The sequence below is a fragment of the Aureimonas endophytica genome, from assembly GCF_014642635.1.
In the GTDB taxonomy this organism is placed as follows: Bacteria; Pseudomonadota; Alphaproteobacteria; order Rhizobiales; family Rhizobiaceae; genus Plantimonas; species Plantimonas endophytica.
In genome coordinates, this window is sequence record NZ_BMIQ01000001.1 from 1,166,454 (window position 1) to 1,223,497 (window position 57,044).

Below are 57,044 nucleotides of genomic sequence, written 5' to 3' on the forward strand. Positions count from 1 at the left end.
ACAGGCTGGAATTTCGGTCTCGTCTTCTTCGTCCTCAACCTGCCCTTCTACGCGCTCGCCATCGGCCGCATGGGCCGCGCCTTCACGCTGAAGACGGCGCTCGCCGTGACGCTCCTGTCGCTGATGACCGCCTTCAGCCCCGCCGTCATCCGCTTCGCGGCGATCGAGCCCGTCACGGGCGCCTGTCTCGGCGGCCTCCTCGTCGGCTTCGGCCTTCTGGCCCTGTTCCGCCACCGCGCCTCGGCCGGCGGCGTCGGCGTCCTGGCGATCTTCCTGCAGGACCGTTTCGGCTGGCGGGCCGGCCTCACCCAGCTCGCCGTCGATCTCCTGGTGCTCGTCACCGCCATTCTCGCCGTGCCGCCCCGCGCCGTCCTTCTCTCGGTGCTCGGCGCCCTCGTGCTGAACCTCTTCCTCGCGATCAACCATCGCACCGATCGCTATCTGGCGCGCTAGAGGCGCCCTTTTCGCGGGGCCCGGCGAGCCTTACCTCTAGCGCGTGATCCCCGCGCCCGTTCTCGACCTCGCCCCCGCCCTTCTTCCGCCGCGCTTCGCCGAATGGTTCGCGGCGAAGGGCTGGGCGCCGAGGCCGCATCAGCTCGACCTGCTGGAGCGCGCCGAGCGCGGCGCCTCCGTCCTCCTCATCGCGCCGACCGGCGCCGGCAAGACGCTGGCGGGCTTCCTGCCCTCGCTGGTCGATCTGTCCCGGCGGCCGCGGCGCAGGCCCGGCACGCGGCCGCCCGGCGTCCATACGCTCTACGTCTCGCCGCTGAAGGCGCTCGCCACCGACATCCAGCGCAATCTCGCCGCGCCGGTCGAGGAGATGGGCCTCGCCATCGCGATGGAGGGACGCACCGGCGACACGTCGCAGTCGCGCCGCCAGCGCCAGCGCCTCAACCCGCCCGACATCCTCCTGACGACGCCGGAGCAGCTGGCGCTCCTGATTTCGGGCAAGGACGCGGAAACCTTCTTTTCCGATCTCTCCACGGTCATCTTCGACGAGTTGCACTCGCTCGTCGCCTCGAAGCGCGGCCAGCTTCTGGCGCTGGGCCTCGCCCGGCTGCGGAGGCTGCGGCCGGATCTGAAGACGATCGGCCTTTCCGCCACCGTGTCCGAGCCGGACGAGCTGCGCGCCTGGCTGGTCGGCCAGGAGCCCGACGCGCCGTCGCGTCTCGCCGATCTCGTCACCGTCGCCGGCGGCGCGCTGCCCGAGATCACCATCCTGAAGTCGCGCGAGCGCGTGCCCTGGCAGGGCCATATGTGCCGCTATGCGATGCCGGAGATCTACGAGGCGATCCGCCGGCACAAGACGACGCTCCTCTTCGTCAACACCCGCTCGCAGGCCGAGCTGCTCTTCCAGGAACTCTGGCGGATCAACGAGGAGACGCTGCCGATCGCGCTCCATCACGGCTCGCTTGATGTCGGCCAGCGCCGCCGGGTCGAGGCGGCCATGGCCGCGAACGAGCTGCGGGCCGTCGTCGCCACCTCGACGCTCGATCTCGGCATCGACTGGGGCGATGTCGATCTCGTCGTGCATGTCGGCGCGCCGAAGGGCGCCTCGCGCCTCGCCCAGCGCATCGGCCGCGCCAATCACCGCATGGACGAGCCCTCGAAGGCGATCCTCGTGCCGGCCAATCGCTTCGAGGTCATGGAATGCCAGGCGGCGCTCGACGCCAACTATCTCGGCGACCAGGACTCGCCGCCGATGCGCGAGGGCTGTCTCGACGTCCTCGCCCAGCATGTGCTCGGCATGGCCTGCGCCGCGCCCTTCCGCGCCGACGATCTCTTCGCCGAGGTGCGGAGCGCCTTTCCCTATCGCGCCCTCGACCGCGAGACCTTCGACCGCGTGGTCGATTTCGTGGCGACCGGCGGCTACAGCCTGCGGGTCTACGAGCGCTATGCCAAGATCCGCCTCACCGAGGACGGCACCTGGCGGATCACCCATCCCTCCGTCGCGCAGGCCTATCGGATGAATGCCGGCACGATCATCGAATCGGAGACGCTGACCGTGCGGATGATCCGGGCGAAGACGCGCGCCGCCATCGGACGCGGCGGCATGGTGCTCGGCAAGATCGAGGAGAATTTCCTCGAGACCCTGTCGCCCGGCGACACCTTCCTGTTCTCCGGCCATGTCGTGCGCTTCGAGGGCATCCACGAGATGGAATGCCTCGTCACCAAGACGAAGGGCGAGGAGGCGAAGGTCCCCTATTACGGCGGCCAGAAGTTTCCGATGACGACCTTTCTCGCCGCCCGCATCCGCGAGATGCTGGCCGATCCGGAGAAATGGGGCGCCCTGCCGCCGCAGGTGCGCGAATGGCTCGGCATCCAGCGCGAGAAATCGGCGATCCCGGCGGCCGACGAGATGCTGGTCGAGACCTTTCCGAACGGCAACCGCTTCTTCATGGTCGCCTATCCCTTCGAGGGGCGCCTGGCGCATCAGACGCTCGGCATGCTCCTGACGCGGCGGCTGGAGCGGGCGCGGGCGAAGCCGCTCGGCTTCGTCGCGACCGACTATGCGCTGTCGATCTGGGGGCTCGGCGATCTCGGCGCGATGTTCGCCGACGGCCGGCTGTCGCTGGAGGACCTCTTCGACGAGGACATGCTGGGCGACGATCTCGAAGCCTGGATGGCCGATTCCTGGCTGCTGAAGCGCACCTTCCGGCAATGCGCGGTGATCGCCGGGCTGGTGCAGAAGAACCAGCCGGGGCGCGAGAAGACCGGCCGGCAGGTGACCGTCTCCTCCGATCTCGTCTACGACGTGCTACGCGCCCACGAGCCGGACCACATCCTGCTGCGCGCCACCTGGGCGGACGCGGCGACCGGCCTTCTCGACGTCCGGCGCGTGTCCGACCTCCTCGCCCGCGTCCGCCACCGCATCCTGCACCGCGACCTACCCGAGATCTCGCCGCTCGCCGTGCCGATCATGCTGGAAGCCGGCCGCGAACGCATCGAGGGCGAGGCGCGCGACGAATTGCTGGCCGAGGCGATGGAGATCGAACTCATCGGAAAAGCCTTGTCGGATAAAGGCCAGTTCCGCTCGAACACGCTAACCTAATGCCAGCGCCGATCCGGCGATCGTGACGGTTCTCCCTGCCATCGTCTTTCCGGCTCGACGGCGGAGAGAAGGACGTGGAACGATGGATAGGCTTCGGTCGAGGCGCGATGTTGAGATTCCGCCTCTGCCCTGCGGGCCATTCTGGGAATTGCCACGGCCCCGTCTCAAAAACCTGCCTGGAGACGATCGATGACCGAGGCGCCGAAGTCTTTCCACCGCTTCGCGGAAGCCGTCATGCAGGACATTCACCTATTCAAGACGAAGGCCGAATTCTTTCGTTTCGCGCTCGGCCGCATGTCCAGCGCGGAGCGCGGCGAATTCGAGGAATTCGTCGACAGACTGAATGCCGGTGAAATCAGCGACCGAGACTTGCAGGCATCGTGGAACAGTTCAGCGGCGGACCTTCTGTTCCCCGATCCGATCGATCTCCATCGCTTCCTCACCGAGGCGGCAACCTATGCCAAGGTCGTGCCACCGCGGCACCGTTTCGGGCGCTGATCCTTGCCGAGGCTCAATGCCCCGGCTGTATCTCCAACGCATCGGCACGGTTCTGGATCGTCAGCTTGTCGACCAACGTCCGCGAGGCCTCGTTCATGCCGACGATTTCCACCGCGATGCCGGCCTTCTTGAAGCGCAGCGCCACCTTGTCGAGCGCGCCGACACCGGTGAGGTCCCAGATATGGGCGCGGGAGACGTCGATCACGACGCGCTCCAACCGCTCCTTCGTGTCGAAGGCGTCGACGAACTGGCCGGCCGAGGCGAAGAAGACCTGACCTTCCACCAGATAGCGCCGCTCGCGCCCGTCGGGCGAAAGTTCCGAGGTCACGCGGAAGATCTGGGCGATCTTGGAGGCGAAGAACAGGCCGGACAGAAGGACGCCGGCAAAGACGCCGAGAGCGAGGTTATGCGTCCAGACGACGATCACCACCGTCGCCAGCATCACGACGGAGGAGCGGCGCGGATGGATGACGAGGCTCTTCAGCGAGGCCCAGTCGAAGGTGCCGATCGAAACCATGATCATCACCGCGACCAGCGCCGGCATCGGGATGATGCGCACGAGATCGCCGAGGCCGACGACGAGGATGAGCAGGAAGACGCCCGCCGCGAAGCAGGACAGCCGCCCGCGCCCGCCGGAGCGCACATTGATGCCCGACTGGCCGATCATCGCGCAGCCCGCCATGCCGCCGAGAAAGCCCGTGGCGAAGTTGGCGATGCCCTGCCCCATGCATTCGCGGTTCTTGTCGGAGGACGTGTCGGTATAATCGTCGATGACATTGGCGGTCATCAGGGATTCCAGGAGGCCGACCAGCGCGATGCCGACCGAATAGGGCAGGATGATCCAGAGCGTCTCCAGCGTCAGCGGCACGTCCGGCAGGAGGAAGCTCGGCAGCGTCGACGGCAGCTCGCCCATGTCGCCCACCGTGCGGACCTCGATGCCGGAGAACCAGACGAGCGCCGTCAGGACCGCGATCGAGACAAGCGGCGACGGCACCGCCTTGGTGAGCCGCGGCAGGCCGTAGATGATGGCGAGACCGGCGGCGACGAGCGCATAGGTCGCGGGCGTCACATGGGTGAGCTCGGGAAGCTGGGCGAGGAAGATCAGGATCGCCAGCGCGTTGACGAAGCCCGTCATCACCGAGCGCGAGACGAAGCGCATCAGGTCGCCGAGGCGGCAGAGGCCGCAGGCCATCTGGACGAGGCCGGCGAGGATCGTCGCGGCGAAGAGATATTGCAGCCCGTGATCGCGCACCAGCGTGACCATGAGCACGGCGGTGGCCGCGGTGGCGGCCGAGATCATCGCCGGGCGGCCGCCGAAGACGGCGGTGAGGACGGCGATGGAGAAGGAGGCGTAGAGCCCGATCTTGGGATCGACGCCGGCGATGAGCGAGAAGGCGATCGCCTCGGGAATCAGGGCGAGCGCGACGACGAGGCCGGACAGGAGATCGGCGCGGACATTGCCGAGCCAGTCCGCGCGGAGTTCGGAACGGGAGAAGAATCGCATCGAAGGGCAACGGGAGGCCGGACGCGCGTCGACACGGAAGTTCGAGGCTGCACCTTGCGTCAAGGCCGGGGTCTTGGAGTGGCCGAGGGATAGGCGCCCGGCATAGCCACCGGCGGGGCCGGTCCTTGTGCGGCGCGAAAATGCCCGCGCGTCAATCCTGCGTCAAGAGGACTCGGCCGCCGGGCCAGCCTTGCCATTGCCGCAAAGCGCGATTCTATGCGAACGAAACGCGAATGGAAGCGAAGCGGAGCCCGATGAACGCGATCCTGCGCCGAAGCCGGCAATCGCAGGCCGCCGCCGAGGAGGCGGTGGTCAACGACGAGACCGTGCTCTGCGACCCGTCCGGCGTGCTCTTCGTGCCCGCCGAGGACCTGCTCGTCGTCTCGGATCTGCATCTGGAGAAGGGCGCCGCCTTCGCCCGGCGCGGCATGTTCCTGCCGCCCTACGACACGGCGGCGACGCTCACCCTCTTCGGCGCGGCACTCGAGCGCTACCAGCCGCGCCGCGTGGTCTGCCTCGGCGATTCCTTCCACGACCGCCATGGCGCGGCCTTCATGCCGGCGCCCTTCCGCGAAGCGCTGACCGGGCTGATGGCCGGGCGCGACTGGCTCTGGATCCTCGGCAATCACGATCCCGAGCCGCCGGCCTTCGTCGGCGGCGAGACGGTCGAGGAGGCGACGATCGGCCGCCTCGCCTTCCGCCACGAGCCGCGTCCCGCCCACCGTCCGGGCGAGATCGCCGGCCATCTCCATCCGATGGCGCGGATCGCCCGGGCCGGGCGCAGCGTGCGCGGCGCCTGTTTTGCGACGGACGGGGCGCGCATGATCATGCCGAGCTTCGGCGTGACGACCGGCGGTCTCAACGTGCTCGACCGCCCCTTCGCCGGCCTGTTCCGGCCGGAGACGGCGAAGGCCTATGTCATCGGCGCGGCGCGCATCTATCCGATCGGCTTCGCCAGTCTCTCACGCGGCTGAGGCGGCGGCGCCATAGGTCGCGACGAAGCTCGCGATCTGGCAGACGACGACGACGACGGTGAGCGTCACCCGCAGCTTGCGGAAATAGAGCGGCAGCGCCCCGCGCCGGATCGCCAGGACATCCCAGACGCCCTGCAGCAGGAAGGCGAGCGCGAAGCCGGCGAAGAGCCAGGGCGCCGGCAGGAAGAGCAGGATCCAGCCGACCAGCGCCGGCACGATCGAGAGGATCAGCGTGCCGCGCCCGCTCGCCGAAGTCATCAGCGAGGAGCCCCAGCGGATGCCGCCGAGAAAGGACAGGATGACGGCGCTGTAGCCGCCGAGCGCCTTCACCAGGAGATCGAAGGCGATAAACTCGCGGCCGGCATAGAGCAGCGCGGCGGTCGGCAGGACGAAGGGCACGAGCCCGCCGAGACCGAGGCTCCAGAGCGTCGGGCGATGCCGCGAATAATCCAGGTCCCAGGGCCGGCCGCCCGTCTCCGCCGCTCCGTCCGCATCCGCCATTCCGCCGCTCCCTCTGCCGCGCCGCCCGGAGGGGCAAGTTGCGCGGCGGGCGCGTTCGGCAAGGCGAAGCGATGTCGCGGCGGAAGGTTCAGCCCTTCATCTCGATCTCGACGAAGGATAGCGGCGTCGTGCCGGCATTCTTCACGTCGTGCTTCACGCCGCGCGGCCGGCGGTAGCTCTGGCCGGCCTTGACCTCGGCCTCGGTCACCACGCCGTCGACCTCGTAGGCCATGGTGGCATCGGTGAGGATGACGACGGCATAGTCCATCGTGTGCTCGTGCCAGCCGGTGGCCGCGCCGGGCTCGAAGTCCCAGCGGGTGATCCTCGCCCGCTCGTCGTCGACGAGAAGGGTCGCAACGGCGGGAACGGTGCAGGCGAAGGCCATCGGCTTGTCCGGCGCTGGGTGTGGGTCTTTTCGCCATCCTTTCATCGGCGCCCGGCCGCTGGCAAGCGCGAAGCGGCCGGCGCTCAGTCGCGCTTGAAGATCATCCGGCCGAGCCAGCCCGTCGCCATGGCCAGCGCCACGGCGAAGACGCCGTAATAGGTGCCGTAGCGATGCGCGAGATTGGAGACGGTGCTTTCGAAGCCGGACTTCACCACCCAGAGCGTGTCGGTGCGCTCGCGCAGGAAGACGCCGCGCCGGAACAGGAAGGCGCGCGCCACGTGACGACCGACCGGCAGGTCGGCCGGAAGCTGGAGCTCGGCGCGGAACAGCGTGGCGCTGACGAATTCCACCGTGCCGAAGCTCTCGCGGAACAGGCCGCGATCGCTGCGGATGCGCCGCACCGCCTCGGCATAGCGGTCGCGGTTCGGCAGCGCCGCGCGCCCTTCGGCGCGCCGGCTCATCTGGAGATTGTCGATGCCGATCGAGAGCTGCGACAGGACCTGCGGCCCGGCGATGTCGCCGAGCCGGCGCGTCGCGGCGAGCGAATAGGAGGCGGGCACCGTGTCGAAGCGCTCCGAGCCCTGGTTGATCCAGAGCCCGAGCGTGCGCTCCTTCTCGCGCACGACGATCGGCACCTGCGGCCCTTCCAGCGCGACGACGATGTCGTAGCCGCCCTGGCGCATGATGCGCCCGTCGGCATTGTCGAGGACGCCGAAGATCACCAGCCGCGCGCCGGAAAAGTCCGGCGCGATGACGATCTCCTCGGTGGACAGGCCGATCTCGAAGGCTTCGGGCAGACCAGGGGCGCTCTCGCCCGGAATGGCCTGTCCCGGCGCCGGCTCGCTCTCCTCGGTCCGGCCCGGCCGGGCGGCGAGGACGGCGCCGCCGACGAGCAGCGCGAGGAGGTCCCGGCGCCGCATGTCAGTTCGTCTCGCCGCTCGGCAGGCTGATCGAATAGATGTCGCCCGGATAGACGACGAGCTCGACGCCGAGGCGCACGCAGACCGACAGGACCAGAAGGGCGAGAAGCGCGCGCAGCTGCTCGCCGCGCAGTTTCTGGCCGGCGCGCGCCCCGAACTGCGCCCCCACCACGCCGCCGACCATCAGGAGGAAGGCGAGCACGATGTCGACCGTCGTGTTGGTCGCCGCCTGGAGCACGGTGGTCACCGCCGCCGTGAAGATGATCTGGAACAGCGAGGTGCCGATGACGACATTGGTCGGCACGCGCAGGAGATAGATCATCGCCGGCACCATGATGAAGCCGCCGCCGACGCCCATCACCGCCGCGAGGATGCCGATCAGGAACCCGAGGCCGAGAACGGGGATGACCGAGACATAGAGCTTGGAGCGCTGGAAGCGCATCTTCAGCGGCAGGCGGTGGATCCAGTTGTGATGGCCGGGGCGCCGCGGATCGGCCGGCTGGCCCTTGGTGGAGCGGCGCATGGCGCGCAGGCTCTCGGCAAGCATGAGCCCGCCGACCGAGCCGAGAAAGGCAACGTAGAGCAACGAGACGACGAGATCGAGCTGGCCGAGCCGGCGCAGCAGGCTGAAGATGAAGACGCCCGCCCCCGAGCCGAGCGCGCCGCCGATGAGCAGCATCGTGCCGAGCTTGATGTCGAGCGTGCCGCGCTTGTAGTGGAACAGCGCGCCGGAGAAGGACGAGGCAATGACCTGATTGCCGCCGGTGGCCACGGCGACGGCCGGCGGGATGTTGTAGAAGATCAGGAGCGGCGTGATCAGGAAGCCGCCCCCGACCCCGAACATGCCGGACAGGAAGCCGACGGCGGCGCCCATGCCGATGATCACCAGCACGTTCACCGGAATCTCGGCGATGGGCAGATAGAGGCTCAAGCGGCGGCGTCCGGGTTGCGGGCGGTCGGCGCGTGTCCCCTCGGTCGGTTCGCGCTCCGACGCCCAGAACAGGCGATTCGGTCCTGATCGGTCTTACAGGATAAGAATGAAAAAGGGCGATCCCGAAGGACCGCCCTTTCGCGACATCGCGGAGGGGTTCGTCCGACGCCCGTCCCGCCTCAGCCGTTCTTCTTCTGGAGCAGCATGCGGATCAGCGGCGCGTCGATCTCGCCCGTCGCCTTCAGGCCGTTGTCCTTCTGGAAGGCGGTGATCGCCACCTTGGTCTTCTCGCCGAGCCGCCCGTCCGGCGCCCCGGCATCGTAGCCGAGGCGGCCGAGAATGGTTTGGATGTTGCGCACCGCCTTCGTCATGTCGATCGAGGAGGTCTGGTCGCGGCGCTCCTGCCATTCGGCGGGAATGTCGACGGTGTTGGCGGCCTCGACGCGCGGCTGCGGCGCGAAGGCCTTGATCGCCGCCTGGGCGCCGGCGAGCTCGTCCGCCTTCAGCGACTTGCCGATCTCGTCGCGCTTGGCGGCGGCGTCGCTGTCGCCGCCATCGGCGACGATCCCGAACCAGGTATAGGACTGGACGAGATCGCGCGGCACGCCGGAGCCGCGCGCATAGAGGATGCCGAGATTGTACTGGCTGTCGCGCATGCCGTGCTGGGCCGCCTCGACGAACCAGCGCGCCGCCGCTTCCGGCTGCGAGCGCCCGTCGATGCCCGTCGCGTAGAGCACGGCGAGATTGTGCATGGCGCGCACATTGCCGGCCTTCGCCGCCAGCGTGTACCAGTCGCGCGCCACCGTCGTATCGCGGGGCGTGCCGTTGCCCTTCTCGTAGAGCGTGCCGAGGCTGTATTGCGCCGGGGCGAAGCCCTGGAGCGCCGCCTGGGCGAACCAGTCGAGCGCCTCGTCCGGCTTCGGCCCGCCGTCGCGGCCCTCCATCAGGCGCAGGCCGATCTCGAAGGCGGCCTTCGGATTGCCGGTGCGCGCCGCATCCTTCAACGCGACGGGACCGATCGCGTCCGGCGGCAGCGGCGTGCGGATCAGCGCGGCGGCCGGCAGCTTGGCGCGCAGCTCGGCGAGCGTCGCTGTCGCCTCGCTGCCGTCGCGCAGCGCCGGGGCATCGGCGGGCGCGGTCTCGGCGACGGTCGCCTCCGCCGCCGGCATCGGGGCCTCGGCCACGGGCGCCACCGGCGCCGGAGGTTCGCTCGCCGCCTGTTCGGAGGCCACGGGAGCGGCCGGCGCCGGGAGCGCGGCCTCGCTGGTGGCCGCGGGGACCGGCGCGGCACCTTCCGGCGCCAGCGGGGCGGCCGCCGGCGCGGCTTCGGCGGTGACGGACGCGGGTTCAGGCGTCGGCTCGATCGCGGCGGCGCTCTCGTCGGCCGCGACCGGCGCGGAGGCCGTCTCGGCTGCGGGATCGGCGAGCATCATCTTGCTCATCGGCAGGGCGGACAGGGCGACGATCACCGCCACGACGCCCGTGATGATCGCCTTGCGGCGGCGCGACAGGATGGACCAGAGGCCCCGGCCTTCCGGCGCCTCGGCGACGCGGCTCAGCTTCTCGGCCTCTTCGCTCGCCGCCTTCACGGCCTCGCGCGCGGCGGCGCGGGTCTCGGCCTCCACGGCCGGGCGCTCCACGCCCTCGGCGCGGCTGCGCTGGGCGGCCCGGACGCGCTCCAGCAGCGCCCCGATATCCGGCATGCCCGACCCCGGCTCCAGCGGGCGGTTCATCTCCTCGCGGTCGATCGGCACGGACATGTCGAGCCCGCCGGCGGGCGCGGCCTCGCGCGCCTTGGCGGCGGCCAGGGTCTCGCGGGCGCGTTCGGCGAGGCCGAGCGCCGAGGCGGCGAGGTCGGGGGCCGGAGCCGCCACCGGCGCCGGGCGGTTATAGTCGAAGCGATCCGTATCGATTTCGGCCGCATGCGCCACCGGCGCGGCCTCGGGCGCCGTCACCACCATCGCGGCCGGGGCGGCCGGCGGAACAGTCGCGGCGACGGTCGCGGCCCGTGCCTCGCCCGGGATCTCGGCCTCGATCAGTTCCAGGCGGTCGACGATCTTCAGAAGCGTCTTGTGGACGGCCTCGAAGACGTCGTTCGACCGGCCTTCCGTCTGGCGCGACAGGGTTTCGAGGAGTTGCAGGTTTTCCGACAGCTTGGCGATATGCTCGGCCTGGCGCTGCTCGCCCAGCTGCTGCATGCGCCGCGCGGTCTCGTCGGCCACCTCGCGCGCCGCCTGGATCAGCGTCTCGCGATGCTCGTCCAGCCGCTGCTCGATGGCGAGGAGGCGCAGGTCGAACTCCGCCTCGAAATCCTCCTGGAAGGTGCCGACACGGGCGAGGCTTTCCGACAGCCGCTCGATCTGCGCCTCCAGCGAGCGGATCGCCGTCTCGTCGGCGGCGGAACCGGCCGGACCCGTTTCCAGCTTCTCGGCCAGCGCGTTCAGCCGGCTCTCGATCGCCGCCGTGTCGAGCTTCGGCACGTCGATCTCGGCGATCACCTGTTCCAGATGGCCGGCCAGCGAGCGCACGCGCTCCTCGACCGAGGCGAGGTCGATGCGCTGCGGCTCGAGCTCGGCCAGCGCCGTGTCGACGCGATGCGTCAAGGCCTCGATCCGGGTCGCCAGCTCGACGCCGGTCGAACTCGCCGAGAGTTCCTCGACACGGGCCGAGAGATCGACGATCCGCGCCGCGAGCTGCTCGTCGGGGCCGCCGAGGCTCATGCCGTCGATGCGGGCGGACAGGGCCGCGATGCGCGCCTCGATCCGCTCGATCGGGGCCATGTCGAAGGCGGGCACGGTGACGATGGCGCGCGAGATCTCGTCCAGCCGCTCTTCCAGCGCCTGGAAGTTCTGGAGATCGGCCTCCTCGCTGCGCCGGGACAGCGCCTCGAAATTCGCCGCGAGGCCACGGATCCGCTCCTCGAGGCCCGACAGGTCGAGGCTGCTCGGAATGCTTTCGAGCTTCTCCTCGATCTGCTCCATCCGCCCGGCGAGCGCGCGGATATTCTCCTCGACCTGGCCGCGATCCAGCCGTTCCTCGAGCGCGGCCCAGCGCGCCTCGGCGGCGCGCAGAGGGCCGGCCGGATCGTCCATCATGGTCTCGAGCTTGGCGCGCAGTTCGCCCAGCTCCTCGCGGATCGACTGCGACAGGGCGCTCTGGTCGGGCGCGCTGCGGTAATGTTCCTCGAAGGCGTCCCAGCGGCGCTCGACCGCCTGGACCTGATCCTCGCGGGCGAGCGAGCGCAGCGATTCGCGCAGGCGCTCCAGCTCGCTCTTCAGTTCCGCCTTGGCGGCGAGGCTTTCCTGCGCGTCGACGGCATAGCGGTCCTCGAAGCTGCGCCAGCGCTCGCCGACGGCCTCGACCGTCGTCTCGCGGGCGAAATGCTGGAAGAGATGACGCAGCTCCTCCAGTTCGGAGCGCATGGTGTTCAGGGTCGAGCGGTCGGCGCCCGCCTCCGTCAGCCGCGCCAGGGAAGCGGACATCGACTGGAGCTCGTCGCCGATCGCCTCCGCGCTCTCGCGGTTCTCGATCATCAGACGCAGCTGCTCGAAGGCGGCGCGCATCTCGTCGAAATTGCGCTCGAAGGGCGGGCGGGCATTGGCCTCGCGCATCTCCTCGCGCAGGCGCTGCAGCTCGGCCGCCACCTCGGTCATCAGACGGTAGTTGCCGTCCTCCTTGTTCAGGGTCTCGGCCTCGGAGGCGAGATTGGCGAAGCGGCGGAGAAGGGTGCCGGGATCGACGCCGGCGCCGGAGGGCGTGGCGGAACGGGGGCTCGGCGCGGCGGCGCGCCGCTCCGGCTGGCCGTCGCGCCGGCCTTCGGCGGCCGGGCGCTCGGCCATCTCGTCCAGCATCTGGCGGCGCATGACGATCTCGGACACGGCATCGGCGAGAGCGGCGGGCCGGCGGGAAGCCGGCGCCGCCGCGACGGCGGCAGCGGCGGTCGAGGGACGAGGCGGCGCGGGCGGGCGGGCGGCGCGCCGCGACGGATGGGCGGCGGGCAGACTGGCGAGCCGCGCCTCAAGCGATTCCAGGGTTCGACTGAGCGACGACAAGGGCGATTCGCTGCGATCGTCGTATCCGGTACGCGCGGATGCCTCCGGCCTGACCATCCCCTTCGTCTCCTTCGTCCGCTCTGCGGTCCCGCGACCCGTCGCTCGACTTTTCGGTTGATCCTTCACGCAACAAAATTTAACGCGAACGAAACCGCTGGTCGAATTCTTAACCATATAGAAAGGGTGAGTTGACCGAAGCTGGAGTGTGCGTTCGAAGTCTCTCCTGCTGCCTCATTGCTGTCGCTATCCAAGTGGCATCAATCGGGTCGCAAGTGGTCACGGAACGTATCAAACGCATCGGTGAATTCGGGAAATGCCATGGAAAAAGCAGCTCACCTCGAGAATGAGGGCGAGAGCGAAGGGCAACTGAACGTCAGGCTGCTGCTCGGAATCGAGAGATCGGACAACGACGACGACGGCAGGCAGGTTTTCAAGATCGGCGACCTCGCCCGCGAGTTCGGCGTCACCCTGCGCACCCTGCGCTTCTATGAAGACCGCGGGCTGCTCAGCCCGGAGCGGCGGGGCACGACGCGCCTCTATTCCCGCAAGGATCGCAAGCGCCTGCGCCTGGTGCTGCTCGGCAAGGCGCTCGGCTTCTCGCTGACGGAAGCCCGGCAGATGATCGACGTCTATCACCAGCCGAACGGGCGCCGACGCCAGCTCGAAGTCGCGATAGAGCGCTTCGCCGAGCAACGGGACGTGCTTCTGGCCCAGCGCCGCGAGATCGAGGCTTCGATCGAGGCAATGGATCTTTCGATGGATGTCGTCTCGCATTGCCTGAAGGACAGCTGACCGCAGCCATTCTCAGCCTTGACGAGGAGGGTGCCGAGCGCGCCCTCCTCGCTTCTCCCGCCGCGTCCGATCGCCTGCCGCCGCCCCGGCGCGCCGTTAACCGCAGGACGCGTTCGGATGGTTTCGCCCCCCTCAAACCCGCGTCATCGACCTCGCATCCGTTGAACCCGATCGCTATATTGACGTATACGTAAGCGTCAAAGCGATGCGAGGGAGACTTCGGACATGCCGGTCTATCGGGCGCCCCAGGACGATGTCCTCTTCCTGATCCGCGACGTCCTCGAATGGGACCGCCTCGGCCATCTGCCGCGCTTCCGGGACGCGCCGCTGGACGTCGCCGGGGCCGTTCTCGGCGAGGCGGGGCGAATCGCCACCGAGGTGCTGCTGCCGTTGAACCAGAGCGGCGACCGGGAAGGCTGCCGGCGGGCGGAGGATGGCAGCGTCACGGCGCCCAAGGGCTTTCGCGAGGCCTATGCCACCTATCGCGACGGCGGCTGGGCGGGTCTCGCCGCCGATCCCGCCTTCGGCGGCCAGGGCCTGCCCCAGGTGCTCTGGACGGCGACCAGCGAATTCATGGCCTCGGCCAATGTCGCCTTCTCGCTCTATCCCGTTCTCTCGACCGGCGCGGTCGAGGCGATCGCCGCCCATGGCACGCCCGAACAGAAGGCGGTCTATCTGCCGAAGCTGGTGGAAGGGCGCTGGACCGGCACGATGAACCTGACCGAGCCGCATTGCGGCACGGATCTGGGGCTGCTGCGCACCAAGGCGGTGCCGGCCGGCGACGGCTCCTATCGCATCTCCGGCCAGAAGATCTTCATCTCGGCCGGCGAGCACGACCTTTCCGACAATATCGTCCATCTCGTGCTGGCGCGGATCGAAGGCGCGCCGGCCGGGGTGAAGGGCATCTCGATGTTCGTCGTGCCGAAATTCCTGCCCGATGCCTCGGGCGAGCCGGGCGCGCGGAACGCCCTGTCCTGCGGCGCCCTCGAGCGGAAGATGGGCATCCACGGCAATGCCACCTGCGTGATGAACTATGACGGGGCCACCGGCTGGCTGATCGGCGAGGCGGACAAGGGCCTGCGCGCGATGTTCACCATGATGAACGGCGCGCGGCTCTGCGTCGGCCTCCAGGGCCTCGCCATCGGCGAGATCGCCTATCAGAACGCCGCCGCCTATGCGCGCGAGCGCCTGCAGGGCCGGGCTCTCTCCGGGGCGAAGGCGCCGGAGAAGCCCGCCGATCCGATCATCGTCCACCCGGACGTGCGGCGCATGCTGATGACGATCCGCGCCTTCAACGAGGCGGGCCGGGCCCTGTCGCTCCTCACCGCCCTCAAGGTCGATCTCGCCCATGTCGGCGAGGACGCGGCGGAGCGGCAGGCGGCGGAGGATTGGGTCGGGCTGCTGACGCCGGTGGTGAAGGGCGTCCTCACCGATCGCGGCTTCGAGAATGCCGTCACGGCGCAGCAGGTCTTCGGCGGCCACGGCTATATCGAGGAATGGGGCGTCGAGCAGTTCGTCCGCGACGCGCGCATCGCCCAGATCTACGAGGGCACGAACGGCGTGCAGGCGCTGGATCTCGTCGGGCGCAAGCTGGCGCTGAACGGCGGGCGCGCGGTGCAGGCCTTCTTCGCCGAGGTCGGCGCCTTCTGCGAAGCGAACCGCCAGTCCGACGCCCTGAACCCGACCACCAAGGCGCTGAAGAAGGGCCTCAACGACCTCCAGCAGGCGACGCTCTGGCTGATGGGCAATGCCGTCGCCAAGCCCGACAATGCCGGCGCGGCGGCGAGCGACTACATGCATCTCTTCGGCCTCGTCGCCTTCGGCTACATGTGGGGCCGGATGATCAAGGCCGCGACGGAACGGCTCGCCGCCGACGAGGCGGGCGACCGCGCCTTCCTGGACACCAAGCTCGCCACCGGCCGCTTCTTCATGGAACGGCTCCTGCCGGAGACCGGGCTGCGCCTCGCCCGAATCTCGGCCGGGGCCGATTCAACCATGGCGCTGGCGGCGGAAGCATTCTAAACCTCGCGCCGCGCCCCTATTCGGCCGAACGGAGGACAGGTCGGCATGCCCAAGGCCTTCATCTACGATCACGTGCGCACGCCGCGCGGACGCGGCAAGAAGGACGGCGCGCTGCACGAAGTGCCGGCCGTGCGGCTCGGCGCGAAGGTGCTCGAAGCCCTGCGCGAGCGCAACGGCATCCCGACCGCAAGGGTGGACGACATCATCTTCGGCTGCGTCGACCCGGTCGGCGAGGCCGGCGCGGTGATCGCGCGCTCGGCCGCCTTCGAAGCCGCCTATGATTTCGCCGCGCCCGGCATGCAGATCTCGCGCTTCTGCGCCTCGGGCCTCGACGCGGTGAACCTCGCCGCCGCCAAGGTGGCGCAGGGCGCCGACGATCTGGTGATCGCGGGCGGTGTCGAATCCATGTCGCGCGTCGGCATGGGCACGGCGGGCGGCGCCTGGTTCATGGACCCGTCCGTCGCCCTCCCCGCCTATTTCATGCCGCAGGGCGTTTCGGCCGATCTCATCGCCACCAAATACGGCTTCTCGCGCGACGAGGTCGACGCCTATGCCGTCCGCTCGCAGCAGCGCGCTGCCAAGGCCTGGACCGAGGGCCGCTTCGCCGGCTCCGTCGTCCCGGTCCGGGACCAGAACGGCCTCCTCATCCTCGACCGCGACGAGCATATGCGGCCGGAGACCGACATGCAGGCGCTGGGCGCCCTCAATCCCGCCTTCGCGGCGGCGGGCGAGATGGCCGGCTACGACGCCGTGGCCATCCAGGCCCATCCCGAGATCGAGGCGGTCCGCCATGTCCATCATGCCGGCAACTCCTCCGGCATCGTCGATGGCGCGGGCGCCGTGCTCGTCGGCTCCAAGGCCGCGGGCAAGATGCTCGGCATCAAGCCCCGCGCGCGCATCCGCCATTTCGCCAATATCGGCTCCGACCCGGCGCTGATGCTGACGGGGCCGGTCGACGTCACCGACAAGCTGCTCGACCGCGCCGGAATGCGGCTGTCGGACATCGATCTCTTCGAACTGAACGAGGCCTTCGCGGCGGTGGTGCTGCGCTACATCCAGGCCTTCGACATCGAGGAGGAGCGGATCAACGTCAATGGCGGGGCGATCGCCATGGGCCATCCGCTTGGCGCGACGGGCGCGATGATCCTCGGCACGGTCCTCGACGAACTGGAGCGGCAGGACAAGGAGACCGCCCTCGTCACGCTCTGCATCGGCGCCGGCATGGGCACGGCGACCATCATCGAGCGGGTCTGAGCCGCGATGCGGCCGGCCCCTCGGGCGTCAGGCGTAATAGGCGGCGTGCGTGGCGCGCGGCAGTTCCGCCATGCCGGCGACGCGCGGCAGGCGCTCGAATTCCGGCTTGGCGAAATAGTAGCCCTGCATCAGCGAGATGCCGGCCGCCTTCAAAACCTCGACCTCGTTCGGCGATTCGATGCCTTCGGCGAGCACGGTGATTCCCAGCTCGCGCGCCGCGACGGCGAGCGAGGCGACGAGGACCTGGCGCGGGCGGCTGTAATGGATGCCCCGGATGAGATCCATGTCGAGCTTGATGAGATCGGGCTGGAAGTCGGCCAGGAGATTGAGACCGGAATAGCCGGCGCCGAAATCGTCGATCGCCGTGATGAAGCCCTGCCGGCGATATTCGGTGATGATCTTCTGGAGATGGGCCGTGTCGCGGACCGACTCGTTCTCCGTGAACTCGAACATGATCGCGTTGGACGGAAAGCCGGTGCGCTTGGCGGCGGCGAGCGTGGCGCGCAGGCAGGCGGCCGGATCGTAGACGGCGTTCGGCAGGAAGTTGATGGAGAGATGGCGCATCTCGCCGAAGGGAAAGAGCCGCGCCGCCAGCTCGATCGCCTTGACGCGACAGGCCTGATCGAAGCGGTACTTCTGCTCTTCCGAAACGCGCGACAGGACGAGGCCCGCCCCCTCGCCGGTCAGCCCGCGCACCAGCGCCTCGTAGCCCCAGGTCTGGCCCTTGGCGACGTCGACGATCGGCTGGAAGGCCATCGAGAACTCGAAATCCAGGGCGGCCCCGCTCTGGCATCCGGTGCAGCGGGTCATCCCGGCCCATCCTTCGCGATTGTAAAGTTTCGTATCGATTATCGCGATTATTCTTTGCGAAAGACTAAAGACGAGCCCGGCAGTCGCGAGCCGGCGAACCATTGGGCCGGCCGTCTCGCGGCGCCGCCGATCGGGAGAGAGGCATGAGCTATTCGAACTTCACGCTCGAGCCGGATGCCGACGGCATCGCGCTCGTCACCTGGGACATGCCCGGGCGCTCGATGAACGTCTTCACATTCGAGGTGATGGACGAGCTCGACCGGATCATCGACGCGGTGGTCGGGGACGCGGCGATCAAGGGCGCCGTCATCGCCTCCGGCAAGGCCGGCAGCTTTTCCGGCGGCGCCGACCTGAAGATGATCCGCGGCTTGTTCGAGGCCTTCGACGCCAAGCGCCGGGCCGATGCGGCCGGGGCCGTCGCCGAGCTTTTCGAGCGTGCCGGCCAGATGTCGCGGCTCTATCGCAAGCTAGAGACCTGCGGCAAGCCCTTCGTCGCCGCGATCAACGGGACCTGTCTCGGCGGGGCCTTCGAGCTGGCGCTCGCCTGCCACGGGCGCGTCGCGGCGCGCGAGGCCAAGCTCGGCCTGCCGGAAGTGAAGGTCGGCATCTTTCCCGGTGCCGGCGGCACGCAGCGCGTGCCGCGCCTAGCCGACACGCAGGCCGCGCTGGAAATGCTGCTGAAGGGCTCGACCCTGTCGCCCGACAAGGCGAAGCGCATGAACCTCGTCGACGAGGTGGTGGAGGCGGAGGCGCTGGTCGAGCGGGCGAAGGAGCTGCTGCGCGCCGGCCTCTCGCCGGTGAAGCCCTGGGACAAGCCGGGCTTCAAGCTGCCGTCCGGGCCGGTCTATTCGGCCGGCGGCGCGCAGCTCTGGCCGGCGGTCGCCTCGCTCTATCGCAAGGAGACGCAGGACAATTATCCGGGCGCCCGCGCCATCGTGAAATGCGTCTACGAGGGCCTGCTCCTGCCGATCGATCAGGCGCTCCGGGTCGAGCTGCGCTATTTCGCCCATGTGCTCCAGACGACGGAGGCGGCGATGATGATCCGCTCGCTCTTCGTCTCGATGCAGGAGCTCGGCAAGGGCGCGCGCCGGCCGAAGGACGTGCCGCCGCAGGCGATCCGCCGCCTCGGCGTGCTCGGCGCCGGCTTCATGGGCGCCGGCATCGCCTATGTCGCGGCGAAGGCGGGGCTCGAGGTCGTGCTGATCGACCGCGACCAGGAGGCGGCCGACAAGGGCAAGGCCCATAGCCGCGAGCTGATGGAGAAGCTCGTCTCGCAGGGGCGCGCCACGCGGGAAGAGACGGACGCGCTTCTCGCCCGCATCCATCCGACGCCCGACTACGGCGCGCTCGGCGAGGCCGATCTCGTCATCGAGGCGGTGTTCGAGGATCGCGACGTGAAGGCGGAGGCGACGCGGCGCGCGGCGGCGGCGATGAAGGCGGACGCGATCTTCGCCTCCAACACGTCCACCATCCCGATCACCGCCCTCGCCGAGGCCTTTCCCGATCCCGAACGCTTCGTCGGCATCCATTTCTTCTCGCCGGTCGACAAGATGATGCTGACCGAGGTGATCCTCGGCGAGAAGACGGGCGAGCGGGCGCTCGCCACCGCGCTCGATCTCGTCAAGGCGATCAGGAAGACGCCGATCGTCGTCAACGACACGCGCGGCTTCTTCGCCAATCGCTGCGTCTTCCGCTACATCCACGAGGCCTACGAGATGCTGCTCGAAGGCGTGCCGCCGGCGATGATCGAGAATGCCGCGAAGGCCGCCGGCATGCCGGTCGGGCCGCTCGCCCTCAACGACGAGGTGGCGGTCGACCTGTCGCAGCGCATCCTCCGGGCGACGCTGCGCGATGCCGGGCCGGAGGCGGTCGATCCGCGCCACATGGATCTGGTCGACCGGATGGTGGACGAGCTCGGCCGCAAGGGCCGCAAGGCCGGCAAGGGCTTCTACGACTATCCGGCGAAACCCGCCCGCAAGCATCTCTGGCCGGGCCTCGCGGAGATGTTCCCGCCACGGGACGCGGAGGAGATCGACTTCTCGGATCTGAAGCACCGCTTCCTCGCGACCATGGCGCTCGAAGCGGCGCGCACCATGGAGGAAGGCGTCGTCACCGATCCGCGCGAGGCGGATGTCGGCTCCATCTTGGGCTTCGGCTACGCGCCCTATACCGGCGGCACCCTCTCCTATATCGACGGGATGGGGGCGAAGGCCTTCGTCAAGCTCTGCGAGACGCTGGCCAAGCGCTATGGCGCGCGCTTCGCGCCGACGCCGCTCCTCCAGGAGATGGCGCGGAAGGAGGAGACCTTCTACGCGCGCTTCGCCCCGGCCGGCGCCGAGGCGGCCTAGGGCGAGGGACGGCGGCGAAACCGGTCGAAGGCCGCCCAGGCCTTCGCCGTGGCGCGCGAGGAGGACGAGCCGATCGTATCGGCGACGCGCGCGCCGCGCATGCCGATCGGCTTCGGCGGCAGCGAGGTCGTGTCGAGCGCCGTCTGGTGCTCCATCTCGGCATTGATCTCGGCCCCGATGATGAAGATAATCGAGGAGATCCAGACCCAGATCATGAAGCCGACGACGGCGCCGAGCGAGCCATAGGTCGCGCTGTAATTGGCGAGGTTCTGGAGATACCAGGAAAAGCCGATCGAAGCGCCGATCCAAACCAGCGAGGTGAGGCCGGCGCCGAAGAAGACCCAGCTCCAGCGCGCCGGATTGCGGCTCGGCCCGTAGCGGTAGATCAGCGCGATCGAGCCGATCACCAGCACCAGCATCACCGGCCAGCGCAGGGAGGCGATGACGAGATCCGAGACGCTGGACAGGCCGAGCATTTTCATGACCGCCGGCACGACGCCGACGGAGACGAGCAGGAGAATGCCGATCACCACCGCGCCGAGCGTGAAGCAGAAGGCCAGGAGGTTGAGGGCGAAGAAATTGCGCTTCTCCTGCTCGCCATAGGCGATGTTCATCGCCTCGAACAGCGTCTTAATGCCGTTATTGGCGCTCCACAGCGCGACGAGCACGCCGACGACGAAGGTCAGCGACAGGGAGGCGCGGTCCTGCGAGACCAGCCGTTCGAGCTGGCCCTGCAACAGCTCGGTACCGGCCTGCGGCAGGAACTGTCCGAGAAAGGCGATATGTTCGGCGATGGTGCGCGGGTCGGCGACGAAGCCGTAGAAGGAGACGAAGACGGCCACCGCCGGAAACAGCGCGAGCAGGATGTAGAAGGTGGCTCCCGCCGCCACCAGCATCACCCGATCCTCGAAGAAGGAGCGGTAGAGGCGCAGGCCGATGTCGCGCCAGCCCTTCAGCGGAATGCCGAGCGGCCCGGCCGCGTCCCGCCCCCGGCCCGGCTCGCTCGCCCGCCGACGCATCTCCTCGGTGGTGCTTTCACCAAAGCGCAAGCCCATCACCGGATCTCCGAGGCGGCAGACAAACTCCGCGATAATGCCATATTGTGAGCAAGGTTCCCGTGACGGTAGGCCGCCTTGGGACAAGGTCGGGGATGGAAATGGATTTCGCCTGGACAAAAGTCGAGTGACGCCTTACCTCCTTTCCAAGACTTTATTCCTTTTTCCTTTGGCGGGGTGATCGACGTGTTCTCACACGAGCAGATCTGGGCCGCCATCGACGGCCTGGCGGAACGCAACAAGCTGACGGCATCCGGGCTCGCGCGGCGCGCCGGGCTCGATCCCACGACCTTCAACAAGTCGAAGCGCAAGGCGAACGATGGCCGCCCGCGTTGGCCTTCCACCGAGTCGATCGCCAAGATCGTCGACGCGACGAACACCAATATCGACGAGTTCATGTCGCTGATGCGCGGACCGCACGGCATCCTGCATCCCGGCCAGGCCCCGGCGACGCCGACCATCGCCTCGATCCCGCTGCTCGGCTTCGCCGAGGCCGGCGCCGGCGGCTTCTTCGACGATGCCGGCTTTCCGGCCGGCCAGGGCTGGGACGAGATCGCCTTTCCTCAAGTGGGCGACGAGCCGATCTACGCACTGGAAATCTCCGGCGATTCCATGCTGCCGCTCTATCGCGACGGGGACATCATCATCGTCTCGCCCAATGCCTCCGTGCGGCGCGGCGACCGCGTCGTCGTCAAGACCCGCGACGGCGAGGTGATGGCGAAGCAGTTGCAGCGGCGCACGGCCAAGACCATCGAACTCGCCTCGATCAACCGCGACTATCCGGACCGCCAGTTCCGCACGGACGAGATCGAATGGATCGCCCGCATCGTCTGGGCGAGCCAATAGGGCCGGCAATGCTGGACGAACCGTCTCTCGGCCGCCTGCGCGAGCGGCTGCAGCGGAGCGCGGCGACCGCGCTCGGCCTCCTCCTGATCATTTTGGTCTTCGTCTATCTCGTGCCGAGGCGCGACGAGATCGCCGCCGGCCTTCAGCGCTCGCGCGACGCGGCCGCCCTCGCGGCGGAGACCGCGCCCCGCGCGTCGGAACCGGAGCCGGTCGCCGAGACCACGCCGCCGCCACAGGACTCCGCGCCGACGGTCGCACCCGCCTCCGATCCCGCGCCAGCCGCGCCGGACACGGCATCCCCCGCACCGACCGCGACCGCCGCCCTGACGCCGAGCGAGCTTCGTCCCGGCGACACGCCGGAGGAGTCGCGCTCGCAGCTCCTGGCCCGGCCGGTGGCGCTCGACACGGCGACGATCCTCGTCGGCCGGGGCAAGGTGACGCTCGCCGGCATCGCGCCGGTGCCGCTCACCCGGCGCTGCGGCGAAAGCCGCGAGAGCTGGTTCTGCGGCGTCGAGGCCCGCACCCAGTTCCGCGCCTGGCTGCGGGCGCGCTCGATCCGCTGCGACGTTCCAGCCGGCTTCGGCGAGCGCACGGAAGCGGCGGTCTCGACCTGCGATCTCGCGGGCGAGGATCTCGGCCATTGGCTGGTCGCCAATGGCTGGGCGGAAGCGACCGAAAACGGCCCCTATGCGGGGCTCGAAAAGGACGCTAAGGCGCAGAAGCTCGGCATCTGGGCCGCGGGCCGCACCGTCCGCTGACGCGTCGCGTTCAGCTCTTGCCGAGTTGGCCGGCCAGCGCCTTGCGGATCAGCGCCCGCGTTTCCGCGATGCCGTAGAGCTGCACGAAGGAGCCGAAGCGCGGCCCCTTCTCCTGGCCGATCAGCGTCTCGTAGAGCGCCTGGAACCAGGTGCCGGACACGCCCGGGCCGCCATTCGGGCCGGTCTTGGAATGGTCCTGATAGCGCTCGATGCCGCGCGCGACGTCGAGGATCGCGTCCTGGATCGCCTCGCCCGAGGCGTCGCTCGGCAGATCGGCGAGCTTGGCGTCGAGGGCCTCCAGCGCCTGCCGCTCCACCGCGTCCGGCGCGCGGAAGCGCTTGGCCGGCTCCACGAAATCGGCGAAATAGCGTAGCGCATAGCCGACGAGGCGGTCGAGCTCCGGCTCGGTCTCGGGCGTCGAGCCCGGCGCATAGCGGCTGATATAGCCCCAGAGCGACGCCTTGTCGCCGGCATTGGAGGCCGAGACGAGGTTGAGCAGCATGGCGAAGGGCACCTTCACCGCCTCGGCCGGCGGGGCACCGGAATGGATATGCCAGACGGGGTTCTGAAGCTGCTGCTTGGCCTCCTGCCGCCCGAAGGCCGAGACGAAGGAATAGTAATCGTCCACCGCCTTCGGGATGACGTCGAAATGCAACCGCTTGGCGGCGCGCGGCTTGCCGAACATGTAGAAGGCGAGGCTTTCCGGCGAGGCATAGGCGAGCCAGTCGTCGATCGTCAGGCCGTTGCCCTTCGACTTCGAGATCTTCTGTCCCTTCTCGTCGAGAAAGAGCTCGTAGTTGAAGCCGTCGGGCGGCGTGCCGCCGAGGGCGCGGCAGATCTTCGAGGACAGCGTGACAGAATCGATGAGATCCTTGCCGGCCATCTCGTAATCGATGCCGAGCGCCGTCCAGCGCAGCGCCCAATCCGCCTTCCATTGGCACTTCACGGCGCCGCCGGTGACGCTCGTCTCGACGCGCTCGCCCGTTTCGGGATCGATATAGGCGATCATCCCGCGCTCGGCGTCGCGCTCGACCATCGGCACCTGGAGCACATTGCCGCTACGCGGCGAGATCGGCAGGAAGGGCGAATAGGTGGCGCGGCGCTCGGCACCGAGCGTCGGCAGGATGATCTCCATCACCTCGTCATAGACGGCGAGCATCTTCAGCAGCGTCGCGTCGAACCGGCCGGAGGAATAATAGTCCGTGGCCGAGGCGAATTCGTAGTCGAAGCCGAAGCGATCGAGAAAGGCGCGCAGGCGCGCATTGTTGGCCGCGCCGAAGGACGGATATTCGTTCGAGAACGGGTCGGGCACGCGGCTCAACGGCTTGCCGATGAAGCTCGCCATCATGTCCTTGTTCGGCACGTTCTCCGGCACCTTCCGCAGCCCGTCCATATCGTCCGAGAAGCAGATCAGCCGCGTCGGCACCTTGTCGCCGGTGAGGACGCGGAAGGCATGGCGCACCATGGAGGTGCGCGCCACCTCGCCGAACGTGCCGATATGCGGGAGGCCCGACGGGCCGTAACCGGTCTCGAACAGCACCTCGCGCCGGCTGTCGCCGATGCGCGCCAGAAGCTTGCGCGCCTCCTCGAAGGGCCAGGCGGCGGAATTCGCGGCTTCCGCCGTCTCGGCCTCGGAGATTGCCGCCGTAGCGGAACGAAGTGCGGACATGCCAATCCTCGGAACGATGGGGCGCCGACCGCCCGGAGCGCGTTCCGCACTGACGGTCGAGGCCGCAAGCCTTGCCGTCTAGGATGCGGGCTCCGGCCCGTCAACGGGTGATGCGCTCAGAAGGCGCTCGTCGGGAAATAGCGCAGCATCAGTTCGGAGAAGCGCTTCTTCGCGACGACCTGGCCGAGCGCGTAGTCGAAGGCGCGCGCCAGCGCCTCGTCCGTCTTCGGCACGGCGATGGCGAGCCCTTCGCCGAGAAAATGGTCCGAGAGATAGGGGCCGCCGGTGAAGGCGCAGCAATTGCCGGCGGCGTCGCTGTCGAGCCAGAAGGAGAGAAAGACGCCATCGCCGAAGACCGCGTCGACCGTCTTCTGCCGCAAGGCGTCGAGCGCCGCCTGCCGGTCGTCGAAGAGCAGGCGCTCGGCTTCGGGAAAGAAGGCGGCGAGCATCGCCGCATGGGCGCTGCCGCGAACCGTGCCGACCTTCACCTTGGAGAGACGGGACTCGTCCGGCTTCGGCGCCGATCCGTCGCGCCGCGCGACGAAGCGCGCCGGATAGCGGAAATAGCTTTCGGTGAAGGCGAGGTCGCGCCGGTTGTCGGCCGTCACCGCGACGCCGGCGATCACCGCCTCGCCCTCGCCGCGCTGAAGCGCCGGCACGAGCTCGGCGAAGGGCCGCGCCTCGATCTGGCAGCGATCGGCGATCTCCAGCTCGTCGCAGACGAGGCGGGCGAGATCGACATCGAAGCCGGTCAGGCGCCCCTGCTGATCGAGGAAGTCGAAGGGCGGATAGTCGACGCTGGTCAGGAAACGGACGCGCGGACGGTCGGACAGGCTCTGCCGGGCGAGGCGCTGGCGCTGGTCCCAGAAGTTCGGCACGGCGGTCCCCTCCGCCGCGCGGCCGGCCGGCATCGCGGCGAGCGTGGTCGTCAGGAGGAGGACTGCAACCAAAAGGCGATTAACCATTCGTTAATTACGCCCCCTGATGCGTTTCGCCGCCGCCGGTACTCGTAAAGGCTGCATGCGCGAGTCCCACCTCAAGCCATTCCTGCGCCACGGCGATCGGCCCCATGCGAGAACAGAGCGAGGCAACCGGCTTTCCGTCGATCGCCCTCCCTTACGGGTTCGGGCTGCCTTCGGACAAGCATGACGCGGCGGATGGCCGCGAAAGTCCGGCGTTCTTGGCCGAAATGCCGCGCTCGCCGCTCGACCGGGTGCTCGCCCTTCTGGCGCTCGATCCGGCCGCCGTCGCGGCGGCGAAGCTCGCGCGCCTTCGCAACGGGACCGATCTCGGCGCCGAACTCGTCGCCGCGCGGCGGATCGGCGAGGCGCAACTGGCGGCGGCGATCGCCACGGTGCTCCGGCTGGAACGGATGGAGGCGGAGCCGGCCGAGCTGCGCTTCGTCGGCGAGGAAGGTCCGGCGGCGCGGCTGATCCGCGTCCTCGCGCCGGAAGGCGAGAGGCTGGCGCTCGTCGCGCCCCGGCTGGAAGACATCGCCCGGCTCGAATCCGTCCTCGCGGCGCGGCCGGGGCTCTACGCCATGCTGCGGATCGCCACCCCAAGCGAGCTCTTCGCGCTCCATGCCGCGCGGACCGAGGCGGCGCGGGCGGAGGCGGCCTGTCTGAGCCTTTCGCGCGCGGCACCGGACTTCTCGGCGCGGCAGACGACGACCGGGCCGCAGGGCTTCGTCGCCGGCCTCGCGCCGGCTCTCCTCACCAGCCTCCCCACCTGGTCCACCGCGCTGCGCCTCCTCCATGTCGTGCTTCTCGCCCTCTTCCTCGGCGGCATCGCGCTGCGCCTCGGCGCGGCGCTGTCGCTGCTGCGCCGGCAAGGCCGGCAGGAACGGTCGCCGCTGATGGCGCTGGCGGCCATGGGCGCCATGCCGCGCTACAGCCTGCTCGTCGCGCTCCGCAACGAGACGCGGGACTGCGTCGCCGGACTGGTGGCGGCGCTCGACCGGCTGGACTGGCCGCGCGCCAAGCTGCAGATCCTGATGGTCTGCGAGGCCGACGATCCGGCGACCGTCGCCCATGTGCGGGACGCCATCGCGGATCGGCGCGGCTTCTTCCTGGTCGAGACGCCGCCGGCCCCGCCCCGCACCAAGCCGAAGGCGCTGAACTTCGCCCTGCCGCTCGCGACCGGGGAGATCGTCGCGCTGTTCGACGCGGAGGACCGGCCGAATCCAAGCCAGCTGCGCGCCGCCTGGGAGGCCTTCGAGACGAGTGGCGCGGACCTTGCCTGCGTGCAGGCGCCGCTCGTCGTCACCAACGGCGATCGCGGCTGGCTGCCGGCGCAGTTCGCCATCGAATATCGCGTCCTGTTCGGCGCCCTGCTGCCCTGGCTGGCGCGGCATCGCCTGCCGCTGCCGCTCGGCGGCACCTCCAACCATTTCCGGCAGGCGGCGCTCCGCGCCGTCGGCGCCTGGGACAGCCACAATGTCACCGAGGATGCCGATCTCGGCATGCGCCTCGCCCGCTTCGGCTATCGCACGGCGATGATCGCGCCGCCGACCTTCGAGGAGGCGCCGGAGCGCTGGCGCGACTGGCGCAATCAGCGCACGCGCTGGATGAAGGGCTGGATGCAGTCGTGGCTCGTCCATATGCGCCGGCCGCACCGTCTCGCTCGCGATCTCGGGATGCGCGACGTCCTCGTCTTCCAGCTGCTCTTCGCCGGCATGATCGCCTCCGGCCTCGCCCATGCCGCGACGCTGCCGCTGGTTCTCGTGACGGTCCTGATCCTGGCGGGCGGCACGGAAGTCGGCGGCGCCGATGCGCTCCTCTTCGGGCTCGATGTCGTCGCCCTCGCGCTCGGCCACGGCGCCTATGCGATGCTGGCGCTCGGCACCAGCGAGGCAGGCGACGGGACGGCGCGGCGCCTGTGGAGCCTGCCGGCCTATTGGCTGCTGATCGGTCTGGCGACACTGCGCGCGCTCGGCCAGCTCGGCCGGAACCCTCAGCTCTGGGAGAAGACACCGCATGGCAGCGCCGCGCGCCGGGACGCTTCGCCGGCGGAGAAAGCGCGGGGCGGAACCGGGACTGGTCGCGGTGCCGGCCTTCTGAGATAGATCGGCCGTTCGGCGCCGCGCTTCCGGCGGCCTTCGAGTTCGCCGTCGGAGCCTGTCCATGATCGTCCGTGCGCGGCCCTCCGCCTTTCGGCTGTTCTTCATCCTGCGCGGCTCGATCGTGCCGCGCATCCTGCCGCAGCTCGGCCTGGTCTTCGCCCTTTCCGCCCTCGTCGTCGCAGCGCATCGCCTCAGCCCCGCGCTGGTGCCCGGATCGAGCGCCGCGCCCTTCGCCCTCATCGGCATCGCGCTCTCGATCTTTCTCGGCTTCCGCAACAATGCCGCCTATGACCGCTGGTGGGAGGCGCGCAAGAGCTGGGGGCAGCTCGTCTTCACCTGCCGCGATCTGGCGCGCCAGACCCTGATCCTCGACGAGGACGCGGCCGAGGGACCGGCGCGCGCGGAACTCCTGCGCCTCGCCACCGCCTTCGCCCATGCGCTCGTCCTGCGCCTGCGGCCCGGCGCCAGCCCGGCGAAGCTCGAGGCGAGCCTTCCCGCCGCGCTCGCCGCCCGCTTCGCGGCGAGCCGCAACGGCCCCGACCTGCTTCTGCGCGCGATCGGCGAGACGCTGGCGCGGCTGCGCCGCGCCGGGCGGATCAGCGATGTCGAGTTCGGCCGTCTCGACGAGACGGCGGGGCGGATGGCCGCCACCCTCGCCGCCTGCGAGCGCATCCGCTTCACGCCCCTGCCCTTCGCCTACACGCTGCTCCTCCACCGCACCGCCTATCTCTTCTGCTTCCTCCTGCCCTTCGGCTTCGCCGACACGCTCGGCTGGGGCACGCCCTTCGTCAGCGCGCTCGTCGCCTATGCCTTCTTCGGGCTCGACGCCCTCGGCGACGAGCTGGAGGAACCCTTCGGGACCTTTCCGAACTGCCTGCCGATCGAGGCGCTGGCCGAGACGATCGAGATCAACCTGCGCGAGGCGATGGGCGAGACGGACCTGCCGCCGCTGCTGGCGCCGCGCGACTGGCTGCTGATGTAGAGGCGGCCGGGACGGCCGGGCGCGCCGCCCCGTCAACCATGATCCGACGACCGTCCGAAAGGCTCAGCGATTCCTCGTTGCAGAAAAACGATTTTCTGATACAGGAGGTGGCGAGGGAGGACATGTCATGAGTCGCAAGATCGTTCTGGTCGATCCGCTGCCGCGGACGCTCGACCTGATCATGACGCCGGAGGTGCGCGCGCGCCTCGAGGCGCTCGGCGAGATCGTCATTTCTGAGGACCGGCCGATGCCGGACGATCAGGTCGACGCGCTGCTGCCCGACACGATCCTGATCTTCGGCCAGACCGCGATGCCGCGCGAGCGGCTCGACCGAGCGCCGAACCTCAAGGCGATCGTCAATGTCGAGTCGAATTTCCTGCCCAATATCGACTATCAGGCGGCGCAGGATCGCGGCATCTGGGTGATCACCCCGGCCTCCGCCTTCGCCGCGCCCGTCGCGGAAGCCGCCGTCGGCATGGCGATCGACCTCGCCCGCGGCATCACCGAGGCGGACCGTGCCTTTCGCGCCGGCACCGAGGACTACGGTCTCGCCGGCAATGCCGCCACTTTCCGCTTCGCCGGTGCGCCGGTCGGCATCGTCGGCTTCGGCGATCTCGGCCGCCAGTTCCGCGAGCTGATCCGCCCGTTCAAGAACGAGGTCCGCGTCTTCGATCCTTGGCTGCCGGCCGAGATCCTGGAACGCGCCGACTGCCGGCCGGCGACGCTGGACGAGGTCTTCCAGGAGAGCCGCGTCGTCGTCGTCTTCGCCAGCGTCACCAGCGAGAACGAGGGCTTCATCGGCGCGCGCGAATTCTCCCTGATGCAGCCGGGCTCCGCCTTCCTGCTGATGAGCCGCGCGGCCGTGGTGAACTTCCCCGAAATGCTGGAGGCCGTGCGCTCCGGCCATATCCGGGCGGCGACCGACGTCTTCCCGGACGAGCCCGTGGCCGCGGACGATCCGGTCCGCCAGGTGCCCGGCCTGCTTTTGTCCGCCCACCGCACCGGCGGCACGCTCGACGCCTTCCATGCGATCGGCGCGATGGCCGTCGCCGATGCCGAACTCATCCTGCGCGGCCTGCCGCCGCAGCTTTGCCGCCGAGCCGACCCGGCGACGGCGGCGCGCCTGCGCTCCAAGCCGGTGTCCGTGTCCTGATCCGCCGCGCGGCCTTCGGGTCCACGCCGCAGAAAATGCTTTTTCCTTTGAACGTCCGGCCGGAGGGGTCGGGCGAGACGGGCGGCCCGGGGCCGTTCCGCAATTGGGAGGTTGTTCCATGAAGAAGTCGGTGCTCGCCGCCGCCATCGTCGCGCTCGGAAGCGTGCTCGGTGCGGTCCAGGCCCAGGCGGCGGACTATGCCGTGATCCTGAAGACCCTCGCCAACCCGTTCTGGCAGGAGATGCAGACGGGCGTGCAGGAAAAGGCCAAGGAGCTCGGCGTCGAGGTCGACATCTTCGCCTCGCCCTCCGAGGACGACACGCAGGCCCAGCTCCAGCTTTTCGAGGACGTGCTGAACCGCAGCTACAAGGGCATCGCCTTCGCGCCGATCTCGCCGGTGAACCTCGTGCAGCCGGCGGCGCGCGCCACCAAGGCCGGCATCCCGCTTGTCAATATCGACGAGCAGATCGACGTCGCCGGCCTCACCCAGGCGGGCGGCGCGCTGGAAGCCTTCGTCACCACCGATAACAAGAAGGTCGGCGCCAAGGGCGCGGGCTATATCATCGAGCAGCTTGGTGCCGAGGGCGGCCAGGTCGCGATCATCGAGGGCAAGGCGGGCGTCGCGTCCGGCGAGGCCCGCAAGGCCGGCGCCACGGAGGCCTTCAAGGCCGCCAAGACCATCGAGCTCGTCGCCAGCCAGCCGGCCGACTGGGATCGCCTGAAGGCGCTCGACGTCGCCGCGAACGTCCTCCAGTCGACGCCGGACCTCAAGGCCTTCTACTGCGCCAACGACACGATGGCGCTCGGCGCCGTCCAGGCGGTGCAGAATGCCGGCAAGGCCGGCAAGGTGCTCGTCGTCGGCACCGACGGCGCGCCGGAAGCCCGCGCCTCGGTCGCGGCCGGCCGTCTCTCGGCGACGGTCGCCCAGAACCCGGCCAAGATCGGCGGCGACAGCCTCGCCCTTCTCGTCGAGGCGGTGAAGCGCGGCACGCCCACCCCGGCCGGCGCGCAGCCGAAGCAGGTCGCCGTCGATTCGATCCTGGTGACGAAGTAACGCAACGCGACGGGGCGGCTCCGCGCCGCCCCGCCGCCGCTCGGAAGGGAGGTCCGCGCCATGACATCAGAGACGACCGCGCCCGCCATCGTCCGCATGCGCGGCATCGAGAAGACCTTCGGCGGCATCCGCGCCCTGAAGGGCGTCGATCTCGACATCCTCCCCGGCGAGGTCCACGTCATTCTCGGCGAGAACGGCGCCGGCAAGTCCACCATGATGAAGGTGCTGTCGGGCATCTACGCGCCCTCCGCCGGCACGATCGAGATCGACGGCAAGCCGCATGCCCGCCTGACGCCGGCCGAGGCCAGCGCCGCCGGCATCTCGATCATCTATCAGGAACTCTCGATCATCGACGAGCTGACCGCGATCGAGAATCTCTTCGTCGGCCGCATTCCGACGACGCTGCGCTGGGGCCTGCCGCGCGTCGACTGGAAGCGCATGGAGGAGCAGGCGACGGCGATGCTCGCCCGCCTCGGCCTTGCCATCGACCTCTACCGCCCCGCCGGCGAACTGCCGATCGCCCACAAGCAGATCCTCGAGATCGCCAAGAGCCTGATGGGCCATGTCCGCGTGCTCGTCATGGACGAGCCGACCTCCTCGCTCACCCGCGTCGAGATCGACCGCCTGCTCGACCTCGTGCGCCAGCTGCGCCGCGAGGGCATGGCGATCCTCTTCATCTCGCACAAGTTCGACGAGATCCGCGCCATCGGCGACCGTTTCACCGTGCTGAAGGACGGCAGCTCGAACGGCACCGGCCTCGTCGCCGACAACACGAACGACGATCTCGTGCGCCTGATGGTCGGGCGCGTGCTGCAGCAGCGCTTTCTCAGCCCCGCGCCGATCGATCGCGGCAAGCCGCCGGTCCTGTCCGTCAGGAACGTCACCTCGGCCGATCGCCGGCGCGTGCGCGATGTCAGCTTCGACGTGCATCACGGCGAGGTCTTCGGCTTCGCCGGCCTCGTCGGCTCGGGCCGCACCGAACTGATGAACTGCCTCTTCGGCGCCGACCGACGCGCCAGCGGCACGATCGCGCTGAACGGGCGCGACATCACCCCGAATTCGCCCTTCCGGGCGCTGAAGAGCGGCATGGCCTATATCACCGAGAGCCGCCGCCAGAACGGCTTCCTGCCGAACTTCACCATCCAGGAGAACATTGCCCTGTCCGCCCGGGTGAAGCAGGCACCGCTGCGCGGCACCTTCGCCCGCGTCACCAGCCGGCGCGACCGGGCGCTGGCGGAAGAGGAGCGCAAGCGCCTGTCCGTGCGCTGCCATTCCGTCGACCAGCTCGTCACCGAGCTCTCCGGCGGCAACCAGCAGAAGGTGCTGATCGGCAAGTGGATGGCGACGGCGCCGGAGGTCTTCATCTTCGACGAGCCGACGCGCGGCATCGATGTCGGCGCCAAGGCCGAGATCTACGCCATCGTCCGCAAGCTCGCTGACGAGGGCAAGGCGGTCATCGTCGTCTCGTCCGAGCTGCCCGAGATCCTCGCCGTCTGCGACCGGATCGCGGTGTTCCGCGAAGGGGCGATCGCCGGCCTCGTCGACGGCGCGACCGCCACCGAGGAAGCTCTTCTGCAATACGCGATCGGAGGACTCGCCTGATGTCCCGCATGCAACGCTACTGGGAAGCTTACGGGACGCTCTGCATCCTCGTGGTGATCGTCGTCCTGTTCAGCATCCTGTCGCCGGCCTATTTCCTGCGCTGGGACAATCTGATCCAGGTCTTCCTTCAGAGCTCGATCACCATCCTCCTCGCCCTCGGCGAGTTCTTTCCGATCCTCATCGCCGGCATCGACCTGTCGGTCGGCTCGATCCTCGCCCTGTCCGGCATCGTCACCGGCAAGCTCCTCGTCGCCGGCTTCGACCCGACGCTGGCGGTCCTCATCGGCGGCGTCGGCACCGGCCTCGCGCTCGGCGCGATCAACGGCCTTCTCGTGAACTTCACGGGCCTCCACCCCTTCATCATCACGCTCGGCACCAACGCGATCTTCCGCGGCCTGACGCTGATCGTCTCCGGCGCGGCGCCGGTCTACGGCTTTCCCTTCGCCTTCACCGACGCGCTTGCCGGCAGCATCCTCTACGTGCCGGTGCCGGTGATCGTCGCGCTCGTCGTCGCGGTGCTCCTCTGGTATCTGACGACGCAGACCCGGCTCGGCCGCAACATCTACGCGGTCGGCGGCAATCGCGAGGCGGCCTTCTTCTCCGGCATCGACGTCAAGTTCCACACGCTGATCGTCTTCATGATCTCCGGCCTCTGCGCCGGCCTCGCGGGCGTCCTTTCCACCGCCCGGCTCGGCGCCGCCGAGCCGGCGGCCGGCACCGGCTTCGAGACCTTCGCCATCGCCTCCGCCATCATTGGCGGCACCAGCTTCTTCGGCGGCAAGGGGCGCATTCCCTCCGTCGTGGTCGGCGGCCTCATCATCGGCACGATCAGCAACGGCCTGAACCTGATGCGCGTGCCGACCTTCTACCAGCTCGTCGTGATGGGCGGCCTCATCATCGTCGCCGTGTCGCTCGACCGCCTGATCGGCTCGCGCCGCTGACCGGCGATCCGCTAAGGTCGCATCAGGATCGCTCGGCGGAGACGGCGCGTTCGGCGCCGCTCCCCGCCGGACCGGACGCGACACGCCCGCCATGCCCGACGAGCCTTCGATGACCCTCTCTCCCCCGTCCGGCAGGGGCCTGAAGCCCGCCACGATCCGCGACGTGGCGCGGCTCGCCGGCGTCGCCCCCGGCACGGTGTCGAATGTCCTCACCGGCCGCAAGCTCGTCGCCGAGCCGCTGCGCAAGGCCGTGCTGGCGGCCGTCGCCGAGCTCGACTACCGCCCGAATCACCTCGCCTCCAGCCTGCGCTTCGGGCGCACCCAGTCGATCGGCATCGTCGTGCCGGACCTCACCAATCCGTTCTTCTCCAGCTTCGTGCAGGAGATCGAGAGCTTGGCCGCCGCCGACCGCTTCCAGATCCTTCTGATGAGCAGCCAGGAAGACCCGGAGGGCGAGGTGGACCGCATCAAGGCGCTGCTCGCGCGCCAGGTCGACGGTCTGATCATCGCCGCCAGCCGCGACGACGTCGCCTATGGCGAGAATTCCACCTTCGGCGGCACGCCGGCCGTGCTGGTCGACCGGGCCTTCGGCGCGGAAAGCTTCGACACGGTGGCGACCGACAATGAGGCGGCCTGCCGCACCGGCACCGCGCATCTCCTCGAACTCGGCCATCGCGACATCGCCTTTCTCGCCACCGACGAGCGGCTGACCAACATCAAGCAGCGCACCGCCGGCTATCGTCAGGCGCTGGCGGATGCCGGCCTGCCGGGCCGCGAGCGCATCGTCTATGGCGGCCTCACCATCGAGACCTGCCGGGCGGCGATCGAGCAGGAGCTGCGCCGCGCCGACCGGCCGACGGCGATCTTCGCCTCCGCCTATGTCGCGACGCTCGGCGCCGCCAAGGCGATCCGCGCCACGGATCTCGCCTTTCCCGACGACGTGTCGCTGCTCGGCTTCGACGATTCCGACTGGATGACCGTGCTGCGCCCCTATGTCAGCACGATCCAGCAGCCGATCGACCATCTGGCGAACACGGCCTGGCGGCTCCTGATGCGGCGGATCGAGCAGCCGACGGCGGCCCCCTTGCACGAGATCGTGCCCTGTTCGCTGCGGCCGCGCGAATCCATCCGCCGGCTCGCCTGACCCTTGTTCGCAGGGCTCCGCCCTCCCCTCGTCCGCTGGAAGGAAGACAATCGATGCAGCGTATCCGGATCGGCATGGTCGGCGGCGGCCAGGGCTCCTTCATCGGCGGCGTGCACCGCATCGCGGCCCGGCTCGACGATCTCTTCGAGCTGAAGGCGGGCGTCCTGTCCTCGGATGCCGGTCGCAACCGCGCCTCGGCCGCCGAGATCGGCATCGCGCCAGAGCGCGCCTATGACACGGTGGCCGCGATGCTGGCCGGCGAGCGCGGGCGGAGCGACGCGATCGAGGCGGTCGTCGTCTGCACGCCGAACCATCTCCACCACACGGCGGCCAAGGCCTGCCTGGAGGCGGGGCTCCATGTCATCTGCGACAAGCCCGTCACCTCGACGCTGGAGGACGCGCTGGACCTGAAGGCGGCGGTCGCCCGGAGCGGCCGCGTCTTCGTCCTCACCCACAACTATACCGGCTATCCGATGGTGCGGCAGATGCGCGAGATGGTGGCGGCGGGCGCCATCGGCGCGCTCCGCCTCGTCCAGTCGGAATATGCGCAGGACTGGCTGACGGAAGCGCAGGAGACGAAGGGCGCCAAGGGAGCCGAATGGCGCACCGATCCGGCGCGCTCTGGCGCCGGCGGCTCGATCGGCGATATCGGCACGCATGCCTACAATCTCGCCGCCTTCGTCACCGGCCGGGAGCCGGCGCGCCTTCTCGCCGATCTCACCTCCTTCGTGCCGGGCCGCCGGCTCGACGACAATGCCGCGATCCTGCTGCGCTATGCCGATGGCGCGAAGGGCATGATCTGGGCGAGCCAGGTGGCGGTCGGCAACGAGAACCACAACACGCTGCGCGTCTATGGCAGCAAGGGCGGCCTCGAATGGGAGCAGGAGAACCCGAACGTCCTCGGCTTCACCCCCTATGGCGAGCCGCGCCGCATCCTGACGCGCGCCGGCCCGGCGGCGACGCCCGGCAATCTCTGGGGCAGCCGCATCCCCTCCGGCCACCCGGAGGGCTTCCTCGAGGCCTTCGCCAATATCTACCGCGCCGCCGCGGCGGCGATCCGGGGCGAAGCGGACGCGCCGGCCTATCCGACGATCGCCGACGGCCTGCGTGGCCTCGCCTTCATCGACGCCTGCGTGCGCTCGAACCGCGAGGGCAATGTCTGGGTCGATCTCGACGCGGGGTGAGCGGCGGGACGGTCTGCGGAAGGCGCGACGAGGGCGGAGGTAAGTTCGCCAGCATCGCGACGCCTTTCCAGCGTCGATCCTCCGCCTGCCTCTAGGCGCACCCGCTGCCTCGGCATAGTCTCAGGTCCATGATTCGGACTACGGCAGGGACGGCACCGACCGTTCCCTTGGATGTCGGCTCCTATACAGCCGCAGAGGCGTCGCGCCTGCTGCGCACCCCCATGCGCAACATTCGCCGATGGATGCTGGGCTATAGCTACGGCCCGCGTGAGGCGCGGCGCTTCTCGCCGCCGCTCTGGCGGTCGCAGCTCTCGATGATCGAGGATCATCTGGAACTCGGCTTCCGCGATCTCATTGAACTGCGCTTCGTCGCCGAGTTCACCAAGGCTGGGCTCGGCATCCTCGCCATCCGCAATTGTCTCGAACATGCCCGCGCCTGTGTCGAAGACGAGCGCCCCTTCTCCACCCGTCGCTTCCGGACGGATGGGAAGACAATCTTTCTGGAGAGCATTCCCGAGGCTGGCGAAGGCGAATTGCTCGACCTGCGAAGTCGCCAATTCGTCTTTCAAAGGATCGTGGAGCGGAGCTTCAAGGATCTGGATATCGAAGACGACGCGGTCACGAGATGGCGGCCGTTCAAGGGAAAAGCGTCGATCGTCATCGATCCCGTCCGGTCGTTCGGGCAACCGATCGTGGCCGCTCATGGGGTGCCGACCATCGTCCTGGCGGATGCCGCGAGGGCGGAAGGGTCGATCGATCGCGTCGCACGCCTTTACGAGATCGAGATCGATCTCGTTCGCGATGCCGTGCGCTTCGAGGAAAGTCTGATCGCGGCGTGAAATTCGTGATCGACGAGAACCTGTCGAAGGCGCTGGCGAAAGCCCTCGCCGCCATCTTCGAAGCCGATCACGAGATCATTCATATTCGCGATAAACTCGGCCCGGCGACGCCGGACTTGGCATGGATGCCGGCCTTCGGCCGAGACGGGAGCTGGATCGTCATTTCCGGCGATCGCCGCATCCGAAGAAATCAAGCCGAACACGCGGCCTTCCAGCAGTCGCGCCTGATCGGCTTCTTTCTGTGCCGCCAGAGCTTCGAAATGCCGGTCCGAAAGCAGCTGATCCGCCTTCTGACGATCTGGCCCGAGATCGAAATCCAGGCTCGGCTCGTGCAGCCCGGCGCGATGTTCGAAATTCCCGAAAAGAGTCCGCGCTTTCGCGCACTGCGAATTGTCACGGATACTGGAGCGGGCGATGGGAATCGAACCCACGACATTCAGCTTGGGAAGCTGACGTTCTACCTCTGAACTACGCCCGCGCCGGTGAGAGACCTAGCCGAAAGACGCGAGGCTGACAAGCCGGAGCGGCGTCCCGCTTGTCAGCCTCGCTTCGGCCGGCCGGCGGGCGCGGCGCCGAGCGCTTGCGCGACGGCCGCGAGGATCTCGGTCCTCGTCGCCGTGGCCGGAATCTCGGCCAGGGGGATGCCCGCCCGTTGCAGGGCGAGGCGCTTGACCGCCATGCGATCCTCGGCATCGCCCGACAGATCGTGGCCCGTCCCGTGATATTCGACCACCAGTCGCGGATAGCCCTGCCCGTCGACCAACAGGAAATCGACGCGCTTGCTGTTGTACGAGCTGAAGGCCGCGCGCCCGAGGCGGTCGTCGCTCTCGGATGCGGTCTTCACGAAGGCGCCCATCGCGACCTCGAAGGAGAGGCGCCAGTCCGGCCGATGATCGCCGATCCAATCTTCCAGCGCGTAGAGAACCCGCACCGCCTCGCCGTTGACGGGGCGTACCGCGCGCAATCGGCTCTGCCCGACGAAGCGCAGCTGGTTCTCGGTCCGGGCGAGATCGTTGCGCGCGCGATCGCGCCGGCGCCGCGCGGCCCGCAGAAGCAGGAGAAGCGCGACGGCGCCGATGACGAGAAGCAGAGCGCCCGTGGTCGGCTCCATGCCTCGTTCCTCGCGATCGCGCTCCGGCGGTTCGAAAGGCGCCGCCGCGTCAGACGAAATGCTTGGAGAGCTTCAGCCCCTGCGCCTGGTAGTTGGAGGAAAGGCTCGCGCCATAGACGCGGTCGGGCAGCGCCGCCATCCGCTCGTAGACGAGACGGCCGACGATCTGGCCGTGTTCGAGGATGAAGGGAACCTCGCGGCTGCGCACTTCCAGAACGGCGCGGCTGCCGGTGCCGCCCGCCGCCGAATGGCCAAAGCCCGGATCGAAGAAGCCAGCATAATGGACGCGGAACTCGCCGACCAGCGGGTCGAAGGGCGTCATCTCGGCGGCGAAACCGGGCGGCACATGCACCGCCTCGGCGGAGACGAGGATGTAGAATTCGTCCGGGTCGAGCACCAGTTCGCCCGGCCGCGACAGGCGCAGCGGCTCCCAGAAGTCGAGGACGGCATGATCCGCCTTGCGGTCGACATCAACGACGCCGGTATGGCGCTTGCCGCGATAGCCGACGAGGCCGCTCGCATCCCCGGCGAGATCGATGGTGAGCGCGATGCCGCCGCCCGAGATGTTCGGATCGGCCGCGTCGACCAGCCGCTCGGCATCGTGCAGGCTCTTCAGCTCCGTCTCGCCGAGCAGGGCCCCCGCCCCCTTGCGGAAGCGGATCTGGTTGAGGCGCGAGCCGCTGCGCAGGACGATCGGAAAGGTGCGCGGGCTGATCTCGATATAGAGCGGGCCGCGATAGCCCGCCGGCACCTTGTCGAATTCCTGCGCGCCGTCGGTGAGGAGCCGGGTGAAGATGTCGAGCCGGCCCGTGGAGGATTTCGGATTGGCGGCCGCCGCGAGATCGGCGGGCAGCGCGAGGCTCTCCATCAGGGGCACGAGGTAGACGCAGCCGGTTTCCAGCACCGCGCCCTCGGTGATGTCGATCTCGTGCAGCGCGAAGCGCTTCAGCTTCTCCGCGACGGAGACGCCCCGCCCCGGCAGGAAGCTCGCCCGGATGCGGTAGGCCTTCGCGCCGAGGCGAAGATCCAGGCTCGCCGGCTGGATCTGGCCTTCGTCCGGCACTTTCGGAGCGGCGATGGCGGAGGCGGCGAAGAGCGCCGCGATCTCGCGATCCGGCAGGATGCCGCTCAATTCCCCCGCCATTCGCGCAAGCTCCCGCCGACCGATGCTCAATGAATCCTGCGCTGGTCTAAAGTTGGAATTGACGCCTGTCCATGGCGGGTCTATGGGTCCCGCGAATTTAAGGTTCCGTGGTGATTTGGCCGGTCGGCTTGCAGCCACGTTAAACAAGTCGCTAAAGGGCCGTTCCGAAAGCGTCATGCTTTTTGACCGGTCGTGCCGCGAGGCGAGACGGCCGGTCTGTTTCCGCGCGCCGACATGGCCGCGGATCGACGCGAGAGGAGTGTCCCATGCCGATCGAGAACGAATCCAAGCGCCGCTTCCGCCCGGCGACGGACATGGTTCACGGCGGCACCATGCGCTCCGGCTTCGGGGAGACCTCCGAGGCCCTGTTCCTGACGCAGGGCTTCGTCTACCCCTCCGCCGAGGCGGCCGAGGCGCGCTTCAAGGGCGAGGAGCCGGGCTTCATCTATTCCCGCTACGGCAACCCGACGACGCGGATGTTCGAGGAGCGGATGATCGCGCTGGAAGGCGCGGAGGATGCCCGCGCCACCGCCTCCGGCATGGCCGCCGTCACCGCCGCCCTGCAATGCCAGGTGAAGGCCGGCGACCACATCCTCGCCGCGCGCGCGCTCTTCGGCTCCTGCCGCTACGTGATCGAGACGATGCTCGGCCGGCTCGGCGTCACCTCCACCTTCATCGACGGGCGCGATCTGGCGCAATGGCGAGCGGGCGTCCGGCCGGAAACGCGCGTCTTCTTCATGGAGACGCCGACCAATCCGACGCTCGAAGTGATCGACATCGCCGCCGTCGCGGCGATCGCCCGCGATGCCGGGGCGAAGCTCGTCGTCGACAATGTCTTCGCGACGCCGATGCAGCAGAAGCCGCTGGAGCTCGGCGCCGACGTCGTCGTCTATTCGGCCACCAAGCATATCGACGGCCAGGGCCGCTGTCTCGGCGGCGTCATCCTGTCGAGCCAGGAATGGATCGACGACAACCTGCACGAATTCTTCCGCCATACCGGGCCGTCGCTCTCGCCCTTCAATGCCTGGACGCTGCTGAAGGGCCTCGAGACGCTGCCGCTGCGCGTCGCCCAGCAGACGGCGAACGCCGCGCGCCTCGCCGACCGGCTGGCGGCATCGGACAAGGTGGCGAAGGTGCTCTATCCCGGCCGCGCCGACCATCCCGACGCGGCGATCATCCGGCGGCAGATGACGGGCGGCTCGACCCTCCTCGCCTTCGAGCTCGCCGGCGGCAAGGAGGCGGCCTTCCGCTTCTCGAACGCGCTGGAGGTGATCAAGATCTCCAACAATCTCGGCGACGCGAAGAGCCTCATCACCCATCCGGCGACGACGACGCACAAGAACCTCACGCCGGACGTGCGGGCCGAGCTCGGCATTTCGGACGGCATGCTGCGCCTGTCGGCCGGCATCGAGGATGGCCACGATCTCGTCGAGGACATCGAGGCGGCGCTGGCGACGCTCTGACGCCGGCGGCCGAAGCGACGGGCGCGCGACCATTCGCGGCGCCGCCCGTCGAAACGGTTGCATTTTGCGCGTCTTCGGGTCTGTTCTCCGCCGACCGGCCGAACGGCCGCTTCGGTCGCGGCGAGGACAGGAAGAGGCGAAGGATGTACAAGGCGACGACGCGCGGCATCACGGTCAGCGTGACGCCCGCCTATCTGGAAGGGCAGTCCGATCCCGAGGCCGGCCGCTGGGTCTGGGCCTATACGATCGCGATCGAGAATGGCGGCACCGAGACGGTGCAGCTGCGCGCCCGCCATTGGCGCATCACCGACGCCCATGGCCATGTCGAGGACGTGCGCGGCGCGGGCGTCGTCGGCGAGGAGCCGGTGATCCCGCCCGGCGACAGTTTCACCTATACGTCCGGCTGCCCGCTGCCGACGCCTTCGGGCTTCATGCAGGGCAGCTATCGCATGGAGGGCGAGGACGGTTCGAGCTTCGACATCGCCGTGCCGCCCTTCTCGCTCGACCTGCCGGACATGGCGCGTGTCCTCAACTGAGGCGGCCCGACGCCCCGCCTGCGGCCGGATCGTCGTCCTCAACGGGGCGCCGCGCTCCGGCAAGACGAGTCTGGCCCGCGCGATGCAGCAATCGCTCGACGGGATCTGGATCCATCTCGGCACCGACGTGATGATGGCGGCGATCCCGGAGCGGCTGAGGCCCGGCATCGGCCTGCGCCCCGGCGGCGAGCGGCCGGATCTCGAACCCCGCCTCCCCCGCCTCTACGCGGCGCTCTACGATACGCTCGCCGCCCATAGCCGGCAGGGCTTCGATGTCGTCACCGATCTCGGCCATCACGACCACTATTCGCGCCCGCTCGGCATCCTGCCCGCCTGCGCCCGCCGCCTCGCCGGCCTGCCGGCATTCCTGATCGGCCTGCGCGCGCCGCTGGCGGCCATCCTGGAGCGCCGCCGCGCGGCGGGCGGGCCCTATCTCGCTCCGGCCGACGGCGAGCCGGTGCCGGCGCCGATCGCGCTCTGGCAGGAGGCGGTGCACCAGCCCGGCCTCTACGATCTCGAGCTCGATACGGCGCGGCTCGCGCCGGAGGCGGCGGCGCAAGCGGTCGGCCGGCTTCTCGCCGCGCCGCCAGCGGGACCGCGGGCCTTCGAGCGGCTCGCCCAGCTCTGAGCGCTCAGTCCTCCGCGAATTCCTCCGGCGCGAAGCTGTAATGCTGGCCGCAGAATTCGCAGGTCACGTCGATCCGCCCGTCCTCGACGGACTCGGCGATCTCCTCCGCCGTGAAGCTCGACAGCACGCCCTTGATCTTCTCGCGCGAGCACGAGCAGTCGTCGAGCATCGGCGTCGCCTCGAAGACGCGCACGCCGCGCTCGTGGAAGAGGCGGAACAGCAGCCGCTCGACGCCGACTTCGGGATCCGTCAGCTCGGACGGATGGACGGTGCCGACGAGCGACTTCACCTCCGCCCAGGCATCGTCCACCGGCAGGCCGGCGCCGAGATCGGCGCCTTCCGGCGCGTCGCCGCCCGGCAGGTCCGGCTGGCGCATCCGCTCCGGCGCCTCGGGCAGGAACTGGGCGATCAGGCCGCCGGCGCGCCAGCCTTGGCGGAAGCCGCCGCCGGCCTCGCGCCGCCGGAGCGTCGCGACCGCCAGACGCACCGTCGTCGGAATCTGTTCGGACTGGCGGAAATAGCTTTCCGCCACGGCTTCGAGCCCGGTGCCGTTCAGCTCCACGATGCCCTGATAGCGCTGCATGTGCTCGCCCTGGTCGACGGTGAGCGCCAGAATGCCGGTGCCGAGAAGCTCGGCCGGAGCAGCCTGTCCCGCCGCTTCGGCCGCAGCCAGTCGCTCGGCGTCGAATCTCGCATAGGCGCGCACGCTGGACGGCGTCGAGAGATCGACCACCAGAAGGTCGACCGGCCCGTCGGTCTGCGCCTGGGCGATGAACTTGCCGTCGAATTTCAGCGAGGCGCCGAGCAGCACCGTCAGGACGATCATCTCGGCAAGCAGCGCCGCGACCGCCGGCGGATAGGCATGGCGGGCAAGGATCGAATCCAGCATCGGCCCAAGCTGCACCGCGCGCCCGCGCGAATCCAGCGCCTCCACGGTGAAGGGGACGACCGCGTCGTCCCCCGCGAAGCCGAATTCCCCGAGGTGTGGGATCTCGCCCTCAGCCATTCCGGGACACCTCGCCGAAGCACCAGGCGAGAATCGATTTCTGCGCATGGAGCCGGTTCTCGGCCTCGTCGAAGACGACCGATTGCGGCCCGTCGATCACCTCGTCCGTCACCTCCTCGCCGCGATGGGCCGGCAGGCAGTGCATGAACAGGGCCTGCGGATCGGCATGGGCCATCAGGCGCTCGTTTACCTGATAGGGGGCGAAGACATTGTGGCCGCGCGCCAGATGTTCCTTGCCCATCGACACCCAGGTGTCCGTGACGACGCAGTCGACGCCCGCCACCGCCGCGACCGGATCGGCGGTGGTGGTGATCGACGCCCCCTCGCCGCGCGCCCGGGCGATCCGCTCGGCATCGGCCTCGGAGCCTTCCGGCGTCGCGATGCGCAGCGAGAATCCGAAGCGGCTGGTCGCCTCGATGATCGAGTTCAGGACGTTGTTGCCGTCGCCGACCCAGGCGAAGGTGCGGCCCTTCACCGGCCCGCGCTTCTCCTCGAAGGTCATGAGATCGGCCATGATCTGGCAGGGATGCGTGTCGTCCGTCAGGCCGTTGATCACCGGCACCGTCGCGAATTCGGCCATTTCGAGCAGGCGGTCATGGGTCGTCGTGCGGATCATGATCGCATCGACATAGCGCGACAGGACGCGCGCGGTATCGGCGATCGTTTCGGCACGACCGAGCTGCATCTCCGAACCCGACAGGAACAGCGTCTCGCCGCCGAGCTGGCGCATGGCGACGTCGAAGGAGACGCGGGTGCGGGTCGAGGGTTTGTCGAAGATCATCGCCAGCACCCGGCCGGCAAGCGGCTTGGCGCCGCCGCGTCCCTCGCCCTTGCGGCGGATCGCGTCGGCGATGATCGCGGCGAGCTCGTCGCCCGGCAGGGCGGCGAGATCGATGAAATGCCGGGGGGCGGCCGTCGTGTCGCTTCTCACGCCAGCCTCACGCCGTCTTCCGGGCGGTCGCGGCGGACAGGCTGGCGATCGCGCCCTCCATCCGCTCCATGCCCTCGCGCACATCCTCGGCCGAGATGATCAGCGGCGGCAGCAGGCGCACCACATTGTCGCCGGCCGGCACCGCCAGCATGCCGTGCTGGCGCATCGCCGCAATCAGTTCGCCATTCGGCACCACGGCCTTGACGCCGAGCAGCAGCCCTTCGCCGCGAATGTCCGACACGACGTCGGGATAACGGTCGAGCATGCCGGCCAGCGCCTGCTTGATCTGCAGGGAGCGCTCGCGGACATTGTCCATGAAGCCTTCGGCCAGCACCACGTCGAGCACGGCATTGCCGACTGCCATGGCCAGCGGATTGCCGCCATAGGTCGTGCCGTGCGTGCCGGTGGTCATGCCGGCCGCCGCCTCGGCGGTGGCGAGGCAGACGCCGAGCGGGAAGCCGCCGCCGATGCCCTTGGCGACGGCCATGATGTCCGGCCGCACATCCGCCCATTCATGGGCGAAGAGCCGCCCGGTGCGGCCGGTGCCGCATTGCACCTCGTCGAGGATCAGAAGCAGGCCCTCGCGGTCGCAGAGCTCGCGCAAGCTGCGCAGCATCTCGCGCGGCACCACGCGGATGCCGCCCTCGCCCTGGATCGGCTCGATCAGGATTCCCGCCGTTTCCGGGCCGATCGCGGCGGCCAGCGCCTCCTTGTCGCCGAAGGGCACCTGGTCGAAGCCCTCGACCTTCGGGCCGAAGCCTTCGAGATATTTCGCCTGGCCGCCGGCCGCGATCGTCGCCAGCGTGCGGCCGTGGAAGGCGCCCTCGAAGGTGACGATGCGGAAGCGCTCCGGCCGGCCGTTGACATAATGGTAGCGCCGCGCCGTCTTGATCGCGCATTCGAGCGCTTCCGCGCCCGAATTGGTGAAGAAGGCCTTGTCGGCGAAGGTCGCCGCCGTCAGCCGCTCGGCGAGCCGGATCTGGCCCGGAATCTCGACGAGGTTCGAGACGTGCCAGACCTTCTCGGCCTGCGCCTTCAGCGCCTCGACGAGATGCGGGTGGACATGGCCGAGCGAGGACACCGCGACGCCGCCGGCGAAATCCAGATAGCGCGTGCCGTCCTCGGCGATCAGCCAGACGCCCTCGCCTCGCTCGAAGCGCACGGCGGCCCTCGCATAGGTTCCGTAGAGGGGCGAAGAACTGTCGGGAGCAACGGACATTGCGGCACTCGTTTCGTGGCACGGGATCGGCGGACCCTGTCCGGCCAGGCCATCGCAACGGACCGGCCGGACGAATCCGGACCCTGAAAGATCGAAAGCCTGCCGCGCGGGCAGGCTTCGTCAGACCGGGCATCGCGAGGGCGCGGACACCTTGTCAGCCCGCGCGCGCGTTTCCTATACCATGCCGAAACGCGCGCTTGTCAACGCGAAGGCGGCAAATCCATGGCCGTTTCGCCCGGCTCGGAGCACGCACAAGCTGGGGAAAAGGAAATTTTCGATTCGCTCTTGCCGCGTTGCACACTTGTCACGGAGTCGTGCGATAGGCTAGATTCATTAACATACTAGATTTCGTGTGGCGGACCAATACAGGCAATATATCTAGCAGCTTCCTCGCATTCGGCGGGAAAGTCCGGCTTGTATTGCCCCTTCCGCCGCTTGAGCAGGAGCCTTGCATGAGCTGGACCGATGAGCGCGTCGAACTTCTGGCGAAGTTGTGGGGCGAGGGTCTCAGCGCGAGCCAGATCGCCAGCCAGCTCGGCGGCGTGACGCGCAACGCGGTGATCGGCAAGGTCCATCGCCTGAAGCTCGAAACGCGGGTGAAGGTGGCGGGCGCCGCCGAACTGGTGCGCCCGGCGCTGGCCGCCGAGCCGGTGATGGTGGAGGAAAGCGTCGAGGTGGCGACGGCGCAGGTCCTTCAGATGCAGACGAGCCTGCGCAGCGCGGCGCGGGGTGGCGGCGTGCAGGGAGCGACGGCGTTCAAGATGGAAGAACCCGACGATCTCGATCTCGACATCGAGCCGGAGGCGCCCCGGGCGCCGGGCGAGGTGGTGCCCATCGCCCGCAACCTCACGCTGGTGCAGCTGACCGAGCGCACCTGCAAATGGCCGCTCGGCGATCCCCTGTCGCCCGACTTCCGCTTCTGCGGCAATCATTCGGACGATTCCTCGCCCTATTGCCAATATCACGCCCGGATCGCCTTCCAGCCGGCCTCCGAGCGCCGCCGCATCCGCTGAGGCGGAAAGCGGCGCCGCTGGTCGGCGGCCGGTGCGAGATCACGAGACGAAACCAAGGCGCGTCCCGACCGGGGCGCGCCTTTCTTCATGACGTGCCGATCGATGTAGTTGCGCCTCGAAATCCAGCGCCGGCCGATCGAGCGGGTTCGTTCCACTTGGTCCAGAACCCCTCTGCCTCGTCCCTTCAGTGGAAAGGCTTGTACCGGCGCGCTTGTGCATTGATCCTTGCTGCCTCCGTCTCAGCGTCGTCGTGCCGGGCCCGACCCGGCAACGGTGTTGAAGGGTCAAGGCCGGAATGACGAAGCGACGAAGAAGGCAGCGAGGATCAACGCATGAGCGCGGCGGCACGACGGAAAGCGTCCGAGCAACGCTCCGAAACGAGCCCCTCCCCGCCCCGAAACACGAAAGGCCGCCGGATGTGCCGGCGGCCTTCGCGTCTTTTCCAGCAGGACCGCGCCTCAGGCGGGCACGGAACTGCTCTTGCTGGCGGGGCGCGACTGGAGGAAGGTCTCGTCCAGCGCATAACCGGCACCGCGCACGGTGCGGATCGGATCGCGCTCGCGGCCGCGATTGATGGCCTTGCGCAGGCGCCCGACATGGACGTCGACGGTGCGCTCGTCCACATAGACGTCGCGGCCCCAGACGCCGTCGAGCAGCTGCTCGCGCGAGAAGACGCGGCCCGGCGACTGCATCAGGAATTCCAGTAGGCGGAACTCGGTCGGGCCGAGCCGGATCTCGCGCCCCGAGCGATGCACGCGGTGCGACTGCCGGTCGAGATCGATGTCGCCGGCCGACAGGCGTCCGGAGATGCGCTCCGGCCGGGCGCGGCGCAGCATGGCCCGCACCCGCGCCATGAGTTCCGGCGTCGAGAAGGGCTTCACCACATAGTCGTCGGCGCCGACCGACAGGCCGCGCACGCGCTCCGATTCCTCGCCGCGCGCCGTCAGCATGATGATCGGCAGATCCTGCGTCTCCATCCGCGTCCGCAGCCGGCGGCAGAGCTCGACGCCGGACAGGCCCGGCAGCATCCAGTCCAGGATCAGGAGATCCGGCACTTCCTCCTTCAGCCGCATATCGGCCTCGTCGCCGCGCATGATCGCGTCGACGACATAGCCCTCGCTCTCCAGATTGTAGCGCAGGAGGATGGAGAGCGCCTCCTCGTCCTCGACGACGGCGATCCGCGCGGCCATGTCCTCAGGCTCCGAGATCGGCCGCCGGCTTGCCGCCTTCGGCCGTCATGGTCGCGGTGCGGTCGTCCTTCGGCCGGTCGAGCCCCATCTGCTCGCCGGTCTTGATGTAGTAGATGGTCTCGGCGATGTTGGTCGCGTGGTCGCCGATGCGCTCGATGTTCTTGGCGCTGAACAGGAGATGCGTGCAGGCGGTGATGTTGCGCGGATCTTCCATCATATAGGTGAGAAGCTCGCGGAAGATCGACGTATACATCGCGTCGATCTCCTCGTCCCGGGCGCGGATGCTCTCGGCGCGGCGATGGTCGCGGCTGGCATAGGAGTCCAGCACTTCCCGCAGCTGTTCCAGCGCCAGATCCGACAGATGCTCGATGCCGCGCACGAGCTGCACCGGCTGCTGGTGCTCCGTCACCGCCACGACGCGCTTGGCGATGTTCTTGCCGAGATCGCCGATGCGCTCGAGATCGTTGGAAATGCGGATCGCGCCGACGATCTCGCGCAGGTCCTGCGCCATCGGCTGACGCTTGGCGATGGTCATGATCGCCCGCTCGTCGAGCTCGCGCTGCGCCGTGTCGAGGATGATGTCGTCGGCCACCACCGAATGGGCGAGGCTCGCATCGTTCTTGATCAGGGCCGAGACGGCGCGCTCGACTTGGCTCTCGGCCTGGCCGCCCATCTCCGAGATGCGGCGGACGATGAACTTCAATTCCTGGTCGTAGGATGTGACGATATGCTCGTCCATGGCGCTTTCCTCCTGCCGGTCGCCTGTCCGCTCAGCCGAAGCGGCCGGTAATGTAGTCCTGGGTGCGCTTGTCGTCGGGATTCTGGAACATCTTCTCCGTCGGCCCGACCTCCGCGATGTTCCCGAGATGGAACATGGCGGTGATCTGGCTGACGCGCGCCGCCTGCTGCATCGAATGGGTGACGATGACGATCGTGTAGTTCTGCTTCAGCTCGTCGATGAGTTCCTCGACGCGCGCCGTGGCGATCGGATCGAGCGCCGAACAGGGCTCGTCCATCAGGATCACTTCCGGCGACACGGCGATGGCGCGGGCGATGCAGAGACGCTGCTGCTGGCCGCCGGACAGGCCCGTGCCGGCCTCGTGCAGGCGGTCCTTGATCTCCTCGAAGAGACCGGCGCGCTTGAGGCTGGAGACGACGATCTCTTCCAGATCGGTCTTCGACTTCGCGAGGCCGTGGATGCGCGGCCCATAGGCGATGTTGTCGAAGATCGACTTCGGGAAGGGATTGGGCTTCTGGAACACCATGCCGACGCGGGCGCGCAGTTCCACGACGTCGATCGCCGGATCGTAGATGTCCTCGCCATCGAGCGTGATCTTGCCGCCGACCTTGGCGCCCTCGACCGTGTCGTTCATGCGGTTGAGGCAGCGCAGGAAGGTCGACTTGCCGCAGCCCGACGGACCGATCAGCGCCGTCACCTGCTTTTCCGCGACATTCAGCGAGACGCCGTGCAGCGCCTGCTTCGGGCCGTAATGGACCGTGACGGCCTCGCCCTTCATCTTGACTTTGTGCTCGGCCTGCACGGGACCACTCCTGACTGCCGGGGTAATGGAGGATGCGTTCTGCAGCATGGACGGAGTCTCCGGCTCTACCAGCGACGCTCGAACCGGCGGCGCAGCAGCACCGCGGACAGGTTCATCAGCGCGAGGAACACAAGAAGGATCATGATGGCGCCCGAGGTGCGTTCCACGAAGGCGCGCTCGGCCTCGTTGGCCCACATGTAGATCTGCACCGGCAGCGCCGTCGAGGGATCGAGGGGCGTCGTCGGATAGTTGGCGACGAAGGCCACCATGCCGATGAGCAGCAGCGGCGCCGTCTCGCCCAGCGCGTGGGCGAGGCCGATGATCGTGCCGGTGAGGATGCCCGGCACCGCCAGCGGCAGGACGTGATGGAACACCATCTGCATCTTCGAGGCGCCGAGGCCGAGGGCGGCGGCGCGGATCGAGGGCGGCACCGCCTTCAGCGCGGCGCGGGTGGCGATGATGATCGTCGGCAGCGTCATCAGCGTCAGCACGAGGCCGCCGACCAGCGCCGCCGAGCGCGGCAGGCCGAACCAGTTCACGAAGACCGCGAGGCCGAGGAGACCGTAGACGATCGAGGGCACCGCCGCGAGATTGTTGATGTTCACCTCGATGAAGTCGGTGAAGCGGTTCTTCGGCGCGAACTCCTCCAGATAGATCGAGGCGGCGACGCCGATCGGCAGCGACAGGACGAGGACGATCATCATCATCGTGAAGGAGCCGACGATGGCGACGCCGACGCCCGCCGTCTCGGCGCGGCTGGAGGCGCCGTTGGTGATCAGGCCCCAGTTGAAGCGCTGCTGGAGCAGCCCCTTCTCGCGCAACTCGTTGATCCAGGCGAGCTGGCGGTCGTTGATCGGCCGGCGGCTTTCCTCGACCGAGAGGTCGAACTGGCCCTTGACGGCGCTGTCCACCTCGCTCGCCGCCGGCACCCAGACGTCGCGCGTCTGGCCGATGGCGGTGAGATCGCCCATCACCACGTCGCGCAGGCTGGTCCGCGCGCCCTGGCTGACGAGCTTCTGCGCGTCGCGCAGCGCGGCGCGGTCGCCGGCATCGATGCCGAGCACGCCGGCGATCGCGTCCTGGGCGAGCTTCGGATAGTTGGCGGTCGTCAGCGCCCGCTCGTCCTTCCCGCCGGTATTCTTCGGATCGACGATCTGCTGGCTGAAGGTGATCGGCAGGCGGAGCTCGGTCTGCCAGAAGGCGGTATAGCCCTTCGAGACCACGCTCCACAGCAGCAGCGCCAGGAAGATCAGGCCGATGGCGATGGCGGCGGCGCCGTAGAAGCGGAAACGGCGTTCGGCGGCATAGCGCTTGCGCAGCCCGATGTCGCGGCGGCTCGCGGGGCGAGCGGCGGACATCCCCGACTGGATGCTCGCATCGGTCATTCGTACTGCTCCCGATACTTACGCACGATATAAAGGGCGAAGATGTTGAGAAGGAGGGTGATGGCGAAGAGCGTGATGCCGAGCGCGAAGGCGACCAGCGTCTGGGGCGAGTTGAATTCGAGGTCGCCCGTCAGCTGATTGACGATCTTGACCGTGACGGTGGTCATCGCCTCGAAGGGATTGATCGTCAGCCGCGCCGCGACGCCGGCGGCGAGCACCACGATCATCGTCTCGCCGATGGCGCGCGAGGCGGTGAGGAGGATGGCGCTGACGATGCCCGGCAGCGCCGCCGGCAGCACCACCTTCTTGATCGTCTCGGAGCGCGTCGCGCCGAGGCCGAGCGAGCCGTCGCGCAGCGAACGCGGCACGGCGGTGATGATGTCGTCGGAGAGCGAGGACACGAAGGGGATGAGCATCACGCCCATCACCAGGCCGGCGGTGAGGATGCTCTGGCCCTGGATGAAGGGCGCGTAGTCGCCGGTGGCGAGCCCGGCGATCTCGGCCGAGATGTCGCGCAGGAAGGGCCCGACCGTGATGAGGGCGAAGAAGCCGTAGACGATGGTCGGGATGCCGGCCAGGACCTCGAGCAGCGGCTTCACCACCGAGCGCACGCGCCGGTCGGCATATTCGGCCATGTAGACGGCCGCGAGGAGGCCCGTCGGCACCGCGAAGAGCATGGCGACGGCGGCGATGTAGAGCGTGCCGGCGAGAAGCGGGATCAGGCCGAACTGGCCGGAGGCGCCGCCCGAGCCCGCCGCCGCGAAGCGCGGATCCCAGACCGTGCCGAAGAAGAAGGACTGCGGCGAGACGTGGCGGAAGAACTCGATCGCCTCGAAGAGCATCGAGCAGATGATGCCGACCGTCGTCAGGATCGCCACGAGCGAGCAGAGGATGAGGAGCGAGCGGACGATGAACTCGACATTGTTGCGCGCCCGGAAGCGCACGGCGATCCGCGACAGGCCGAACAGGGCGCCGGCGGCGGCGAGGACGATGGTGACGCCCGCGAGACCGAGCCGCAGCGTCGAGGACAGCTCGTCGGCGCGCAACGCCAGCGGCAGCATGTAGTCTTCCGTGCCCCCGGCCAGCGGGATGCCGCGGCGCTGGAAGACCGGCCCGAGATCGGCCAGCGTCATGGCGCTTGCGGCGGCGCGCTCGTCCGGCGGCAGGAGATCGAGATTGCGACCGAGCTGGTTGACGAGCTCGTAGGAGAGCGGCGGCACCTTGCCGTCCGCATCGAGCGCCGAGGCCGGGAAATGGTTGTGGACATCCGCCGCGACATAGCCCGGCGCCGCCGCCAGCCCGACGAGGAGCAGGACGAGGGCCGGCACGACCGCCAGGCAGAAGACGAAGGCGCCGTGATAGGTGGCGCGCGAATGGAGTTTCGGCCCCCTCGGCCCGCCGACCGCCTCCCGACCGGCGAAGGCCGACGCGCGCCGCGCGCCGGCGATCCAGCCGGCGAGGCCGATCAGGACGATGATCAAGATGATCGCGAATGCGGACACGAGCGAAGGCCCCGATTGCTCTCAGAAAATCTCGACGGGAACGGCCGGCGCCCGAAGGCGCCGGCCGTTCGCCGATCACATAGTCTTGCCGGCGTCGAATTCGGCGCGGAAGCTCTCGCGCTCGGCATCCGGGGCCGGAACGAGGCCGTACTGGGCCAGCGGACCGTCGGGGCCGATCATCTGGTCGGCGAGGAAGAAGTCGACATAGTCCTTGAGGCCCGGCACCACGTCGAGATGCGCCTTCTTCACGTAGAAGAAGAGCGGACGGGAGACCGGATACTTGCCGTTCGAGATGGTCTCAACGGAAGGCACGATGCCGCTGACGGTCGCGACCTTCAGCTTGTCCTGGTTCTGCTCGTAGAAGGCGAGACCGAAGACGCCGACGCCCTGCTTGTTGGAATTGATGCGGGCGAGCGTCTCGGAATAGTCGCCGTCGATATCGACCGCCGCGCCGTCCTTGCGGACCGCGTGGCACTGGGCGGCGGCCGCCTTGGCGTCCATGCCGGCCGCCTTGAAGGCGTCGAGCGCGCCGGTGGCCTTACAGCCCGCGTCGAGCAGCTTGGTCTCGAAGACCTCGCGCGTGCCGTGCTTCTCGCCCGGGATGAAGGCGTTGATCGGCCAGGCCGGGAGCGAGGCGTCGACGTCCTTCCAGGTCTTGGCCGCGTTGTCGACGACCTTGCCGTCCTGGACGACCTTGGCGCCGAGCGCCTTGAAGACCATGTCCGGGGTCAGCTTCCAGTCCGGGCCGGCGGCGTCGGTCGCGAAGACGATGCCGTCATAGCCGAACTTGACTTCCTGGATGTCCTTCACGCCGTTGGCGAGGCAGTTCTTCTTCTCGTCCTCGCTGATCGGACGCGAGGCATTGGCGACGTCGATCGTGTCCGGGCCAACGCCCGAGCAGAACTGCTTGAGGCCGGCGCCCGTGCCGCCCGATTCGACGATCGGGGTCGGGAACTGCGACAGCGTCTCGCCGAAATTCTCCGCGACGATCTGCGCATAGGGAAGAACGGTCGAGGAGCCGGCGATGTGCACCGGACGGGCGCTCTGCGCATAGGCCGTTCCGACGAGGGCAAGCGCGGTGCCGATGGTGAGGCCCGCAAGGCCGCGGATGGTCATGACTTCATCTCCTGGGCGCGTTTCGATCACGAACCGCCGACACGCACGCCGATGGGCGGCTCGGGTTCAACCGGGGGAGTACCGGCTTTCGGGCAAGGTTCTATGACAAGTTCAAAACAGTTGTATGACAGCGCAAAACGCTGACATCGCTGCTATTTTTTCCTTATCGGAAAAAGCACGGAAAAGGCCGATCCCATGCCCGGCTCCGACCAGATGACGAGTCGCGCCGAATGCCGCAGGAGAATGTTGCGGACGATGGAGAGGCCGAGCCCCGTGCCGCGCTTGGCGCGGGAGGATTCGACGTTCACGCGGTAGAAGCGTTCGGTAAGGCGCGGCACATGCTCGGCCGCGATGCCCGGACCGAAATCGCGCACCGTCGCGCGGATCGTTCGCGGCTCGCCCGGCTCGAACGCGAGCGACAGGAGGACCCGCTCGCCGCTCGCCCCGTATTTGCAGGCATTCTCGATGAGGTTGGAGAAGACCTGCACCAGTTCGTCATGTTCGCCCTGGACGACGTAGTCGCCGGGTTCGACCTCGAGCTCCGCCGTGACGCCGCTGTCCTCCAGGACGGGCTCCAAGAGGTGGCGCACGTCCTCGAGCAGTTCCACGAGATCCACCGTATGGCCCGGCGCCGGCGGCCGCTTCATCTCGATCTGCGACAGCGACAGGAGATCGTCGATGAGGCGCGACATGCGCGCCGCCTGTTCGCGCATTATGGCGAGGAAGCGCTCCCGTGCCGCCTGGTCGTCGCGCGCCGGACCCTGCAGCGTCTCGATGAAGCCGATCAGCGAGGAGAGCGGCGTGCGCAGCTCGTGGCTGGCATTGGCGACGAAATCGGTGCGCATGCGCTCGATCCGCCGCTCGGCCGTGCGGTCGCGGAACAGAAGCAGGAAACGGCTCGGCGCGCCGCCGCCGGCCTGCGCGAGGGGTAGGACATCGACCGCCCAGGCGAGACCGGAGGCCCGGTTCTCGGCGAGGCTGGCCTTGCCTCCGCCCTCCGTCGCGATCGCCTCCTCGAGGGCAGCCAGGAATTCCGGCGCGCGGAAGCGCAGCGAGATGGCCTCGCCGACGATCAGCGTGCCGAAGGCCCGCAGTGCCGCCGGATTGCCGTGATGCAGCTGGAGCGTGGCGTCGACGACCAGCGCCGGCTCCGGCAGGGCGTCGACCACCGTCTCGGTGCCGGCGGCGAAGCGCGTTTCCCGCGCGGCCTCGCTCGCGACGGCGGCGCGGGCCGCCTTCGCGCCGCGTCGCGGCAGAAGACAGGCCGCGACGCCGAGGCCGGCAATGGCGGCGGGCGCCAGCCAATGGGCGGAAGCGGGCGCCACGGCGAGAAGCGCCGGGCCGGACACCGCGACGACGAGGGCTCGCGCCAGGGGCACGCCCTCGATGCCGCCGGGCGGCCGGTCGCGCGCCCCGCCGGTTTCGGTCGATGGAGATTGCGACATGGGAAAGGGGCTAAGCCGTTCAGATCGTCTGGCGGTTGAGGCGTATCGCGTAGAGGTCGAGAGCCGCGGCGTCGGTGGCCGGCATCGGCGCGATCTCGAAACGGCCGCCCGAGGCGCCGGGTGGCAAGGCGAGATCGAAGGCGAAGCTCTCGCTGGCCCTGGCGGTGGTGAAGACCTGCCGGCCGCAGCGGTCGGCGCCGTCGACCACGCAGCGGATGGCGAAGGAGCGCGCCGCGCCGTCGGGCGAGCCGGCCGTGACCTCCACCGTCACCGAACGGCCGCGAATGTCCGGCAGGACCCCGCGCCCGACCGCGACCGTCATCACCGAATCGCCGCTGGCCGCCGGGGTGAAGCGCAGACCGGCCTGGCCGGTGCCGCTCTCATCCATGGCCTCCATCCGCCCGCCCGTCGGCGTCGCCACGGCATCGAGGCGCCGGCCGTCGAAGAGTTCGATCCAGCGCGGTCCCGTCGCCTCGGCCGCCGTGCCGGAGGCCGAGGCGCCGCCGAGCACCAGCCAGGCGCAGACCGCCAGGATCACCGCCGCGACGAGGCCGATGACGAGGAAGCGCCGCAACTGGGCGCCGCTGCGCGCCGTCGCCCGTTCCTCCGCCTCCATGCCCCGCGCGCGGGGCGACGGCCGGACGGGCTCCTCGACCTCGTCCTCGCCGTCCGGCGCGCCGACGGCCATGGCGACCGGCCCGCCATGCGGCGAGCGGCCCTCCGTCTCGCCGAAGACCGGATGCAGCGGCACCTCGCCGTCGCGCGCGTCCTCCGCCGCATCGCCGATCTCGTCGGCCGGATGGGCGGCATAGGCATGGACATCGGCATAGGCCGGGTCGAGCGAGAGTTCCGGGTCGTGCTGGGCCGGGCCGTCCTCGGCGAAGCCCGCCGCCGTCTGGCGTTCGTAGAACTCGTCCTCGATGCGGTTGATCGTCTCGGCGAGCCGGGTGCGCTGGGCATGGGCGGCGCCGTCGTCGAGCCCCTTGCCCGCCAGCATCCGCTCCAGCGCCCGCTCGGAGGCCGAATAGATCGATTCGCGGAAGGCCGGGTCGGTCGGATCGCCGGCTTCGAGCGCGCGCCGCAGACTTTTCTCCATCGCGCTCATCACGGGCTCAGCCATGCTCCGCCTCCATTCCAGGGTCTCCGGCCCCCGCCGCCCGCGCGGCGAAGCCGGCCGCGACTTTACTTTGCCGCGACGCCCTCAATCTTGCCTCGCACGGCGCGCCGCTTCGCGCCAGCCTCCTCGGTCGCAGAACGGGTCCGCATCATGGCGCCATCGCAAGCCGGCTTCAGGCCAACGCAGCACCCGATAGCAAACCACGGCGTGATCGGCGACATGCGAACGCTGGCCCTCGTGGCGCAGGACGGCACGATCGACTTCTTCTGCCATCCCAACATCGATTCGCCGACGCTCTTCGCCTCGCTCCTCGACGCGGAGAAAGGCGGCTTCTTCCGCCTCGCCGTCGACGACGGCGCGACGATGAAGCATCGCCAGATCTATCTGCCCGACACCAACATCCTGATCACCCGCTTTCTCGGCGAGGACGGCATCGGCGAGGTCGAGGACTTCATGCCGCTCGACGGCTCGGGCCGAATCATCCGCTCGGCCCGCGCGATTCGCGGCCGCCTCACCTTCAACGTCGCGCTGCGGCCCCGTCCCCGCTACGCCCTCGCCCATGTCCAGCTGCGGGAGGTGCGCGGCGGCGTCTCGATCCATTGGAGCGAGGGCGGCGAGAGCCATTCGCTTCACGTCCATTCCAACATCCCGCTGCGGATCGAGGGCGACATGATCCTCGGCGAGGCGACGGTCGGCGAGGACGAGCCGCTCCATGTCGTGCTCTGCCCCGGCCGGCACGAGACGCATATCGACGAGGACTATGTCCGCGCCTCCTTCAAGGAGACGCGCGCCTTCTGGCATCGCTGGGTCGCCTCGGGGCAATATCCCACCTATTGGCGGGAGCTCGTGGTGCGCTCGGCGCTGACGCTGAAGCTCCTCACCTCGGCGAAATACGGCTCCATCGCGGCCGCCGCGACCTTCAGCCTGCCGGAGGCGATGGGCGGCGAGCGCAACTGGGACTATCGCTTCTGCTGGATCCGCGACGCGGCCTTCACGCTCTACTCGCTCTCCCGCCTCGGCTATCACGACGAGACCGGCGCCTTCGTCACCTTCCTGATGCAGCACGCGATCGAGCACGATGCCGACCGCATGCAGATCATGTACGGCATGGACGGGCGCAAGGAGCTCACCGAGACCGAGCTCGACCATCTGTCCGGCTTCGGCGATTCGAAGCCGGTGCGGATCGGCAATGCCGCCTATACCCAGGTCCAGATGGACATCTATGGCGAGCTCATGGATGCCCTCTACATTTCAGCCAAGGCGCGGGGCAAGCCGCCCTATGCCGTCTGGGATCGGCTCGAACGGCTGCTGGACTGGCTGGCGGAGAACTGGCGCCAGCCCGACATGGGCATCTGGGAAAGCCGGGGCGAGCCGCGCGAATATCTCTCCTCGCGGCTGATGTGCTGGGTGGCGCTCGACCGGGGCCTGCGCCTCGCCGCGCGGGAATCGCTGTCGGGCGACGTCAACCGCTGGCGCGCCGAGCGCAACGCCATCCAGAAGTCGCTGCTCACCGAATTCTGGAACGAGGAGATCGGCGCCTTCACCCAGTTCAAGGGCGCGCGCGGGCTCGACGCGGTCGTGCTTCTGATGCCGCTGGTGCGCTTCATCAACCCGCACGATCCGAAATGGATCTCGACGCTGAAGGTGGTGCGGCGCGAGCTCGTCCACGACTGCCTCGTGCAGCGCTACAAGAATCTCGGCGAGAATTCCGATGGCCTGAGCGGCCAGGAAGGCGCCTTCACCACCTGTTCCTTCTGGTATGTCGAGGCGCTGGCCCGCTCGGGCTTCGTTTCGGAGGCGCGCTTCATGTTCGAGAAGCTGCACGCCTATGCCAACCATCTCGGGCTCTATTCCGAGGAACTCTCCGCGACGGGCGACCATCTCGGCAATTTTCCGCAGGCCCTCACCCATCTGTCGCTGATTTCGGCCGCCGTCTGGCTCGATCGCTCGCTGACCGGCCGCCGCACCGATCCCGACAACGTGCAGTTCCAGAATATCGAGGACATCGATGACTATTTCAGCAGGACTTGACCTTTCCGGCCAGACGGCGATCGTCACCGGCGCCTCCACCGGCATCGGCGAGGCCTCGGCGGTGGAACTCGCCCGAGCCGGCGCGAACATCGTCGTCAATCACCGCGATTCGCACGACGACGCGGCCGACACGGTGGCGAAGGTCGAGGCGCTCGGCCGTCGCGCCGTCGCCATCCAGGCCGATGTCTCGAAGGAGGACGAGGTGATCCGCCTCTTCGCGGAGGCGGAGAGCGCCCTCGGCCCGGTCGACATCGTCTTCTCCAATGCCGGCCGGCAGAAGGACGCCAAGATCGGCGACATGACGCTGGACGACTGGAAGGCCGTCATCGACGTCA

48 protein-coding genes, 1 tRNA gene, 1 pseudogene, 1 riboswitch and 1 other annotated feature (2 of these 52 cut by a window edge) are annotated in these 57,044 nt (G+C 68.8%); of the genes and pseudogenes, 26 read left to right on the plus strand and 24 right to left on the minus strand.

Going from position 1 to position 57,044, the window contains the following annotated elements; genetic code table 11:
• From IEY14_RS05890 to IEY14_RS05900, 3 genes are all read left to right on the plus strand, one after another.
• Positions 1 to 453, plus strand: the 3' portion of a protein-coding gene (locus tag IEY14_RS05890) for a YitT family protein (protein WP_373288916.1). Its footprint begins 216 nt before the window's first position; 453 of the gene's 669 nt are visible here — the last part of the coding sequence; the start codon falls outside the window, past its left edge; it ends in the stop codon at positions 451 to 453.
• Positions 454 to 496: 43 nt separating this feature from the next.
• Complete coding sequence (locus tag IEY14_RS05895) at positions 497 to 3,052, plus strand: ligase-associated DNA damage response DEXH box helicase (RefSeq protein WP_188907234.1); 2,556 nt, start codon at positions 497 to 499, stop codon at positions 3,050 to 3,052.
• A gap of 189 nt (positions 3,053 to 3,241) precedes the next feature.
• Positions 3,242 to 3,550 (plus strand): hypothetical protein, encoded by a 309-nt coding sequence (locus tag IEY14_RS05900; RefSeq protein ID WP_188907235.1) that lies wholly within the window; start codon positions 3,242 to 3,244, stop codon positions 3,548 to 3,550.
• A 13-nt stretch (positions 3,551 to 3,563) separates the two neighbouring features.
• On the opposite strand, the gene IEY14_RS05905 is transcribed toward IEY14_RS05900, so the two are convergent.
• A complete protein-coding gene (locus IEY14_RS05905; RefSeq protein ID WP_188907236.1) occupies positions 3,564 to 5,054 on the minus strand; it encodes a SulP family inorganic anion transporter in 1,491 nt (496 codons plus the stop codon).
• Positions 5,055 to 5,130: 76 nt separating this feature from the next.
• Positions 5,131 to 5,182, minus strand: a sequence feature (sul1 is cis-regulatory element that is thought to sense ions involved in sulfur or methionine metabolism; They are found in Alphaproteobacteria).
• 126 nt (positions 5,183 to 5,308) lie between these two features.
• On the opposite strand from IEY14_RS05905, the gene pdeM reads away from it, so the two are divergent.
• The gene (pdeM, locus tag IEY14_RS05910; RefSeq protein ID WP_188907406.1) at positions 5,309 to 6,028 is read left to right on the plus strand and encodes a ligase-associated DNA damage response endonuclease PdeM; all 720 of its coding nucleotides are present in this window, start codon (positions 5,309 to 5,311) and stop codon (positions 6,026 to 6,028) included.
• Here the strand turns inward: pdeM and IEY14_RS05915 are convergent.
• The 5 genes from IEY14_RS05915 to IEY14_RS05935 all read right to left on the minus strand — a co-directional run bounded on the left by IEY14_RS05915 (position 6,017) and on the right by IEY14_RS05935 (position 12,817).
• Positions 6,017 to 6,529: a DUF3429 domain-containing protein gene (locus tag IEY14_RS05915; protein ID WP_188907237.1), complete on the minus strand. Its 513-nt coding sequence runs from the start codon at positions 6,527 to 6,529 to the stop codon at positions 6,017 to 6,019. The two genes, pdeM and IEY14_RS05915, sit on opposite strands and share 12 nt — an antisense overlap.
• Positions 6,530 to 6,617: 88 nt before the next feature.
• Positions 6,618 to 6,914, minus strand: a complete 297-nt coding sequence (locus IEY14_RS05920; RefSeq protein WP_188907238.1) for a cupin domain-containing protein — start codon at positions 6,912 to 6,914, stop codon at positions 6,618 to 6,620.
• Positions 6,915 to 6,997: 83 nt separating this feature from the next.
• Positions 6,998 to 7,834, minus strand: a complete 837-nt coding sequence (locus IEY14_RS05925; protein ID WP_188907239.1) for a TIGR02186 family protein — start codon at positions 7,832 to 7,834, stop codon at positions 6,998 to 7,000.
• Position 7,835: 1 nt separating this feature from the next.
• Positions 7,836 to 8,765, minus strand: a complete 930-nt coding sequence (locus IEY14_RS05930) for a sulfite exporter TauE/SafE family protein (protein WP_188907240.1) — start codon at positions 8,763 to 8,765, stop codon at positions 7,836 to 7,838.
• Between the two features lie 179 nt (positions 8,766 to 8,944).
• Complete coding sequence (locus IEY14_RS05935; protein WP_188907241.1) at positions 8,945 to 12,817, minus strand: peptidoglycan-binding protein; 3,873 nt, start codon at positions 12,815 to 12,817, stop codon at positions 8,945 to 8,947.
• 234 nt (positions 12,818 to 13,051) lie between these two features.
• Between IEY14_RS05935 and IEY14_RS05940 the strand changes: the two genes are divergently transcribed.
• From IEY14_RS05940 to IEY14_RS05950, 3 genes are all read left to right on the plus strand, one after another.
• Complete coding sequence (locus IEY14_RS05940; protein ID WP_244639307.1) at positions 13,052 to 13,609, plus strand: MerR family transcriptional regulator; 558 nt, start codon at positions 13,052 to 13,054, stop codon at positions 13,607 to 13,609.
• Positions 13,610 to 13,834: 225 nt separating this feature from the next.
• Positions 13,835 to 15,631, plus strand: a complete 1,797-nt coding sequence (locus tag IEY14_RS05945) for an acyl-CoA dehydrogenase C-terminal domain-containing protein (RefSeq protein ID WP_188907242.1) — start codon at positions 13,835 to 13,837, stop codon at positions 15,629 to 15,631.
• Positions 15,632 to 15,676: 45 nt separating this feature from the next.
• Positions 15,677 to 16,885, plus strand: a complete 1,209-nt coding sequence (locus IEY14_RS05950; protein ID WP_188907243.1) for an acetyl-CoA C-acetyltransferase — start codon at positions 15,677 to 15,679, stop codon at positions 16,883 to 16,885.
• A gap of 27 nt (positions 16,886 to 16,912) precedes the next feature.
• Here IEY14_RS05950 and IEY14_RS05955 read toward each other — a convergent pair whose 3' ends face one another.
• On the minus strand, positions 16,913 to 17,695 hold the full coding sequence (locus IEY14_RS05955) for an EAL domain-containing protein (RefSeq protein ID WP_188907244.1): 783 nt from the start codon (positions 17,693 to 17,695) through the stop codon (positions 16,913 to 16,915).
• 143 nt (positions 17,696 to 17,838) lie between these two features.
• On the opposite strand from IEY14_RS05955, the gene IEY14_RS05960 reads away from it, so the two are divergent.
• Positions 17,839 to 20,043: an FAD-dependent oxidoreductase gene (locus IEY14_RS05960; protein WP_188907245.1), complete on the plus strand. Its 2,205-nt coding sequence runs from the start codon at positions 17,839 to 17,841 to the stop codon at positions 20,041 to 20,043.
• On the opposite strand, the gene IEY14_RS05965 is transcribed toward IEY14_RS05960, so the two are convergent.
• A complete protein-coding gene (locus IEY14_RS05965; protein ID WP_188907246.1) occupies positions 20,040 to 21,098 on the minus strand; it encodes a YihY/virulence factor BrkB family protein in 1,059 nt (352 codons plus the stop codon). The genes IEY14_RS05960 and IEY14_RS05965 overlap by 4 nt on opposite strands.
• A 186-nt stretch (positions 21,099 to 21,284) precedes the next feature.
• Here IEY14_RS05965 and IEY14_RS05970 point away from each other — a divergent pair, with 186 nt between their 5' ends.
• Together IEY14_RS05970 and IEY14_RS05975 are read left to right on the plus strand one after the other, a co-directional pair.
• Complete coding sequence (locus IEY14_RS05970; protein ID WP_188907247.1) at positions 21,285 to 21,944, plus strand: S24 family peptidase; 660 nt, start codon at positions 21,285 to 21,287, stop codon at positions 21,942 to 21,944.
• Positions 21,945 to 21,952: 8 nt separating this feature from the next.
• Complete coding sequence (locus IEY14_RS05975; RefSeq protein ID WP_188907248.1) at positions 21,953 to 22,702, plus strand: thermonuclease family protein; 750 nt, start codon at positions 21,953 to 21,955, stop codon at positions 22,700 to 22,702.
• A gap of 10 nt (positions 22,703 to 22,712) precedes the next feature.
• Here IEY14_RS05975 and IEY14_RS05980 read toward each other — a convergent pair whose 3' ends face one another.
• Both IEY14_RS05980 and IEY14_RS05985 read right to left on the minus strand, forming a co-directional pair.
• Positions 22,713 to 24,371 (minus strand): lysine--tRNA ligase, encoded by a 1,659-nt coding sequence (locus tag IEY14_RS05980; RefSeq protein ID WP_188907249.1) that lies wholly within the window; start codon positions 24,369 to 24,371, stop codon positions 22,713 to 22,715.
• Between the two features lie 116 nt (positions 24,372 to 24,487).
• Positions 24,488 to 25,321, minus strand: coding sequence for a transporter substrate-binding domain-containing protein (locus IEY14_RS05985; RefSeq protein ID WP_244639309.1), 834 nt, complete (start codon positions 25,319 to 25,321; stop codon positions 24,488 to 24,490).
• A 239-nt stretch (positions 25,322 to 25,560) separates the two neighbouring features.
• Between IEY14_RS05985 and IEY14_RS05990 the strand changes: the two genes are divergently transcribed.
• From IEY14_RS05990 to IEY14_RS25845, 10 genes and pseudogenes are all read left to right on the plus strand, one after another.
• Positions 25,561 to 27,435 (plus strand): glycosyltransferase family 2 protein, encoded by a 1,875-nt coding sequence (locus IEY14_RS05990; RefSeq protein WP_188907251.1) that lies wholly within the window; start codon positions 25,561 to 25,563, stop codon positions 27,433 to 27,435.
• 58 nt (positions 27,436 to 27,493) lie between these two features.
• Complete coding sequence (locus tag IEY14_RS05995; protein ID WP_188907252.1) at positions 27,494 to 28,414, plus strand: bestrophin family protein; 921 nt, start codon at positions 27,494 to 27,496, stop codon at positions 28,412 to 28,414.
• A 127-nt stretch (positions 28,415 to 28,541) separates the two neighbouring features.
• On the plus strand, positions 28,542 to 29,567 hold the full coding sequence (locus tag IEY14_RS06000) for a hydroxyacid dehydrogenase (protein WP_188907253.1): 1,026 nt from the start codon (positions 28,542 to 28,544) through the stop codon (positions 29,565 to 29,567).
• A gap of 118 nt (positions 29,568 to 29,685) precedes the next feature.
• On the plus strand, positions 29,686 to 30,621 hold the full coding sequence (alsB, locus tag IEY14_RS06005; protein WP_188907254.1) for a D-allose transporter substrate-binding protein: 936 nt from the start codon (positions 29,686 to 29,688) through the stop codon (positions 30,619 to 30,621).
• A 60-nt stretch (positions 30,622 to 30,681) separates the two neighbouring features.
• Entirely contained in the window at positions 30,682 to 32,223 is a 1,542-nt protein-coding gene (locus tag IEY14_RS06010; RefSeq protein WP_210318282.1) for a sugar ABC transporter ATP-binding protein, read from the plus strand.
• On the plus strand, positions 32,223 to 33,164 hold the full coding sequence (gene alsC, locus IEY14_RS06015; RefSeq protein ID WP_188907255.1) for a D-allose ABC transporter permease: 942 nt from the start codon (positions 32,223 to 32,225) through the stop codon (positions 33,162 to 33,164). Before IEY14_RS06010 ends, alsC begins: the two co-directional genes overlap by 1 nt.
• Positions 33,165 to 33,273: 109 nt before the next feature.
• On the plus strand, positions 33,274 to 34,308 hold the full coding sequence (locus tag IEY14_RS06020) for a LacI family DNA-binding transcriptional regulator (protein WP_188907256.1): 1,035 nt from the start codon (positions 33,274 to 33,276) through the stop codon (positions 34,306 to 34,308).
• Between the two features lie 53 nt (positions 34,309 to 34,361).
• Positions 34,362 to 35,492: a Gfo/Idh/MocA family protein gene (locus tag IEY14_RS06025; protein ID WP_188907257.1), complete on the plus strand. Its 1,131-nt coding sequence runs from the start codon at positions 34,362 to 34,364 to the stop codon at positions 35,490 to 35,492.
• A 242-nt stretch (positions 35,493 to 35,734) separates the two neighbouring features.
• Positions 35,735 to 36,331, plus strand: coding sequence for a DUF433 domain-containing protein (locus IEY14_RS06030; protein ID WP_244639311.1), 597 nt, complete (start codon positions 35,735 to 35,737; stop codon positions 36,329 to 36,331).
• A 5-nt stretch (positions 36,332 to 36,336) separates the two neighbouring features.
• A pseudogene (locus IEY14_RS25845) lies at positions 36,337 to 36,513 on the plus strand (PIN-like domain-containing protein); the annotation flags it as partial.
• A gap of 221 nt (positions 36,514 to 36,734) precedes the next feature.
• Here IEY14_RS25845 and IEY14_RS06040 read toward each other — a convergent pair.
• The 3 genes from IEY14_RS06040 to IEY14_RS06050 form a co-directional block, all read right to left on the minus strand.
• A tRNA-Gly gene (locus IEY14_RS06040) sits at positions 36,735 to 36,809 on the minus strand.
• Between the two features lie 60 nt (positions 36,810 to 36,869).
• A complete protein-coding gene (locus IEY14_RS06045; RefSeq protein WP_188907259.1) occupies positions 36,870 to 37,442 on the minus strand; it encodes a DUF2726 domain-containing protein in 573 nt (190 codons plus the stop codon).
• 49 nt (positions 37,443 to 37,491) lie between these two features.
• Positions 37,492 to 38,586 carry a 2'-deoxycytidine 5'-triphosphate deaminase gene (locus tag IEY14_RS06050; protein WP_188907260.1) on the minus strand — a complete coding sequence of 365 codons (1,095 nt, stop codon included), beginning with the start codon at positions 38,584 to 38,586 and terminating at the stop codon, positions 37,492 to 37,494.
• Positions 38,587 to 38,683: 97 nt separating this feature from the next.
• Positions 38,684 to 38,761: riboswitch (SAM riboswitch) on the plus strand.
• A 91-nt stretch (positions 38,762 to 38,852) separates the two neighbouring features.
• On the opposite strand from IEY14_RS06050, the gene IEY14_RS06055 reads away from it, so the two are divergent.
• The 3 genes from IEY14_RS06055 to IEY14_RS06065 all read left to right on the plus strand — a co-directional run bounded on the left by IEY14_RS06055 (position 38,853) and on the right by IEY14_RS06065 (position 41,213).
• Positions 38,853 to 40,049: an O-succinylhomoserine sulfhydrylase gene (locus IEY14_RS06055; RefSeq protein WP_188907261.1), complete on the plus strand. Its 1,197-nt coding sequence runs from the start codon at positions 38,853 to 38,855 to the stop codon at positions 40,047 to 40,049.
• 143 nt (positions 40,050 to 40,192) lie between these two features.
• Positions 40,193 to 40,585, plus strand: coding sequence for a Co2+/Mg2+ efflux facilitator ApaG/CorD (gene apaG / locus IEY14_RS06060; RefSeq protein WP_188907262.1), 393 nt, complete (start codon positions 40,193 to 40,195; stop codon positions 40,583 to 40,585).
• Positions 40,572 to 41,213 (plus strand): chloramphenicol phosphotransferase CPT family protein, encoded by a 642-nt coding sequence (locus IEY14_RS06065; RefSeq protein WP_188907263.1) that lies wholly within the window; start codon positions 40,572 to 40,574, stop codon positions 41,211 to 41,213. Before apaG ends, IEY14_RS06065 begins: the two co-directional genes overlap by 14 nt.
• A 4-nt stretch (positions 41,214 to 41,217) precedes the next feature.
• On the opposite strand, the gene IEY14_RS06070 is transcribed toward IEY14_RS06065, so the two are convergent.
• The 3 genes from IEY14_RS06070 to IEY14_RS06080 are packed head-to-tail and all read right to left on the minus strand — an operon-like array spanning position 41,218 to position 44,369.
• The gene (locus IEY14_RS06070) at positions 41,218 to 42,219 is read right to left on the minus strand and encodes an Hsp33 family molecular chaperone (protein WP_188907264.1); all 1,002 of its coding nucleotides are present in this window, start codon (positions 42,217 to 42,219) and stop codon (positions 41,218 to 41,220) included.
• Positions 42,212 to 43,150 carry an ornithine carbamoyltransferase gene (argF, locus tag IEY14_RS06075; RefSeq protein ID WP_244639312.1) on the minus strand — a complete coding sequence of 313 codons (939 nt, stop codon included), beginning with the start codon at positions 43,148 to 43,150 and terminating at the stop codon, positions 42,212 to 42,214. The genes IEY14_RS06070 and argF overlap by 8 nt, the downstream gene beginning before the upstream one ends.
• Positions 43,151 to 43,157: 7 nt before the next feature.
• Entirely contained in the window at positions 43,158 to 44,369 is a 1,212-nt protein-coding gene (locus IEY14_RS06080) for an aspartate aminotransferase family protein (RefSeq protein ID WP_188907266.1), read from the minus strand.
• A gap of 452 nt (positions 44,370 to 44,821) precedes the next feature.
• Between IEY14_RS06080 and IEY14_RS06085 the strand changes: the two genes are divergently transcribed.
• Positions 44,822 to 45,382 (plus strand): GcrA family cell cycle regulator, encoded by a 561-nt coding sequence (locus IEY14_RS06085; protein ID WP_188907267.1) that lies wholly within the window; start codon positions 44,822 to 44,824, stop codon positions 45,380 to 45,382.
• 458 nt (positions 45,383 to 45,840) lie between these two features.
• Here the strand turns inward: IEY14_RS06085 and phoB are convergent, their stop codons facing one another.
• The 8 genes from phoB to IEY14_RS06125 form a co-directional block, all read right to left on the minus strand.
• On the minus strand, positions 45,841 to 46,572 hold the full coding sequence (gene phoB, locus IEY14_RS06090) for a phosphate regulon transcriptional regulator PhoB (RefSeq protein ID WP_188907268.1): 732 nt from the start codon (positions 46,570 to 46,572) through the stop codon (positions 45,841 to 45,843).
• Between the two features lie 4 nt (positions 46,573 to 46,576).
• Positions 46,577 to 47,311, minus strand: a complete 735-nt coding sequence (gene phoU / locus IEY14_RS06095) for a phosphate signaling complex protein PhoU (protein WP_188907269.1) — start codon at positions 47,309 to 47,311, stop codon at positions 46,577 to 46,579.
• 31 nt (positions 47,312 to 47,342) lie between these two features.
• Positions 47,343 to 48,089, minus strand: a complete 747-nt coding sequence (gene pstB / locus IEY14_RS06100; RefSeq protein WP_244639349.1) for a phosphate ABC transporter ATP-binding protein PstB — start codon at positions 48,087 to 48,089, stop codon at positions 47,343 to 47,345.
• Positions 48,090 to 48,178: 89 nt separating this feature from the next.
• Positions 48,179 to 49,498 carry a phosphate ABC transporter permease PstA gene (pstA, locus tag IEY14_RS06105; RefSeq protein WP_188907271.1) on the minus strand — a complete coding sequence of 440 codons (1,320 nt, stop codon included), beginning with the start codon at positions 49,496 to 49,498 and terminating at the stop codon, positions 48,179 to 48,181.
• Entirely contained in the window at positions 49,495 to 51,000 is a 1,506-nt protein-coding gene (gene pstC, locus IEY14_RS06110) for a phosphate ABC transporter permease subunit PstC (protein WP_188907272.1), read from the minus strand. Before pstC ends, pstA begins: the two co-directional genes overlap by 4 nt.
• 75 nt (positions 51,001 to 51,075) lie before the next feature.
• A complete protein-coding gene (locus tag IEY14_RS06115; RefSeq protein WP_373288930.1) occupies positions 51,076 to 52,110 on the minus strand; it encodes a substrate-binding domain-containing protein in 1,035 nt (344 codons plus the stop codon).
• A 158-nt stretch (positions 52,111 to 52,268) separates the two neighbouring features.
• Entirely contained in the window at positions 52,269 to 53,561 is a 1,293-nt protein-coding gene (locus IEY14_RS06120) for an ATP-binding protein (RefSeq protein WP_188907274.1), read from the minus strand.
• Between the two features lie 19 nt (positions 53,562 to 53,580).
• Entirely contained in the window at positions 53,581 to 54,681 is a 1,101-nt protein-coding gene (locus tag IEY14_RS06125; RefSeq protein WP_188907275.1) for a hypothetical protein, read from the minus strand.
• 147 nt (positions 54,682 to 54,828) lie between these two features.
• Here IEY14_RS06125 and IEY14_RS06130 point away from each other — a divergent pair, with 147 nt between their 5' ends.
• A complete protein-coding gene (locus tag IEY14_RS06130) occupies positions 54,829 to 56,709 on the plus strand; it encodes a glycoside hydrolase family 15 protein (RefSeq protein ID WP_280515019.1) in 1,881 nt (626 codons plus the stop codon).
• A protein-coding gene (locus tag IEY14_RS06135; RefSeq protein ID WP_188907277.1) for an SDR family oxidoreductase crosses the window boundary here: on the plus strand, positions 56,687 to 57,044 show its 5' portion. Its footprint extends 452 nt past the window's final position; only the first 358 of its 810 coding nucleotides appear in the window; the start codon lies at positions 56,687 to 56,689; its stop codon lies off the right edge, out of view. The genes IEY14_RS06130 and IEY14_RS06135 overlap by 23 nt, the downstream gene beginning before the upstream one ends.

Bases quoted from the DNA above. Each gene is read 5' to 3' on its own strand.
- IEY14_RS05900 (WP_188907235.1), top strand. From the start codon at position 3,242: ATGACCGAGGCGCCGAAGTCTTTCCACCGCTTCGCGGAAGCCGTCATG.
- IEY14_RS05905 (WP_188907236.1), bottom strand. From the start codon at position 5,054: ATGCGATTCTTCTCCCGTTCCGAACTCCGCGCGGACTGGCTCGGCAAT.
- pdeM (WP_188907406.1), top strand. From the start codon at position 5,309: ATGAACGCGATCCTGCGCCGAAGCCGGCAATCGCAGGCCGCCGCCGAG.
- IEY14_RS05915 (WP_188907237.1), bottom strand. From the start codon at position 6,529: ATGGCGGATGCGGACGGAGCGGCGGAGACGGGCGGCCGGCCCTGGGAC.
- IEY14_RS05920 (WP_188907238.1), bottom strand. From the start codon at position 6,914: ATGGCCTTCGCCTGCACCGTTCCCGCCGTTGCGACCCTTCTCGTCGAC.
- IEY14_RS05925 (WP_188907239.1), bottom strand. From the start codon at position 7,834: ATGCGGCGCCGGGACCTCCTCGCGCTGCTCGTCGGCGGCGCCGTCCTC.
- IEY14_RS05945 (WP_188907242.1), top strand. From the start codon at position 13,835: ATGCCGGTCTATCGGGCGCCCCAGGACGATGTCCTCTTCCTGATCCGC.
- IEY14_RS05950 (WP_188907243.1), top strand. From the start codon at position 15,677: ATGCCCAAGGCCTTCATCTACGATCACGTGCGCACGCCGCGCGGACGC.
- IEY14_RS05955 (WP_188907244.1), bottom strand. From the start codon at position 17,695: ATGACCCGCTGCACCGGATGCCAGAGCGGGGCCGCCCTGGATTTCGAG.
- IEY14_RS05960 (WP_188907245.1), top strand. From the start codon at position 17,839: ATGAGCTATTCGAACTTCACGCTCGAGCCGGATGCCGACGGCATCGCG.
- IEY14_RS05965 (WP_188907246.1), bottom strand. From the start codon at position 21,098: ATGGGCTTGCGCTTTGGTGAAAGCACCACCGAGGAGATGCGTCGGCGG.
- IEY14_RS05975 (WP_188907248.1), top strand. From the start codon at position 21,953: ATGCTGGACGAACCGTCTCTCGGCCGCCTGCGCGAGCGGCTGCAGCGG.
- IEY14_RS05980 (WP_188907249.1), bottom strand. From the start codon at position 24,371: ATGTCCGCACTTCGTTCCGCTACGGCGGCAATCTCCGAGGCCGAGACG.
- IEY14_RS05990 (WP_188907251.1), top strand. From the start codon at position 25,561: ATGCCGCGCTCGCCGCTCGACCGGGTGCTCGCCCTTCTGGCGCTCGAT.
- IEY14_RS05995 (WP_188907252.1), top strand. From the start codon at position 27,494: ATGATCGTCCGTGCGCGGCCCTCCGCCTTTCGGCTGTTCTTCATCCTG.
- IEY14_RS06000 (WP_188907253.1), top strand. From the start codon at position 28,542: ATGAGTCGCAAGATCGTTCTGGTCGATCCGCTGCCGCGGACGCTCGAC.
- alsB (WP_188907254.1), top strand. From the start codon at position 29,686: ATGAAGAAGTCGGTGCTCGCCGCCGCCATCGTCGCGCTCGGAAGCGTG.
- IEY14_RS06010 (WP_210318282.1), top strand. From the start codon at position 30,682: ATGACATCAGAGACGACCGCGCCCGCCATCGTCCGCATGCGCGGCATC.
- alsC (WP_188907255.1), top strand. From the start codon at position 32,223: ATGTCCCGCATGCAACGCTACTGGGAAGCTTACGGGACGCTCTGCATC.
- IEY14_RS06020 (WP_188907256.1), top strand. From the start codon at position 33,274: ATGACCCTCTCTCCCCCGTCCGGCAGGGGCCTGAAGCCCGCCACGATC.
- IEY14_RS06025 (WP_188907257.1), top strand. From the start codon at position 34,362: ATGCAGCGTATCCGGATCGGCATGGTCGGCGGCGGCCAGGGCTCCTTC.
- IEY14_RS06030 (WP_244639311.1), top strand. From the start codon at position 35,735: ATGCTGGGCTATAGCTACGGCCCGCGTGAGGCGCGGCGCTTCTCGCCG.
- IEY14_RS06045 (WP_188907259.1), bottom strand. From the start codon at position 37,442: ATGGAGCCGACCACGGGCGCTCTGCTTCTCGTCATCGGCGCCGTCGCG.
- IEY14_RS06050 (WP_188907260.1), bottom strand. From the start codon at position 38,586: ATGGCGGGGGAATTGAGCGGCATCCTGCCGGATCGCGAGATCGCGGCG.
- IEY14_RS06055 (WP_188907261.1), top strand. From the start codon at position 38,853: ATGCCGATCGAGAACGAATCCAAGCGCCGCTTCCGCCCGGCGACGGAC.
- apaG (WP_188907262.1), top strand. From the start codon at position 40,193: ATGTACAAGGCGACGACGCGCGGCATCACGGTCAGCGTGACGCCCGCC.
- IEY14_RS06070 (WP_188907264.1), bottom strand. From the start codon at position 42,219: ATGGCTGAGGGCGAGATCCCACACCTCGGGGAATTCGGCTTCGCGGGG.
- IEY14_RS06080 (WP_188907266.1), bottom strand. From the start codon at position 44,369: ATGTCCGTTGCTCCCGACAGTTCTTCGCCCCTCTACGGAACCTATGCG.
- IEY14_RS06085 (WP_188907267.1), top strand. From the start codon at position 44,822: ATGAGCTGGACCGATGAGCGCGTCGAACTTCTGGCGAAGTTGTGGGGC.
- phoB (WP_188907268.1), bottom strand. From the start codon at position 46,572: ATGGCCGCGCGGATCGCCGTCGTCGAGGACGAGGAGGCGCTCTCCATC.
- phoU (WP_188907269.1), bottom strand. From the start codon at position 47,311: ATGGACGAGCATATCGTCACATCCTACGACCAGGAATTGAAGTTCATC.
- pstB (WP_244639349.1), bottom strand. From the start codon at position 48,089: ATGAAGGGCGAGGCCGTCACGGTCCATTACGGCCCGAAGCAGGCGCTG.
- pstA (WP_188907271.1), bottom strand. From the start codon at position 49,498: ATGACCGATGCGAGCATCCAGTCGGGGATGTCCGCCGCTCGCCCCGCG.
- IEY14_RS06120 (WP_188907274.1), bottom strand. From the start codon at position 53,561: ATGTCGCAATCTCCATCGACCGAAACCGGCGGGGCGCGCGACCGGCCG.
- IEY14_RS06125 (WP_188907275.1), bottom strand. From the start codon at position 54,681: ATGGCTGAGCCCGTGATGAGCGCGATGGAGAAAAGTCTGCGGCGCGCG.
- IEY14_RS06130 (WP_280515019.1), top strand. From the start codon at position 54,829: ATGGCGCCATCGCAAGCCGGCTTCAGGCCAACGCAGCACCCGATAGCA.